We start from the raw sequence: 57,671 nt of genomic DNA, 5'->3' as shown, positions 1-57,671 counted from the left end.
TAGCCCTGCTATACGCATCTGGTTTCGTGAGATTCAGCCTGTTCTTAAAAGGAAGGGCATTTTCCAGACAGATGATATTATTAATTACATAGATCAATACGTATTAGAAGCATCTCTTAAGGAAACTGTTGCATTTAAAATGAAGATAGTCCCTAATCAAATTAGTACCTTAAAAGTGCCTACTACATTTTTTAGGCCAACGATTTTAGAAGATAACCCTCCCAATAAAAAGCCTAAACTTTCTCCTGAATTTAAATAAAATTTTAGGGCTTAAGCCCTAAAATCAATTTACTAATAAATAGATTATTTGGTTAAATCACAATTAATTACTGATAATAGCAATTAATTGTGAACTAGAATTATCATCAACTCCTTCAGTTATATTTTCTTGCTTATTATTAAAAATTAACTTACTCATAGAGTGTGCTAATAATGAAATATTTAAGTCTGGTTTTTGTAATAAACTTAATTCAGAAATGGCCGTAGGTTCAGGCACCTCAAATAGGGCAAAATCTTCATAATCTTGAGAAGAATCAGAACTAAAAATATCGTCTTGCTGTATAAGAAAGGTATCATGTAGATAATTTATTTTTTTACTATCATCTTCTAATTGAGCATAATAATTTTTATCAATTTGATGAGGGTGGATGTGCTCAATGCTTTCTATTGCAATTAATCCTTTCATAAATAAATCAGCTAATGATTCTTTCTCAAAGAACGCCTTCGTTCTAGGAGATAGCAAGAGTTTTAAAAGATCTTTATCAAGCGTTTTATTATCGCTAAGTAATCGTTCTATAATTTTTGCAAAACCATTTAAGTTATTAAAAATAAAATTACAATTTTCCCGATTAACTTTGCGTTCATTACTAAGCTCGGTAAGAGTATTCAATAAATCAGATGGATTAATCCAATTCAATTGCAAAGCTATTAAAACCGAACGATTATTAAGAATGCTGGCAAAACTTTTATTTTTTAAACATTTTTCTATTACACTAGCATAAGAAAATGTTAACTCAAATAAAGGATGAGGCTCGAAATTCGTATTTGCAGAATTATCTAGAATTTGTGTATATTCATATGAAATAGTTAAAGCTGCCATTAATACTTTGTGCAGTAATGGATAACGCGCTTTATAACAGATATTTGTAAGTACTGACTCATTATAGAATTCCTCTTTCTCTTGTTCTAAAAGAACCACAGCTTCACCCGCCATCTTATTCGCAAGCAATTTGATATTTCTATTACGAATCTTTCCCTGCTCGTGTCTATCCGGATAGAGTCCTATACTTAAATTTTTATCAAAGAACGCTTGCGTTAATACTTTACTTGGCAATGCATCATTAATTTGCTCTCGCAGTTTAACCGCATCAATATATTTCCATAACATACTTACACTTTGCGATAAGAGTAAATAATCTGGCGGTAATAAATGCCAATTAATTAAAATATGCTCACAAGCATTATTTCTTTTGGTTATATCCAACAAAAAATCAACTATAAAATCATTATCCCGAAATGTTAATCTGAGGTGATAGAGAGAAAAAACAGGACAATGTACACTATCTGCTTGATAAACACTGTTTCCTGCTATGATAAAAAAAATATTAAGCTCGCGGGCTGCCTGCTGAAATTCTTGATAATAACCATCATGCCCTCGATAATGATCCGCCACAAAAGCAACTGGCCTTTCACCTGGGACAAGAAATAAGTCAACTGCGCAATAATGCACTTTATCAGGTTGTCGCTGCTGAGATTGACTACGCTGTCCTACTTCAATTAAAAATTGATATTGTTTAAATCGAGGAACATGATTATTGGAAAGAGCTAAGTTATGTTGGTTTTTAATATAGGTATCATTATCTTGCAAAATGTCTTTAAGTATATTTGGAAACTGAATTTTATGGATTACATCTACTTCCCCTAAAGTATTTTTATTTCGATACATAGTCATTAAGAACCGGATAACTTCCTCACTTGCAACTACATCTGATCCAAAGTAAGCCAATTCCTCTAAATCATCACAAATTAATTCGGATAAAGAACGTCTCATAGCCTTAATTCTTCTTATTATTAGGGAGATACTGTTATAACATGACTTTCTTAAATAAATCTTTAAAAAATAAATTAATTTTAAAAAATTTACATAAATCATATAATTAATACATTTTTTGTTATTTTTAGCCGTATCAAATTTAAATAAGAAAAGCCAAAAATTAATACTTTTTTATCTTTTTGATCAATTTATAATCCATATTTTTAAAATTAACTCTATAATTAAGTTGAATAATACTTTAAAAGGAGTATTGGTATGGAAGTCAATTCTAATTATTTAGCTAAATTAATATTCACCTTAAGTGTGGGTATTATTTTAACTTTAGGAATATTTACTTCTTCTACAAGTTTCGCAGCACAAGGCTGTGGTTTTGGTTATCATATGACCTACTTTGGCCGCTGTGTACCTAATCATCCAGGCCCTTATGCTACGCCTATTCCAGGTCGACCCGATTGCTGGATAAATGCTCGAGGATTTCTACGTTGCTGGCGATAAAAGGATAACGCCAACATGATAGGATGTTTGGCGTTAAATGAATTCAAATATAAATAAGAGGGGAATAAAGAGTCTATGAGGATTCTAAATTCCACTTCTTATAAATGATAATAAATTTTAAATTATATCTGAGCTCTTACGTTATCAACCAATTCATTGATAGGTTGCTCAGAGATTGAAAAGCTATATTTAGCTCTTGCTAAAATATAATCAAGACGTTTTTTAAAAGAGCTATTACTAGCATACTCTATATCACTGCTATATTGATTTAATTTAACAAGGATATCGAAAATGCTTTGCTTTTCGCTATCACAGTCTTTAATAAGCTCTTTAGCCTTTGGTAAATGATGTCTTGTGGTAATTAATGCTTTCCAACCTGAGGTATAAGTTAAAAGAATATTTTTTATTTCCTCTTTAGTTAGTATGCTGTCTTTAGAAAAGTCCCCATATTGTTTGCCTCTAAAGTGGCCTAAAAATGTTAAATTTGTAGTCCAATGGCCGTTATTTCTATTATTTAAAGTGATAGAGGGTCGATTCGCTATATTGGCAGAACCATATAAATAATTGTTTCTCCCATAATTAAAGGTATTAAAGTTAATTTCAAATATATTAGCCAAATCATCTAAATCACGATGCGTACCCCAACGATAATTAACTGTAATGTCTTTCATAGCAGCCACAATACAAGAATTACTTTTAAGTTGTATGGAAGATTCAGTCTTCATATAAACATCTTCCTTAAAGGCTTCCAAGATCAAGCGATTAATGGGTTCATCAAAGCTGTTAAACATATACTTTCTTCTAGCATCATTATAGTTTTTGTCTTGTGGATTTTCAGGATACCATCGACTTAAGCGCTCCCTTCGTTGTCTTAGCACTTTAATTTTATTCGCCACTTCTATACCATACTCACGTGCAGCAGAAGAATTAATAAGACCATTGTAATGATTATCTGTTGAATCATTTTTAGCAAAACAGTGAACCATTTCTGTAAAATCTATAAATGCTGTAGGAGGGAATTCATCTGGAGAATTTAAAGGTTTATCAAAAAGCTCTCGTTTACGATGATTATAAATGATATGCCTAAAACAGTATTGAATTTTATTTAACAATGAAATAGATTGATCGCTAAAATTAAATTCATTAATTTCATTTAATTTAATAGGAAAAGCATCAGCTGATAGATCAAGTACCTCCATACTTAAAATTTTTAATTTTTGGAAAGTTGCACTTACTCCTTCCCTAGCGATTTCATGTTTAATAATATCAATTAAGCCGATTGCAAATGCATAAAAGGCGCAATTACCTTTACCAGGATTATCTATTTCTTTGATTATCATTTAAGACCTTAAGACTAGCACAACAGGATTGCATTATAAAATAAATAGATAAATGAGCAATTTATTATGCAATTACCCTTGCTATTAAAAAAAGAAAATTAAAAGACTGTTAATATTTTATTTTTTACATTAAATATAACAGCCACTTTTATTTACTATATTAAAATTACAAACCAGCTATTGTTTTATATCCTCCTATTTTTCCCTCTCCTTAAATCTTGATAATTCTCCCCTTTAACAAAATTTCCCTAAGACATATGTGTCAGCATTCTCTAAATTGGTTTTATTTTTCATAAAATTAGTTTTAAAGAACCGATCAGCAGAATAAGTTATGATAGAATCTAAACAGTCTACTAGTTTAAGTTCTCTCTCCTGTTTGAGAAGAGCATTGATCTTTCCAGCTACTTTTCTATCACCATGACACACCACTAAATTACCTTCTACTTTTTGATTTAAAATAGTTAAATAAACATCTACAGAGCAAAGATTCTTTAATTGATCTAATAAAAATTTTACTCTTGGCAGCGACTGACTTTGAACTACTTCGTACAATGGAGTACGACTATTATTGTCTGGCTTTTGAAATAATATTTTGATATCTCTTTCTTTAAAATAACCTTTGATCAAACCTACTTTTAAAGCTAATAAATATTCTTCTATAATTGCTGGATTTTCACTCAATAAAGCAAGATGTAAAGGGGTAGTTCGTATATTACTTGCTTGAAAGAATAATTTACGGCAAGAGCGAAATGATAACCATTTATCCATAACCGCTTGTTGTATTATATTTATAAATAACTTTACGTTTTCTAATTTACCCGTTTTAATAGCGCTTGCAAAAACACTAAGCCCAGTTTGATTGCACTGCAAATACAATGTTTGAAAATGATTTTTTGTAATTAATTTTTCTTGAACACATTCATTTAAAAAAGCCAATACTTCTTTTGCAACATTCAAATTATTATTAAATACTGCTAAATGAATTATAGAAAAGCTGCGCGGTGTTTTAGCAAATAAAATAGCTGCTAATTTTTCAGGCTCTAACCATTGAGCTTTAGTTACTTTTTTCAATTGAGTTAGTATTAACTTTAAATTCGTTACATTAGCTTCATTTTTGATAATAGAATGTAATAAAGTGTAGCCATTTACATCGCGTTTCCCCATAAATTCACAAAATTTTTCTGTAGTTAACCATTGTTGCTCAATTAAATAATTTATTTCGTCAAGCAAGACAGGAAAATTAGTTGAATTAATTAAATTAGTAAGATGCAATATTGAAGGCTGATTTGCTAAAAGAAAAAAATTAATATAATCGGAAGCACTTATTATTCCTTGATCAATACTATAATGAATTTCATTAAGATAAGTTTGAAAATTCTCTTTGTTTTCACTACGTAGCAGAATATAAAAAGCGTTCATGCCCTGTTTGCTGTTGTAAAAAAATATATCCTTATAGTTTTGATAAGTTAAATATTTTTTGTTAATTAAATTATGAATAGTATTGAGAAATGTATCTAAATTTTCCTTATGCGCTTCTTTTAATAAGGAGCCAAAGGGTGTAAAACCACCATGACAAGGTGTTTTTAAAAGAAAAAGAACTGCTTCCTTTCCTAAGGATTGGGCTCTTTTTAAGATTATATCAATTAAAAAATTTATTTTTTCCTTAACATTGATATCAGTCATGACCGAGCTTAAATGAATAGCATCTATGAGATGACTATAACCATTAATACTCGTCTCAGTTAGAGTAGCAAAGCTTAATTTATTAATTACTTGAATAACGGTCGTTTTACTTACGCTATCTTTTATATATTCAATTATAGTTTCATGCGCAATCTGCGCTTTGAACGTCCTGTATGTCATAATTATAAAGCTTTAAATATATTTATATACGCCAAAAGAAGCAAGTTTAATTTCCCTTTAAGTATGAGGTTTAAATGAGAGCCAAACACTTTTATTAATCAAATTTCTCTTTATTAGCTGGTAGTCCTGACGTTGGTAAAATTTCTGAACTAAGTGAATTAAAATATCTTAGCTTCTAGTTCGAACTATTATAAGACAGTGTAAATCATAGGCAGATAGGCATAAAGGTATTTGAAGCCTATTCATTTTGCACATGAGCAAAAATCTATTTCTGGTGCATAAAGATGATCTATCCGTCACTTTTAAATATATATTTAATCCAATTAATTCAAAAAATAAACTTATATTGCAATAAATAAATAAAATATATTGACTCAACTTCATAAGATAACGAATATGTCATTTTAATAAAAAAGAGAAGGAAATAAATAATGGCTTTAAAAGACTTAGCAAGAAATAATTCCAGTTTCCAATTAAAATGTTTACTCGCATTAGCAGGGACAGCAGTCGTTACGTTAGGTGTTATTGCTGCATTAAGTATAAAAGCGTCAGCAGCAGCTCCTACAACAGCTTTGCTTGCCTCAGCAGCAGCTGTCTCACCTATAATACCAATTGCGCTACCGGTTGTTTTACTGACCATTGGCGCTGTTTGTTTACTGCCATTCCTTTTTAGTAGTGCCTGTCGGTTTCCAGGAAGGTCGTACACAACAGCTTATAGTTCCCCATTTTATCGGTCTAGTTTCTTTAGTACACCTATTGTAGATGTTGGTACCACGCACAGACATAGCAGCAATCCTTTTGACTCAAATTACCACAGTCATACTACTTCCTCTTATCATGGGCATGGTATTTTTTCGAGCGCTAGCAACCATCATGGTCATAGTGGATCGGTTAGTACTAATCATGGACATATTGGTGGTTATGGCGCTTCATCAAACTACCATGGACATAGATAAATAGAAATCAGCTATTTAATTTTTCTAAGTGCACCAATTATGCAAAATTGCTGCACTTAATTGATCAATCGTTATTTCACAAGTCATTCCCGCGTAGGCGGGAATCTATTTTGATAATCAATACTACTTTATAAATAATTATCCGCTATTCGAAATGAACTACCATTAAAATATTAATTAATTACATTCATAAAGCTAACTGCGTCTCTCTAAGTTCCTCGCGAGTAGCTAACCAGTCATGACTTGCTATTTTTTGATAGAAATTAGTTGTAGTTTTGCACTGCCCACGCCGGGGTGATATTAAAGCATCTTCCGCATGACCTACTATTTTATCATACGCACTTACGGCGTTTAATTTCCTTTCTTCAAACTGTTTAATAGTCTTGAGAATTTTATCAACTCTATGGGGTACGCGCTGTCCTTCATTAATTACACTACCTTTAAATATTCCAAAACCTGCTGCTTGCCAAGATGTCTTTTTGATATCTGCTTTTAACTCATTTAAAAAATTAGCAACTTCTATTTCAAGTTTTTCTTGCATGTCCTTATTTTTACCTACCCATACTGGCAAAGTAACACCTTGAGTAAGTTCTTTAAGCGTTTGCTCCCCTTCCTCGGCTGTTGTTACCACTGGTATTTCAAGTGTATTGGCCCTTGCTTCTTCTAACGTATTTGCAGGTAACATCTGTGTGTAATGAAAAGGCGGCGTTGACACTAAACCTTTTGCAGCAAAATTGGGATAATCATCTTTAAGCTCAAGTTCAGCAGTTTTTTGCATAATAAGCCACATACGTTTGACATTATTGGGTATCACATCAACATAATGCTTTAATTTTTTATCCTTATTACGAGCATTATATTTTTCGTGAAATTTTGTATGCTTTACTGCCCCCTCATAATTAAAATCAGCAGACTCATCTTTAGTTTCCTCCTTTGCAATAAAAGAGCGCATGAATAAGCCAATTAATCTATTACCACTTCGAATAGGATCAGCACTGTTTGCTTGAAATTCTAGTTTTAATAAATGATAAATAATTTTTAATGTGTCTTCAGGTGAAGTTGAATTTAGTATATTTTCTAACAACAATATTTTTATCGCTTCAGGTATAAGATTGGTTTGTTTATAGGCTTGCAAATCTAAACCAATTGTTAATAAATATCGTTCTGGATGATTTGAAAAAAGTAAGGACTTTAATTTTGGATTGAGTTTATCAAGCTGTTCTTTATCTCGCTTAGGTAATTGCTCTATTAATTTTATTAAATCTTTCCTCATTACTCAGCCTTTTAGCAAAAAAAGCAAGTAATATAATAAATGATTAATTAAATATCAAGTTAGTTTTAATTTAAACATCAATACTGCAAAATAAATTTATAAAATAAAATGGTAATCATTTAACGAATCCACTTAAGATTATTTGCAAATTAATTTATTTATACTTAGTGATTTTGTGTTGTCAAACAAGAAGCATCGATATTAAAATCTTTTTCTTGTTTATCATAAAAACTGGAAGGCTTTTTGGACCTTTGTTGATATAACATATGTATCGCTTATAGTAGTTTGCCTACTAGCAGAGTTCAAACCTTTTACTTGATTTAGTTCAGGCATTTTCGGTATGAAGATTGAAATGCTCTTCTTTTTCCTTAAAAAAATATACTTCTTCATCATTAAAAAGTGTAATTTGAACTAAAAAATGACGTACAACTATGATCTTTCCTAACAGCTTGTATCAAAACTTGTTCTTTGGCTAATATACTTTTAAATTACCCAAGATACTGACTAACCTGTTCAAAACTCCCATTAAAAATTCTAGCAGGCATACGTTTCTTAAGTAAAAATAATCAAGTGCTAGCGATTGCTTACTTTACCATTTATGCAAATTAAATTTAAAATACCCTTTATTTAATCTACAATACGATAAACTAAGCAAAACTATAAACTGATTAAAAGTTTAAGCCTTTAATCTATAAATTATTTTTTTGCTCATTAAGTTTTAAATTAAATTCATTCGCCTTCTGCTCTATATGTTTTTTATAGCCATCTGGATCGATAAACGGGGTGACTTGAGTCTTATTTAAAAGTGCATATTTCTTACTAAGATCGAAATACATAGCATGAGCACCAAGGAAAATATCACAGGGTAAGCTTTTTAAGGCTTCAATGGCTCGCTTGTAATCTGCAGCAATATTGGGATAAGTTTTATTATTAACTAATGGGTAACCAGGATTCACATTAAGACTACCGACAATTACTGCTTGATATGTTTTGCCCTTATCTTTCACTTGCATAGTCCATGTGGTGCAACCTTTAGTATGCCCAGGCGTTAAATGAGCAGTTAATACTGTATCTCCAAGCTTTACCTGGTCACCATCGTGTAAAATTTTATCAACTTTAGTTGCTGGAAAATACATACTTTTATCATTAGCATAGAAAAAATCTACTGTTCCTCCAGACTCAACTGTAGCTACGTCCTCAGCCATAACCATATATTGAGCATTGGTTTCCTGCTTAATTAACTTACTACCTGCAGCGTGATCTAAATGGGCATGACTAATAAGAAGAATTTTAGTATCGCGATAGTCAAAGCCAAGCTTTTGAATATTAGCTTTAATCATGGGAATATTAGCTTCAAGATCACTATTAATTAAAATATTACCTTCCTTAGTCACGATTAAATAACTTGCCAAATCATCCATACCAACATAATAAAGATTTCCGGCTATTTTAAAAGGCGGAAAGGCATTACCTACAGGGTAAGCAAATACTATTGGCGAGGATAAAACGAACATTAACAGTGATAAAATAAATCTTTTCATGAAATACTAATAGTGCAGTTACTTAAGTACTCATTATATGGCAGTTTAATTCTGAAGCAATCTTTTGTTAACTATTAGCCACTTTCCACACTGACGGTAATGAGACCAGGTCGGTCGAAAAGGCCGAAAAAGTACCGTGTCATAAAGTATATGAGCATCCTTATCTACATGGGGACAGGCTTTGAATACTTTTTTCGGCCGAGATTGACCATCAATGGCAGTTTGGAAAGAGATCTATTTTTGAAACGAGGAGAGTATGCTTGTTAAACAAGCATACTCTCTGCAAAATTAGAGTGATTTTAAGAATTCAATTAAAGCATTACGAAGATCAGCAGACAGATTTTGGTAGGCTGTCCGACTCGCAGAACCTTCTCCACCATGCCATAAAATAGCTTCATTTAAGGTTCGTGCACGGCCATCATGTAAATAGGCTTCGCCGCCACTAACTCCTGCAGTTAAACCAATATTCCATAAAGGCGCCGTTCTCCATTCATTTGGTTTTACATTATTAATCTCGGGAAGAGTATCAGCTAATTCAGGACCCATATCATGTACTAACAAATCCGTATAAGGGTGAATAACCTGATTTCTTAGCTCAGCCTTTGGATGATAAGGACTAGTAGTAAAGGTTGGTACGTGACATGCCGCACATCCAATTTGGCTAAAAATAGCTTTACCCTGCTTAACAACTGCATTCTCAGAATTGCGCTGAGCGCGAACTCCTAAAAGTTGGATATATGTTGTTAACTGATTTATATAGGTATCACTAATTTCGGCACCTGTAGGACCACAATTGGTTTGTTGTGGACCACAATCAGGTTGGGGCATAACAGAGCTAGTAACGCCCATATCATTACGTAAAGCAGTAACAATTTGATCCCTAACAGTAGCGTTTGCTGCTTTCCAACCAAAACGTCCAACCCGAGGAATTGTAGTGCCTGCTTCATAAACAAGGTGAATACGTCCAGCAACACCGTTGCCTTTATTTGGATTATTAGCTATTTCGACAATGGCACTTTCAGGAATAGCTTCTAATAAGCCTGCACCCACAAGTTGAGGGGTAATACGTGGTGAAAACCGCGTTACTGCAGGGCTAAATTGAAAATTAGGCCGACGAAGTCCATTAGTTTCAGTCCAACTTTGGATTCTTACCGTACCCTCAGGCGTACCTGAAGTAGAAAACGGTTGTAAAAACGAACCTAACGTTGGGTGAGGATTACCATTGGCATCTGTCACTATAATCATATAATTATTTAGAACGGTACCAACTGCAGGTGGAAGCCCCCGGCCATTGTTTACATGACATCCTACGCAAGAACGATTGATGTAATTGACACCAACTTTGTTAGCTAATTCAGGAAAACCTGGATTACCTGGCTCTGAATGCGCACCATTTATCATATCAGTATGATGAACGCGACGTCCTAACATAAAAGGCTGGCCATTAATATTTGATGTATTGGTAGCCATCTGTTTAAATAAATCTTTGGGTTCATTTGTATACTGATGATGTATTGTAGTTTTTCCACCTAACCAAGCTTCAACGGGAATAGGATAAGAATCTTCTCGTTCCGTGCGTGGATCACCAAACACCCCACGTGCTTCCCAAGGCACGAGTCCTTGCCCAATAATATATAAAAAGGCAGTGCCATAATAATTAGCGCGGCCACGTGGCGGATTAGCAAGAAATTCGCTAATTTCTATTTCCATTCGATCGCCATTTCTGATTGCGCGACCTTCTTTAGGATTAGTAGTGATTATTGTTTGATAATTTAATCTATCACCACTTGTTACTCTCATTGAAACGTTATGAAAATACTCAGCAACCGTATTAACACCTCGATAAAAAGCTCTAAATTCTGGTGCACTTAGTGGCCACAAAGTTTTTACGTTAACAATAATTCTGTTACCGCCTTTAGCCACCTCATCTATCATTTCTACTTGGATAGTACGATGCTCCCAATAGAACGGTAGATAGTGATCATAAGCCCGATATTGATCTTCACGTGCATGTCTGTCACGAGCTCGATCAGCAAAGCGCGTAATTAAAGCAGTAGGTGTTTCTATGACTGTACTAGGCTCAAGTGGCGTACTACTTGAAAATAAGGGGACAAAATTATCATCGCCATCTGGTGGATTAGAATCGGTGCCATAGACTTTTAACTCCCAAATGGAATAACCCCACTGATTTCCTACACTGCGCTTAATACCATAAATACGAATATAACGATAATTACCAGAGACATTTACTGTATCAGTACGGTTCCCAAATACGCCACCTGTTCTTCTAGCTAACACTGTCCAATTGTTAGCATCATTAGAACCTTGAACTTCATATATTTCTGCGTTAGCGGCTTCCCAATCAATAACGATTCTTGCCAAGGAATAAGCTTTTCCCAAATCAATAGCAAGCCATGAAGGATCAATACCGATAATTGAGCCCCAACGTGTATTCGGATTACCATCAACAGCATTTTTTGCCGGTAGCCCCTCTGTGCTAGCCCAGGCACGAGCATTAAGTGCTAAATTAATATCTTGTGCATATAAATTAAATGTAAAGAAGAGAAGCAAGGTAGTCGCAATTGACTTAAAATAATTGAGCTTTGACATGGATGATTTCCCTATTCTCAATAGATTAAAACCTTTAATCCAATAATTTTTAGTAATAAGATCATTTTTAAATTCTAATCTCGTTACTATTATTTTAAAGAATTAAATAAATAACATTAGACTAGCATAAAAGATTGATATTCTTAAATAAAGTGTCTCTAATTAAATAATAATAAACAACATTTTATAATTTGCAACAATTGTTATTTCAAATAGGTTAATAACCAAACATATAGGATAATAATTTTAAATTATGTTCTAAATTAAATAAAAAAATAATATTTCTAAAAGATTTTTTCAGAGTAATTATTTTAGGAAAGAGCAAAAGGCAAACTATAATTTTAATACTCACTAAAGAACGCAATTTTAAATTGCTAAATCCTATAAGATTTGTTGTTAAATTAATAAAGATCCAAAAATAATATAATCTAAATTAATAAGGCAGATCATCGCTAATGAATAATGATGAGTTAATATACGGAGTAAACGATAAACCACCTTTCGTAAAATTATGTTTGCTAGCAATACAGTATGTTGTATTGATGTCGGTATATTTAGTACTAATTGTAATCGTTGTAAAAGCAGCTCACCTTCCTTACACTACTTCTTTAAATGCTGTCAGAATGGGTATGATTGCCCTAGCTATTGCTACTAGTATTCAGGCACTTAAGCCCCCTATTGGCTCCGGTTATTTAGCTGCGCCTGTAGTTTCAGCTATATATCTTAAAGCCTCACTACTTGCCGCTACAGCTGGCGGCTTACCCTTAGTTTTAGGTATGACTATTTTTTCAGGTTTAATGGAAATCTTTTTTTCTCGCTTTATCTATCAATTACGTGCTTTTTTCCCCCCAGGTATTTCAGGTTTTATTATTAGTATCGTTGGTATTGAATTAGGACTAGAAGGCTTAGCTCAATTTCTAGAATTAGGTAAGGAATATCATTATGCTTCCTTAACGAAACATATTTTTATTGCTTTGCTTACATTAGGGATAATGGTAGGTCTTAGTATTTGGTGGCGAGGAATTATTAAACTCATTTGTTCTTTTGTTGGTTTAGTCGTTGGTTATATTGTGGCTTTTTTATTAGGTGTAGTTCATACAAATGATGTCAATTTTAATAAAGTCCCTTTTTTTGCATGGCCCGATCTAACCTTCATTTCCTATGATTTTTCCTTCTCGTTAATTTTACCTTTTTTTATTGCAAGTATTGCTGCAGCATTAAGAACAGTAGGCGTAATTACTACATGTCAAAAAATCAACGATCCTAGCTGGAAAAAACCTGATTTAAAATCTATCAAAGGCGGTGTATTCGCTGATGGTCTGGGAGCTGTAGTAGCCGGTATTTGCGGAATTCCTGGTATTAGTACCGGACCAAGTCTTGTAGGTGTTTCTAATGCAGCGGGTGCTACAAGTCGGTACATTGCTTTTGCAGCCAGCATTGTTTTAATTCTGATGGCCTTACAACCAAAGTTTGCTTTAGTTCTGCTTATTGTGCCCATGTCTGTAATAGGACCTGCTTTAATGTTTACTGGTAGCTTTATGGTTGTCGGCGGAATTGCTTTGATGTCTTCAAAAAATATTGATATGCGTATGACCTATGTTATAGGTCTTGCTTTATTATTTGGGCTAAGCCGTGAAATTTACCCTAATTTTTATGACTCCTTACCACCTATTTTACAAACATTCACCTGCACCTCTTTAACTTTATCGGTAATTATTGCTTTATTTTTACATTTAATCTTCCGCATAGGTATTCGTAAACAAGCGGTGTTAAATTTCAATGAAAACATGTCTAATATAAAACTAAATAGATTTATTTTAGAACATGGTCAGTTATGGAAAATTGATAAACAAAGTATTGAAAGAATTGCTTTAACCACTGAAGCTATTATTCAACATCTTCATTATAGCAATTTAGCTACTAATAGTATTAATCTTACTTTGACCTACGATCAAATTGATGTGGTTGTAGAAGTTCAATATGAAGGCGATCTTTTACTTTTACCATTTGTAAATCAGAAAAAACGAGTTTTTATCGAGGAGGAATCTTTTTCTTACGGGCTTAGTGATTTTTTAATTGGCGTCTATCCAGATAAGCTCGAACGTTTCACCAGTAATAATTTGTCTTACCTTAAACTTTATTTTCATATCTGATTACCTATATATAAAGACTTACTGGGGCAAGATTTTTATGCTAAGTTTAATCAATTAAAATAAATTATTAATATCAGCTACTGTTTATAGTTAAGTTACTAGGCTCAATCAATCATTTAGGAAAGTAAATGCGTATATTAATTATTGGTGGTACAGGCACATTAGGAAAAGCTGTGGCAGATGAATTTTTATCACGTCATGAAGTCATGATAGCTGCTAGAAATAAGGGTGATATCCAGGTCGATATTGGTAGTCTGGAATCAATTAAAAAAATGTATCAACAAGCTGGTAAAGTTGACGCTGTCGTGTCTACAACTGGTCAAGTTCACTTTGGCCCATTAAAAGAATTTACCAATGAAAATTGGGCTTTAGGCTTAGATAATAAACTTATGGGGCAAGTCAATTTGGTGATGGTTGGAATGGACTATGTGACAGATGGCGGTTCATTTACTTTAACAAGTGGTATTTTAAACCGTGATCCCATTAAGTTTGGTGCTTCAGCCTCTTTAGTTAATGGCGCTATTGATAGCTTTGTTAAATCGGCTGCAATCGAACTTCCTAGAGGGTTACGCATTAACGTAGTAAGCCCTACTGTTTTAACTGAATCCATGGATAGTTATGGTGATTTTTTTAGGGGGTTTGTACCTGTTCCAGCAGCAACCGTAGCTAAAGCGTTTGCAAAGAGTGTAGAAGGTGCGCAAACAGGTCAGGTTTATCAAGTTAATTAATATAAATGTGACATAAAAGTATCTTCATTTCTTATATGTCACATAATGAAAGCTATCCTACAATTGATTAATACAATAAATAATCTATAGGCTTTAATACTTAGCCATTTATAATCATTTATTTAAAACTTGAATAGAGTTCTAATTTAAATAATTTTCACACCCAGTGTAAAACATTATGAATAATACTCCATCTAGGTGCCATAGATGGCCTTGGTTTTCCTAATAACCAGTATTCATATTCTTGTCGCCTAAAACCGTCTGTTTCTTTTATTTTAAGCCAATAATTTAAAAACCATAAGAAGTCTTGTTCATCTTTCCTTAAAATATAAGCCATTAACAAGGGAGCTGGATTTTTTAAACCATACGATGTTACAGATGCATAACCTGGATGAACAGAAGCCCAAGCTTGTGTATGTTCCTGCGTCCATAAAGAGCAATCAACATCAAGTTCTGGTGTTAATGCATCCATATTTGGAATAATAACCAGCTTAGCATTAGGGAAGTTTTCTTTAGCAAGAGGAACCATGACTGGGTCATTAAACACAGCTATTTTTAAATTTTGAATTTGAGCAATTGAATTGACATCTTTAAAATCATTGACCCTCTCTTTTTTAACAATAAAAGCAGGTCTATCGTGAAAATAAGGCTGGGTATAACTTGCTTTTAAAAGCCGGCTGGGTATGACATAAATTGATCCAATAGCAATATCAAATTTGTCAGCTTCAATGTCATCAAGCAAATTAATAAAGTCAAAATGAATAAACGATAATGCTACACCTAATGTTTTGGCTAGATCATACATAAAGGCAACATCATATCCTACTAGCTCATTATATTTATTAAAATAAACGAAAGGAATCATATGCTCATTATACCCTACTCTTAAAATACCTGTTTGCCTAATCCGATGTAGCGTACTTGAATTTAAGTTTAAGAAATTTTCTGCAATTGGAGCATTAAATGTGACTTTAGTATTAGCGATAATTTCCGGAGACAAGCGAAAATTTAATATAGAATTAGGAGTAATTTTATTAAATACATTAAATTTAATATTTATAAGGGACAACATTGATAAAATAATTGCAGAAGTCAAAATACAGAAAATAAGCGCACGCCATCTAACTTGAATGAGTTTAAAATAAGCAAAACTGCCAACGATGCTTATAAATGCCATTCCCATTACTGACGTTAATACTTGACCATAACGGGTGATAGGTATCAATTCAACGAAAAGACTAGTCGTTTGTACAGGCAGGAATGTCCAATTTGCCAAAAAACCTACCGAATCTATTGTTGAGGAGGGCGAGCCTAATGACGAAAAATAAGTTAGTATTATTAGAAATACTTTCCCCAGATTTTCTAAAAAAATAGGATGCTGAAAATAAACAGAAGCAAAAATTATAAATAAATATAGAAATAAATTTCCTATTTGGCCAAATGGGTAACTCATCGTCGTAATTGTTTCAGTGACTTTCTCCATTCCCTCATCTAATTTATTTTTATTTCTTAGCAGCAACGATTTGGTCGCTGATTCAATGTAAGGTAAAGCTGCAACAGATAAACTGGTTGCTAAAGCGATAAGAAGCGCTTCACGCAATAATTGCATGACTTCTTTATAAGTTATGGAAATAAAGCTTGTTATTAATAGAGGAATAATCCAGAAAGTAAGTAGAAAAGTGCCAAAAAAAATAAAGTTAAATAGATTGCAATGTTTTCAAAGGTGGCAAAAGAAATTGTGCCTGTAGTATAAGCAACTAAAGAAAAGGCAGCATAAGGTGACGTTAAAATAACCCAATTCCACACTTGTAAAGAAGCTGCTTTTACAGTGCTTAACGTTTCCAGTACGGATTGCTTATCTTTGTAATGTTGTAAAGCAAAGCCAAAAAGTAAACAAAAAATAATAATAGCAGGCATATAGTTCTTGACTAAGGCAGAAAATAAATTATTTGGAATTAACCGCTCTAAAAAACTTTGAACCGAATTAGAACTTGTCGCATTTGGCCCAATTATTGAAGAATTACTTTCAGGTAAAGCTAAAGAAAGAAGCCATATTATGAAAAAACTTATACTAATGAGTAGGAGATAGAAAGCCCAATTTTTTTTAAATATTCTCGTAGCAATTTTCGGTGTTATAGAACCTAAACCATGTAAAAGAGAAGCAAAAATATACGGATAAACAACAGATTCCATAAGCATGACATACACCTCACCGATTGGGCGAAGTATTTTGGTATAAGGACCAAAAAAGAGACCTGCTAAGATACCAAGTAAGCTTCCAACTAAAACTTGCCAAGTTAAACTTAAATTGTTGGAAGATATATTTTTATCCATTAATCTTAATTGCTAAGGTGCATCTAAAAATCGTATATTTTTATAGTTTTAGTAGCAATAAGTTTTTAACAAAAAAATATCTTTAGAGAGATAAGATGCGAATAGTGCAGCTTGTTATTTTTAACTAGCAGAAAGCGATTTTATATTTAGGTCGGCCGTATCTTATCAGATAGATAAAATTAGCGGTCACCTAATCGGTAATGACAAACTGTATATCTTTTATAGTTAAACATTAAGCACTCGTGACTTAGGAGATGAACATTAGCGATGAAAATTTTAATTTTAGGAGGAACTAATTTAGTAGGTCCTTACTTAATTGATTATCTTATTAAAGAATACCATGAAGTTATACTTTTTAATCGAGGTAAAACGAATAATCATTTATTTTCTTCCCTTACCAAAGTTGTGGGCGAGCGACGTCATTTAAGTCAGTATAAAAAAACCTTACAAAATTTTGAGCCAGATGTAGTAGTAGATATGCTTGCTATGACACAATCAGATGCTGAACAATTATTAGATGTCTTTACCGGGGTCGCTAAAAAACTCATTATCATAAGTAGTATTGATGTCTACCTTGCTCATGAATTTTTGTGGGAAAAGCAAGCTAATCACTGTATGCCAATGCCTCTTAAAGAAGATGCGCTATTAAGACAAGAAATTTTTCCTTATAAAAAATATACCAATGATAAAAATGAACTTAATTGTTTCTATAGCAAAATCCAAGTAGAAAACGTCATTGAACAAGCACCTATTTCTAGCACCATTTTAAGGTTTCCTTTTGTTTATGGACCAGGTGATTACCTACGGCTTATGCCTTATTTACAAGATATACTCCAACAAAAAAAAGAAATTTTGCTAGATAACCGAAAAGCGCAATGGCGTTGTACGCGGGGTTTTGCTAAAGACATGGCTTTAGCGATAGTAAAAGCACTTTTTGATCATCGTGTCGGTAAATTTGTTTATAATGTTGGTGAACAAGAACCTTTAACAGAATTACAATGGTTAAAAAACATTGCTACTTCAATGAATTGGTGTGGGCAAATTATAGAAAAAGAAAAAATAGCACTTCCTAACCATTTACAAGATCATTTTAATTGGCAGCAAGATATTATTGTCGATACTCGTAAAATCAGGCAGGAATTGGACTATCAAGAAACTACGATAAGAGGGCAAGCTTTAAAAAGCACCCTTCAATGGGCAATAGCAAATATTAATCTCGAATGAAGGCTTTATCTCTATGAACCTGGATTCAATTTTATTTTAATTACTGTATCCTAAAAGTCTAGAAATAAAACTTTCTTGTTATAGTAAAATTAAAAATCTAAAAAAAGTTATTAATTACTAACTCGTCTATTTACTGTACTGCCTGAGAGAAACTGTCAGTGTTATCTGATCTTTCTGGTTTTGACGGAGAAATACTTGTAAATATAGAAGTTCCGGAAGCTTGATAGCCTTTAACTGGTGAGTCTAAATTTTCCTTCTTTCCGCTTTGAGCAGGGTTCTGAAGTTTCTCACGTAAGACGTCAGGACTACCTCCAAACACAAACGCCCCTTCAACATCAACCTTATTAAATCGTTGTTGAAACTGTTCTGGTCTTCTCATAATTTGATTTTTAACTTGATAAAAAATATTACCTACTATTTCCTTGCCTCTATCAAAGAAAGTACCTATACCTATGGTTACTTTATCTTTTGCTTGATAAATTGTCGGAGCTCCTTTAACACTGCGAGTTTCCTGATCAATAGCGCGAGAAACAGAAGTGATTTTGTTTAACAAAGGTTCGGTAATTTTATTTGAAATTCTATTGGCTATTTCGCTTGGACCTTTAATAAAGCCTAAGACTCCCTTTGTCCAAACGTTTTTAAGTGTATCAGCCAACGATATATCATGACCCATTAACTTCTTTATTCCAACATAAGGTAATGCACCTAATGTTCCAACTATCCCTACTGCAGGACTTAGCAAGACAGCGCCTACTGTTGCAACCCCTTTAACTACTTTACCGACCAAACTTAATATTTTAATCGTTAAAGCCGCAATAGCCAATAAAGTTTTAATCATTGCTCCACCAACCAAAGTGCCAGCACCTAGCAATAGTCCCAAAACTACACCGGCAACAGGATTGGATGTAGCTGCTCGACCTTTTTGAAAACCATAATTAGCTAAAGCTACTAAATTAAATAAACCATCTGGAACGACCATAGCCAAACGCTGAATTGTGCCATAAGTTGCTATAGATATTGTTTTAATCGCAGAAAACGCCATGTTAGCTATTTTCATTGTTCCTAAACAGAAGTTGATAAAAGTATTAATCCAAAGCTTACGAAAATTCTCAGAAAAAATTAAAAGAAATAAGGGAAGAATTAAAACGGGAGCAATAAGAATTGCTAAAGGCTTTATTACTTTATCCCATGCACCATCGACAAAAAAGGCTTTAAGTTTACTTCCTACTTTAGTTAATAAGGGCATAGCTGATTTTTGTATTCCCATATCCTGCAAAAAATCATCACCGAAGAATTGGGCTACTGCATCGCTTTTGGCGATTAATGATTCCATATGATATTGATAAAAAAGCAAAGATTGAATATTAATACCTGACTTTTTATTCTTATATTCCTCATAGTTTGTTTCATATAGCTCTTTAAGGAAAATCATTAATTCATAAGCTTGTGTTTCTTCAGGAGTAACTTTCACTAATGGATCATTCTTTAAGTGATTTAAGAGCAATACACCTTTCCCTAAAAATAAACCGGCTGTTTTAATTGTTAACATGGCTGAAGCAATAGCTAAAACTTCATTAACTACGCTTTGATGTAAAAATAAATTAGTAAATACCTCCGTAGGTACATTAATGATTTTTTCTAAAGCACTTGCTGAATCTTTAGCAATTTCTGTCCCCAAACCATGACCAACTAAGTGAGCAAGTTTATAAGTACCTACGCCTAAAGCAATTGCTATTGCAAACAAAACGGCAACCTGCGCGGTTTGTATAATAATTTTGCCTGCTTGCTCTCCAGCTGTATAATATTCTAAATCCTGCTGAGCTAGGTTCTGTGCTAGTTGATAAAGAGTATCCTTATGTTCAAAGCCATTAATAATGGTGTCAAATACTATATAATTAATCTTAGGAAGACCAAAACCATCCATAATGATAGTTTCTATTAGACCTTCAGTATGAGTAAGCTTTAACCACTCCGCACTAATAGCTTGAATGATTGACTCTAATTTTTCAGGGCTTACACCTAGTTTACCATTAATAGTGAGTGCTTTAGTGATATAGTGCAAACCTGTTAGCATAAAATGACCACCGGCAGCACCTACGCCTGCGGCACCAAACGTTGCTGATGCGGCAACGAAAAATGCACCCGTCATCGCTGGATGTTTAGCCCCCATTTGATGTTCAAAATATTTGCCAAAATCGACACAGGCTAAACCGATGGCGGAAAATAAATCACTAGAGTGATAAAATTTTACTGCACCAGGATTATGCAATTTAGTCGGGCCTGAACAAGGTTCTGCATCCTCTGCTAATTGCGTATCTAAACTGTTCTGAAGATTTATAATCTCAGCAACTGTCTGCACATTCTCCATAGCAGGAATATTTCCTTTCCTTTTTTCTTTTGCGTTCTTTTGCTCGCTTTCTTGTGACTTTTGTGATTTTTTTACCTTTTTACTTTCTTCTTTAATTGCCTTAACATTGTCTGTAGTGACGTCTATAGGATTAGGTTTTTTAGGAGCCGTATCTTTCCTATAATTAATTAAAGCAGCGCTTAATAATGCATCTTCCTTCTTCATATGAGGAAAATTACGACTATCTAAAATAATTGTTTTATCATCCCCTAAATTTTGCCATAATTGTTCATCAGTTGGCCTAACTGGACTGAAAACATGGGCTTCCATAGCATAAGATGCATCTTGATAGGCTTCTGTTAAACTTTGATTAGCATAATCAAGTGCCCTATCTGCAGTGTGTTGATAAACGCTTAAAGCGCGTTGTTCATGAGCAAAGTCATCCATAATATTACGATAGAGAGATTGTAAACGTTTATCAGACTTACCTAATTCTTTTAAAAGAGCTTCTTTGTTTTTATTTATTTGATCCACTAACCTTTGTAGACGGTCAATTTTAATTTGATTGTTAGGTTGAATATAACGAAGATTCTTTAACTTTGTTATTTCACCATTTATAAATTGAATTCTTTCGTCATATAGCTTTCCTATTTCCCCTTTTAATTTATCATCAACTTTACCTATCCTCAACTTATCATTAGATTCAAATCGGGTTGCCTCTAATGAAGATAACGTATCTAATAGGCTAATGGTAAAAGCATTACTTCTAGACTCTAATTCGGAATAAAATTCAATTTCCCTTTGCCACTCAGATATACGTGAATGACCCTTAGTCTTTTGCTTTTCTAATAATTGATTAACTCTTTCAACTCTTTCACTCCTTTGCTTTGCTAAGCGTAGTAAATTTTTACCTAAAATATTAATAAGCTTATTGCTTAATATATTATTATCCGGCAAATTACCATAACGTCTAAACATCTGTAATTCAGACAAACTTTGACCATAGAATTTAATGCCCTGATTTGAATTATTGTCAGCTTTTTGAACTTCGCGGGCAGGAAATGTAAGGGAAAAATTGCCATGTCTATTGTTGGCAGCAACTTCAAATTTTGGCATAAAACTACTTCCTGAGATTCATTTCCTTATAATTATACCCTTTTTAGTTAATTTTTATACAAATTTTTCTAATTTATTACATTTTGAGTTATTGTTAGCTAAATTTTCACTCTTCACTTAAGAAATAAAAGGGCTAGACTTTACATGATGTCGAAAATTATTATTAAATTAGCAAACTAATTAAAAGTATTTTAAATCCATTCGCTCAATAATATTCGATTTAATAGAATCTTTTGTTAAGCTTTTTAAGTATTTTAGGTTACCAGCCAACTAATTTTTATGACCCTTTCTTTCAGAACGCTTAAACATTATGACTTTCCTTTATTGTTAAAATGGCTACAAACACCTCATGTTAGAGCTTGGTGGGATAGTGATATTGATTGGAATATAACCTTTATTAAGAAAAAATACGCAAGTTATGTTGAGGGTTACAAAGAGAGCGGTAATTTCAAAGAGCCTATCTATGCTTATATCATTGAATTTAATCAACAAGAAATTGGTTACATTCAATACTATGATGCTCACCGTTTTATCAATGACCATTATTTAACTAAATTACCAACTAGCTTGGCAGCAATTGATATGTATATTGGTGAGCCTTCAGCGCTTAATAAAGGGTTAGGATCGCAAGCCTTAGTATTACTAATTGAGCAGTTTATCTTTCCTAATTTTGCTGCTGTTTTAGTTACACCTGATTTAAATAATTACCAAGCTATTGCCTGTTATCGTAAAGCGGGATTTAATCCTATTTATGAACATATAGAAAATCATGAGTTATGGTTATTGAAGGATAACCCTAGACTTTGATTATCAATTACCATTTCTTCAAGTTGGGCTTTAAGATTGTTAAAATCTTTCCCGTCTCGTTTTCAATAGGTTCAGAAAGCTTATTAAAAAATTCCAATTTACCTTGCATAATTTTGATTTCCTTTAATAGGACAATAGAATAAATTTGAACAGGATTATAACAAACTAATTAAATATTAATATGTTGGGCTAGCCTGTGTCTAACTTACTTTTCAAAGCTGCTTTATCTTGCAGAATAGATTTCTCTACGCAAGAATGTCAGTTAATACAGTTATCCATTATTCTTTAAGACTGTTATATTAATGTAAGATGATGGGCGCAAGAAAAGGTTTTACATGATAGATTATCAGATCATTTCTATTCAAAAAGAACATATCAACGACTTCTGGTTAGCAGTTGACAGTGTTGCTCGGGAACGTAAATATTTAGCTTTTTTAGAAGGCCCACCTATTGAGACTACGATAGATTTTGTTGCAAAAAATATTAACGAAAGTTGGCCGCATGTATTAGCAATTGCAGAGGGAAAAATTATTGGTTGGTGTGATATTACTAGTTTAGATAGGCCGATTTTTGCCCATCGAGGCGTATTAGGCATCGGTATTTTAGCTCCCTATCGACGCATGGGAATTGGCAGCCAATTAATAAAAACAGCCTTAGACAAAGCACAAAAAAAGGGATTAACGCGTATTGAATTAACAGTCCGTGAACATAATCAAACTGCCCTTTCTCTTTATAAAAAATTTGGCTTTGAAATTGAAGGCATTCATAAAAAAGGAGTCTTTGTCGATGGGATTTATGAAGATCTTATTTTTATGGCTCTTCTTTATAAGTAAAATAATTTATTTTAAATGGAACTTACATACGCATTATGTCCCACCCAATTAAATTACTACACCTTTGGTTAGAAGAAGAACAACAAGCTGGCGCACCTAATCCGCAACAAGCAGTTCTTTGTACTGCTGATAAAAAAGCTAACCCTCACGGGCGTGTCGTTGCTATTCGTGAGATTACTGAACAGAGCCTTTTGTTTTTTACTCAGAAACCAACTAAAAAAGTTATGGAACTTAGTGAGAACCCCTTTGCTTGTATCGTTTTTTGGTTTGAACTATTTCAACGTGAAGTTATTCTTAAAGGCCCTATTGAGGCCTTATCTCTTAAAGAAAATCAACATTACTGGCAAATGTATTCCCCTTTTGCTCAAATTCGTTTTCATAGTTATGCGCCAACTTCTGGACAACCTATTGCCAGTAAAACCTTGTTAGAAGAAAAAAGGAGAAAGCTTGAACAACAATATAATAAAACACCGATCCCCATGAGCCCTTTCTACTGTGGTTTTAAACTTCTATTCAATCATGTTTTATTTTACAGTTATCGAACTGATGAATTATCTGATGTTTTTGCCTATCAAAAACATCATGATACTTGGCAAAAAATACGCATTTCACCTTAGTTTTTTGGTTAACCAAAGAATTAAGTCATCATCAATGGGATAACTCTCACCCGCTACAGCGGCTTTATAATTACAAGTAATGCCACGGCCATCTGGTAAATAGCCTCGCTTAATATACAATTGCTGCGCAGCGCCATAGTCAGCATAAAGGCCAACGCCGATACCAATATAGCTACTTCTTACCATACACTCTTTCTCTGCCTTATTTAAAAGCAAAGAGCCAATTCCTAATTGTCTAAACTTAGGTAATACATTTAAATCCATAATCTCAGGCATTTGATTTTCTTGGAAGAAAGGATAATTAGATTGCCATTTTAAGGTAATGTAACCTGCAAAATAATCACCATAATAGGCAAGCCAAATCAGACGTTTTTGTTGTTGTTGCTCTTGCAAATATTGTTTAAATAGCAAAGGCGATTTTAAAGTCCAATTAGATTTATTAAATGCTTGTACTATATCAGGTATACTTTCATCATGAAGTTCTTTGATGATGACTTGATCAGAATTTAATCGTTTTTCCATTTTATAATTCGTTAACTCATAACCACGAATCAGGACTTGTTGTTCTTTAACAACTACAAATCCACACTTTTCAAAAAAAGGTTTCGCTGTAATGCTTACCTCCGCATACAGGCGCGGAATTTGCTCTTGTTTGGCTTTATTCTCAATTTCACGCATTAACGCTTTACCAGCGCCGTGTCCTTGATAGCTATGATGCACATAAAAACAATCTATATGACCAGTAGCTTCGAATTCAGCAAAACCAACAATTTTATCATGTAAAATTGCAACCAAAGGAACTATTCTTTTCCATTTAGGGTTCCAGCGCTCAGCTTGTAGAGAAGAAACCGGTGCCCAGGCATTAATTTGCTCAGGCGAATAATCCCGACTATTTACTTGATGAATAGTGTTATAATAGATGGCAGCTAACGCTGGCGCATCAACTTCTTGATAAGGTCTAACAGTAATTTTAGTTTGCATAAATACAATTAAAATGACTTACTTATGTTAAGCATACTAAAGCTTAATCCAGATTTTAAGCAAATCAAATGAAGATAGGTTACTAAGTGTCTTAAGAGGCAAGATATGACATTAGCTCAAGCTTGCTATACTTAAAATCAGGCCACTAGCGAATGAGAGATTATGCGTATTGCTGTATCAGGATCCCATTCATTAGGTAAAAGCACGTTTGTGCAAGATTTTATAGACGCTCATCCTAATTATCAACTAGAAACAGAGCCATATCGTGCTTTACGGGATAACTACAATATTAAATTTGGTAAGGATTCAACACGCTTTTGTAACGGAATACAATTTTATTATAATTTAAGTCGGGTTAAGCAATATCAGAATGCTTCCTGCAATGTTATCTTCGACCGTTGTCCAATAGACTATATCGCCTATTCCTTGTACACCGAAAAATATAAACAAACTGATCTGGATATGAAATTTATAGAAAGCCTCATTGCTCCAACTCGGGAGGCCCTGAAATATATTGATCTTTTAATCTTTATTTCAATTAATGACAAGCACTTAGTTGACATTGAAGATGATGGGATTCGCCCTATTGACGTATCCTATCGAGCTGAAGTTGATAATTTTTTTAAACAAATTTATTTTGAGCAAAAGTATCAGGTCATGCCTGTCAAGAAAGCGCCTTACTTTATAGAGCTTTGGGGCGATAGAAAAGAAAGACTTGAGAAAGTTGCGCGGATTTTAAAACAGCTTAATGTATAGTTGTTAGCAAACTGCAATTCGAAAAATTTTGTAATTGTTCCCTTTTATTTGATTAAATCAATTTAACTTTAATTTCAGACAATTATTGAAAATTGCTAATAAATCCACTTATTTCCCTAATTTGGCAGTTTTACTGCAAGCTCTAAAGTGTTTTATATTCACACTGACTCAATAATTCATCCAATGACATATATTTATCTTCATCTAAACTATATTTTTTTAGTGCTTCAGAGGAATTGATAGGATTTCTTCCTAAAAAGGATGGATTATATGGGGTACTCGATATTCCTATGAGAGCTTCTAATGAATTCTCATCTATCGCATCTAAGTCGATAACTTCATTAGAAGTAATAGGTTTGTTTTTCGCAGAACTTAGCACCGCATTCTTTTGGCTTGCACTACTAGGAAAAAAGCTTAAATTACCTTGCTTCGTGTATGAACTAGTTTCACTCGGTTTTGCAACCTTCTTTGGTCTTTCATCAATTACTTCAACTACTTTAACTTCTTCTAAAAATCGTTTTTTAGTGGATTCCTCTCCACTCGTGGGATTTTGCTTCGGTTCGACTACGCCTAAATCTTTTATTAAATTGCATTCACTAAAATCGTCACTAAACTGCATTGAAGCAAAAATTTCATCTTTAAACTCTGGTCTTGTAAAAAATTCTGGTAGATCTATTACTGAAGAGAAAATTTCCTCTTTGGCTTCTTGTTTCTTTTCCTCAGTAACCACTGGTTGGGTGATTTGTGTTTTAGCTGCAGCCGAAGAATTATCAACCTTCTTTGGTTCTTCCAATTTTTGATGAATAGCTCTTAAGATGTTTATATCTAAATTAGTACATTCTATAATTTCTTGAGGAGGAAATTGTTTTAGAAATGTTTTAAGTTTCTGAAATTCATTTTCACTGATCTTATCTTCTTTCTTATAAAGCATTAAGGCATCATCTATCTGTGATTCTCTTAATTTTTGATGAATAGCTCTTAAGATGTCTATATCTAAATTAGTACATTCTATAATTTCTTGAGTAGGAAATTGCTTTAGAAATGCTTTAAGTTTCTGAAATTCATTTTCACTAATCTTATCTTCTTTCTTATAAAGCAATAAGGCATCATCTATCTGTGATTCTCTTAATTTTTGATGAATAGCTCTTAAGATGTCTATATCTAAATTAGTACATTCTATAATTTCTTGAGGAGGAAATTGTTTTAGAAATGCTCTAAGTTTCTGAAATTCGTTGTCACTAACCTTATCTTTTTTCTTATAGATCGATAAGGTATCATCTACCTTTTGTGCCATAGCATGGATTTCGTCTTTAGTAAGCATATTTAAACCTATACATCTAATCATTAACAATAAGTTATTATACCATATTGATTAATATTTAATCAATATGATTATTTCATGGACACAAATTAGAGTAAGAAATTCAATTTAGTGACTCGCTTTTAGCTGTATAATAAATTTAAATATTAATTGGTAATGTGCTAAGCTGTAGTTACTACATTAATTTAATCCATTTGATGTAACTAGCTCATTTTGCCATTAAACATGAAACTGAGTTTATGAAACGCTTTGACGGTCAGCATACATTCACTGCTAAAACATATAAATTGTTCCTTGCTACCTTCAAAGAAGGAGAGTTAAAGGCTTCTTTTACCACGCAAACAGGACAAGATGAAAATAATCTACCTGAGCAGATTCTTTATCCACCTAAGAATGAAACAAAAAAGGAAGAGCAGGATAATAAAATGATGAATAGGAATGTAATCTACAAGTCTTATTTATTAGATAATTAGTAATTTATATCATAAAAAAAGAGCTATTTTTTCTTATAACAGCATGATACTCAGCTAATTGTGAGAATAATACCACCTGTTAATTCACAAAGATTTTTACCTGTTAAATTAAAAACAGCATTCGGCGTTCCAGCAGCAGCCCATAATTCTTCATAATTAAGTAAATCTTTATCAATAAAAATTAAATCAATGGGCTGTTTATGTCCAATAGGCGGAACCCCGCCTATTGCAAAGCCCGTTTTATCTCGTACATACTCAGGCCCTGCACGCGTTATTTTTTCACCTATATATGTACTAATAATTTTCTCATTCACGCGATTTGACCCAGAAGCTAATACCAAAACAGGACGTTCTGTTACTTTTGTTTTAAAAATAAGCGATTTTACAATCTGAGCAACTGTACAACCTATTGTGCTTGCCGCCTCTTCTGCTGTTCTTGTAGACTCAGAAAGCTCAACAACTCTAGATGACAATCCTTTATTAATTAAAACATTTTGGACGCTTTGAGCACTTTTAGTTAACTTGCCAATCATCTTTTTCCTATAACTTTATTCAAAAATTTAATTAATTATAAATAAATATTTATTAATTTATTAGCGATTAAAGCTTGCTAGCAAAAAAGTCTATAATTTAGCAAAGGGATCTCAAGATGGATAGCTATGAAAAATACTAACTATACAATCCTACCTTGCTTGTTAGCCATTGTGGTCGACGGCATGGGATTTGGGTTAGTGTATCCCATCATGACCGCAATGTTTACGGATCCTAATTCCGTATTTTCTTCTCATTTATCGATTAATATGCGCCATTTTTATTTAGGATTAGGCTATATGCTTTATCCTTTCTGTATGTTTTTTGGTGCCTCTTTTATGGGTGATTTATCAGATAATTGGGGTAGAAAAAAGGTCATTTTAATTTGTATGTTAGGCCTTTTTATAAGCTTTTTGTTGATGGGATTAAGTGTTTTATTTACTAGTATTTTTTTACTAATGTTAGGACGTGCTTTTTCAGGCTTAATGGCGGGCAGCCAACCTATTGCGCAAGCAGCCATTGCGGATATTAGTACAGCAGATAATAAAGCCACTAATATGAGTATTATGACCTTGGCACTTAGTGTTGCTAATGTTGCTGGGCCTTTAATTGGAGGGGTATTTTCTGATAATTCACTATCTTCTTATTTTAATTTCTCTACACCTTTCTTTATTTCTGCAACATTAGCCTTAATTGCAGCGATTTGGATTTACTATGGCTTTCAAGAAACTTATATAAATTCTAATCAAAAACCTCTGAACTTATTGCGCCCTATTTATATCTTCATTGAAGGACTTAAGCATAAAAGCGTTCGCTGGCTCATGATCATTTTCTTATTGATGCAATTAGGATTTAGTATTTATTTTCAATTTATTTTAGTGTTATTAAATACGAATTTTAACTATTCAAATTGGCAATTAGGTGCATTTAATGCCTTTATTGGTTTGTGCTTTGTTATTTCTTTAACCCTGGGCATGCGTTTAATGCTGCGTATTTGGAAAGTTAATACTATTGCCATTATTTGTCTTTTTATCGTTGGAATTGGTCTTTTATTAACCGTATTTAGCACAAAGGAATGGGAAATTTGGCTTTTGGCCCTACCCATCAGTGCATTTGATATGATTGCCTATACTGCTCTTTTAACCTCATTCTCAGACAGTGTTGATAAATCTGCTCAAGGTTGGGTTATGGGACTTTCAGGTGCGTTAATGGCTATGGCATGGGCTATAACAGGCCTTAGCGCTAATCTTTTACCCATTATGGGTACTTTCGGCTTAATTTTAATAGGAGGAATACTTTTACTTTTATCTGCAGCACTTATGTGGTTTTACACTCATTCTCATATTTATATTAATCAAAATTAGAAATCTCTTACGGAATCTTTTCAAGTCGCTTGATAAAGTTTAAGAGAAGCGTTATCCCAATCTTTATATTGCAGATAACCTTCAGCTGTTTGATTCTCACTGTATCTTAAATCTTTTGTTAATAAAGAAGCTGACTTAATTGACATCTTTTCAGCAGGTGAAAAAAACAAAGCATAGGTAAAACGCTCGATTCCTGCAGGTGCTCGTTTCACCATATGTTTCGTTGCTGTAAAGCGGTCATGGGAAAGAAGTTGGGCAAATTCGCCTACTTGAAATAGCAAAATGTCTTGATGCGGTATTTCTACCTTCTCAAAATGTTGACTATTGTGGGGAAGAATATATAAACCTGCTTCTTTTGGTTCTTCAACTTCTTCATTGTCTTTAAAATAAGAAGCGGGCGTTAAGCCTGTAAATAAACCATGGTCATAATGTGCGCCGCACCAATTATCTTTTTTCTCAGACAAATCTGTTGGCCTTTGATAATGTAGCATTCTGCCAAAGCCTCGTAGCAAATCGTGATTTAAGTCGATTTCCTCATTTAAGCCAAGTTTGGTTAATAACTTCTTTCCTATCGCAAAGATTAATTCACCTAATTCAAGATAAGCTTTTTTTAAGTTAATTTCAGTTGGCCATATATTTAAGGGGTTATCAGGAACACAGGCATAGTAAGATGCTTTTTGTGCGTCAACTTGCCATTCTCCATCTTCATTCTTAAACCATTCAACTCCTATCTCGTAACCTCCTGTTGAGTCAGAATCTAAATTAGGCGCGTATTGTTTTTTAATAGATTCATTTAGCTGCGAAAACAGCCTAGCTACATTAATATACTTTTTATATTTAAGTTCAAACTGAGGAATGTGACTGACGCCTAAAATTCCCTTATTTAAAAGGGGTTTTTCTATTTGCTTTGCATTGAAGGAGGGATCTAGTAATTCTTCATAAGTAATAATATCAAGTTCCATACTATTTCTCCCTAAATTCTTACTTTATTTATATTGGTAGGCAATGCTAAGGCAAAGGGCTCTATAGAACTACCATCAATGCTTGAGCTTTTTAGGCTAACTCTTACTATCACTTCTCTAGGTGCAATCTTAAAGCAACGACTTAAATTAAGAGCATTACAAAGCGATACTTGGTGAACATTATCAATTGAGCTATCATCTTTCGCAAGCAACTTGCCATTCGAAGCATCTAAAATTTCTAAGATTAAATGACTTAATCGCCATAAACGACCCTTTTTATTGAATCCCACTCGCCGTTCATGCACTAAAGTAACCTTATCTTGATAACGCATTTTTATGCGATATTCTCTAGCAGGTTTTTTAGGTGATAAATTATCTTCAATAATAAAATTTCGCTGATAAAACGCTGTTTGCAAATTCATATAGCCCCAACCATACGTTGGATTCCATTCAGAGCCGATAATTTGCCGATGACCACCTTTGTAAGGAAAATTAGGATCATCAGGGCCTGGCTTATTGCTATCCGTCCAAGTATCTGCGCTGTTAATTAATAAGGCTTTAATAGCTATAGGGCTGGTAATACCAGCATCATTTAATAAAAGCACTGCCCCGCCAACGTGAGGTGCTGCTGAGCTTGTACCTCCCATATAACGATAACCATTTTTATAATGCATCGATTTTAGGTAATTTAATTGATATTTTTTAGGACTAGGCGCACACGTCCAGGTATCATTACCAGGTGCGGCAATATCCGGCTTTTTTCGCCCGATAAGGGTAGGACCACGACTACTAGTATAATAAATAGCATGACTTTGCCTATCAAATTTGCGATTCGTTGCATCACTATTGCTATACATATTCATATTAGCGACAGTCAAGGCATTATAGCTTTCAGCAGGGACTGTCATAGTCGAAACAAAGGGCGGCTTCTTTTTTTGCTTAATATAACTATTATTGCCAGCCGAAGTCACCCATAATATTTTTTTCTGATTAATAATATAATCAACAACTTTACTTAAACCACTCCAATCAGGACAAGAAGGACACGTGACATTACCATTACCAAAGCTATAATTAATAATTGTAGGCCGATATGGAGAAGATAAAAGCCAATTTAAACTAGAATAAGTAAGCCCAAAATTATGCATATGGGCTGTCCCTTCACCTGCTAAAGTAGATAAAATGACAGGCGTTTCATAGGCAACGCCGCGTAAATATTGCGTGTTTTCAAGTGGCAACCCTGCATAAATACAAGCGACGCCAGTACCATGAGCTGTACGCACACCAAAAGGATAATCAATATAGTGAGAAGCAGGTGTTTTGTTAATAATAATTTTTTTGGTTAAAAATGCTGGATGATCATAGGCAATTCCTGAATCTATTAAGCCTAATACACCTTTATGGCCAATAAATCCATGCTCCCACCATAAATCGATACCAGGATACCGAAAAGGCACTTTTGGTTTAATAGAATGTGGACTAATTTCCACCTTTTCAGCAGCTGGTTTATTAAGAGCGATATAGAGCACACCAGGAAAAGAGGTCATTTTCTTATAAGTTTTATCTGTAGGTAAAAAAGTCACGACCACTACTGGCATAAAATCAAGCGGTGTCAGTAAAAGGCTTGGATCTTTTTCCATAACTTTAACAAAGAATTTTTTTTTAGAGTCTGATTTAAAAAAGATAAGTAATGATTGGTAAATGCCTTGCTGCTCTAAATGCACTGCTTGTATCGCTCTTAACACTTCTTTATCTATAAAGGGCTTGGCATTGACGGTAACGATTACTAAGTATAAAGAAAGAATTATTAATTTCTTAACCACGCTTACTGCCTTTTAATTAGACACCATCTCAATAATAGTTGCATATTACGCCAGCGATTTTACTGATACAACAGCAGGTTAAAGAATTGTAGTATAAAAATTTAATAACCCATGCTTTCTAATTTAGTCGAGGCTTCATTAATAAAGACATTATTAATTTGCTATAATGTATAAAATTAGTACATTATTAGGGTATTACTATGGAGACAAAGCAAGAATCTTCTAAAAATCTGATGCCTAAAGCAGTAGAAATGGCGGTTAGGAAACAGACAAAATTTGTTGTAGATTACCTACAAGAGATAGCTAGGCTCAATGGTCAAAACTTCCTTATAGCGTTTCAGGGAAAATCAAATATCAAAGGTGTAGGTAGTAGTGGGCGTTTGTTTTCTGATGCAAAACTCTATACTCCGCCAGTTCAACAAAATGTAAGTGAAAGCACTGTTCAGCAAACTACTGAAGAAAAAACGAAAGAAAAAAGTCCCCCTCAACCTACCGCAGAGCAAATAATGCAAGAAGGAATGGATAGATTTTTTGAAGATCCAAAATTAGTTAATTATGCTTTACAGCGATTATCGATGACTGATGCAGTTCTGGATGAAAATAAAAAAATTTTTGCAAAATCTTTTATTGAAGATTTCTTTAAACTAATTGAACAAACTCCTGAATGGAAAATTTTTTTTCAAGATAGAGAAAATGAATTTTCATCAAATGAATTAGAACTATTAGTGGATAAAATAAAAGGCGCTTTTGCTTATAAACTGATGTCTGTAGCCCTGAGAGATAGTCGGACTCCAGAGAATTTACAAAAAGAAATAATGTTACAAACTTTTTTTGTTAATTATCCTGATTTACATGCACCTGTACAAGGCGTTTACGACCACCTCCATGGAGAGGTTACCAATCAAATAAAATGGATACAAAAACATTTAGATCCAATTGATGAAGCTGATAAAGCTAAAGATACAAGTACTAAAGCTACTGCCCAAGAGGCTTTAGCGAAAACAGTAAAGAACTTAATAGAAGGGGAATTTTCTAAGGGTATATTAAATAACAAAAAATATTTAATGCTAGGACATAAAGAACGCGCACAGTTTATTCTTGATTACATAGGGCCCATGCTTTGGGATGTTAGAGTTGCATTAAGAACAGGACTTACCCCCGAAAAAATGGATTTACTTAAGGAATATGAAAATATGCTGGCTGATTTTACATTTAAACTCTTTAGTGAGCATAATTTACACGGCGAATTAAATGATCTATCTTGGCCTAATGATAAAGAGCATAAAATGGTAAAATTAGCTAATTTTATCCTTCCAAGGATTGAGGAGCACTATCATAACTATATTAGTCATACGCCCCAAAGATCATCTTATGAGAAGAAATTTTTTGACGAGAAATTGTCTAAAGTCGAACCTAAACATAAAATTCATTTGCCTATCAAAGATACTATGGATTTATTTAAAAGAAAGGTACTTGAATCTAAAGAAGAAACCAGACTTAAACACGAAACAGATGAAAAACCAAATAAAAATGATGAATCTGAGAAGCCATCTTTCTTTAAGACACAGAATCCACAAAAAGATACTGAAATCAAAGAAAATATTTCTATGCAGCCGACAGGTTCTGGTAATACTGGCTAAAGCTAAAACCTCAATAAACAAAAAATAATGAAGTGAATAATAGACTTTAGCTTATTAACTTTTATGAAGTATATTGAAAAGCAGCGCTATTTATTGCAAGTGCTTAAATTATATAAGGACAATAATACTCTCAGAGATATGCTTTCACAAATCCTTTATAAATTAACTTTATTAAATTAGAGAAATTTATATTTCTGCAATTTTTCATTTTAATTAAACACCATAGCATTAATAGATGCGTATTATGCCATTGGTGTTATTGATAAAACAGAAAGTTTTTAAAATTTGAAGTTGATATAGAAAATGAATATTTCAAAAATTTAAATGTGATAACTTATCGAGCCTTTCATCTCGGCAAGGCTACGCTTAAAGAATATTGTTAAGAACCTTATTAAGTCTTTGGAATCTGGATACTCTAAGCACCATAAATTTAGTTCAAAATAAAAATTTAAAGAAAACTAATTAATAAGATTCTTAATTTTTTTGCTATAATGTTTAAAAAATATACTTTCGCAGGGTATTGTTATGGAAACAAAGGAAGAATCTCCTATAGAAATGCCTCAAAGCCTAAAAGAGGCTATGAATAAACAAGCCAGGTATATTGTAGATTATTTACAAGAAATAACCGATATCCTGGACGAAAATTTCGTTAAGCTAATGTTAGGAAGAGAGGGGGCGCAGATCGCTGGGCGTTTGTTTTTTGATCTGAGACGTCCAACCGATAGAATCCCCCCATCAAGTAGGGAAAATATGGAAAAATTTTTTAGCAACGAAGAACTGATTGCCTATGCTGTAAATTGGATAGTCAATTTTAAACCCATTATAAGTGAAGAATCAAAAAAAAATGCAAAAGATTTTATTGAAAATTTGTTTTCGCCGATAGAAAAATCTAACGAATGGCAAGTTTTTTATCAATCACTAATAAATAAATTTGGACCTGATGACGCGCAAGCTCTGACTAAAAAGCTAACTGGCGCTCTTTTCTTTAAAATGCAAGGCCCAATTTCTAGGGCCCAAACAATCCTAAAAGAAAAAAAAGACGCTAGCAAAGATAAATTATTAATAAAATTTTTTAATAAATACCCAAATATGGATGTTGTTTTAGAGGATTTTAAAACTTCCCTTAGAAAGGATCTCGAGAATATTAAGAAACCAATAAGCGAAAGGGTTATCGAGGTACGAGATTCTCGCAATATTAAAACAAGAGAGGCACATGCCTCTGCTTTGCGTAATCTCATGAAAACTTTACCCGAAAACCTTGATCATGCCTTAAAGGATTATACGTTCACAACGCAAGAGCCTGCTGAACGTAATAAATTTCTTCTGACCAATGTAGTAAAACTGCTTTGGGAAATTAGGTTTACATTAAGGGACAATCTGACAAAACTTAATAAATATCAAGAAGAAAATGAAACTTTATTAAAAGAATGTGAAGCGTATTTGGCTGATTGTGTGATTAAAATCTTTTCTGAACATAATCAACATGGCGAATTAACTGAGTTAGGTTGGGATCAAGATTTGTTAATTTTAGCTCAGTTTGCTATCCAACCTGAAACCGGCAGTCAGAAGCTTAAGGCTCTGAATATCTATCCTGAAAATGAACATGAAGCTTATCTAGAAAAATATGAAGCTATCATTGAACTATTTAAAACTAAGGTACAAGACTATAAGCAAGCAAAAAAAGTAAAACCCGAAATTAAACAGCCGTCCTTCTTTAAACCTGATGAGACAGAAGAAGGCAACAAAGAAAAAAGAGACTATTCTAATCAGCCGCCTAGTTATCTAGGGTAAATTAGAGAGCTAAAATTCTATGTCATTCTGCAAAAATTAGCGATTTACCCATGCATAAACACTTATGTTAGTTTTATATAGATTTCCGCCTGCCTGCCATTTAATAGCGCAGGACAAGTCACGCAACTTAAAGCTTTGAGATAATTAAAAAATGAACTGCCAACATAACCTAATCATTTTTCAATTTCTCATTGAAATTAACATCAATTAAATTTAGCATATGTCCCTGATATTTAGAATTATTTGTAAGGATTATAAAAATAATGACAAGGACGCCAATCAGCGCATTGCTGCTATTATCTTTTTCTAATTTATTAGCTGCAGATCAACCACCAAATAAAGTAATTTATCCAGTAACTCGTGAAATAAAGGATTTTTCCTTACCTAATCAGTTCCATTTTAGTTCTAATCAATATCGTATTGTAGAGATCGATACAAAAGGTCTTTATAACGAACTTGAAGCGGTGCCGCACCGAGACAGCCTAACAAAAGCGCCCCCTACTTTAATAAAGTTACCGCATCCAGATGGTACAATTCATTCCTATCAAGTGGTAGTTAATAGTACGATGCACCCTAAATTAGCGGCTCAATTTCCTGAAATTAGAACATTTGACGGTTATAGTGTTGATAATCCTGGTGAACTCGTAAAATTTGATTTAACGCCACTTGGTTTCCACGCCATGATTCTGGTCCCGAATCAAAATGCCATTTTCATTGACCCAATAGACCAAGGAAATGTGCAAGATTATGTGGTTTATTACAAAAAAGACCTTATTAATACTAAACCGAATAAATGTAATGTTCCTGGGAGCAATTCATTTATTGGCTTAACCCAGTCTAATAATTTTTCAAGGTTTGCCAGTTGTGAATTAAGAAAATATCGGCTTGCTTTAGCAGCTACTGCTCAATACACGGCTTTTTATGGATCTGTTCCAGCCGCTTTAGCCGGCGAAATCACCACCTTAAACCGTGTTAATGGCATTTATGAGCGAGACATTGCTATAACAATGGAGCTTATTCCTAACAATGCGCAAATTATTTATACTGATCCGGCAACTCAGCCTTATACTTCAGGAAATACGGAAGCGTTGTTAGAAGAAAACCAAACTAATGTCGATGCCGTTATTGGTTCAGCTCATTATGATATTGGTCACGTTGTTGATGCCTCAACAGGTAATAACGGCCTTGCAGCACTTAGAAGCGTTTGTAATGGAGCAGAAAAGGCTATGGGTGCTACAACGTTTAGTACACCTATAGGTGATCCCTTTGATGTGGATTATGTAGCCCATGAAATGGGGCACCAATTCGGCGGTAATCACACCCAAAATAATGCTTGTAATAGAAATAATCCAACCGCTGTGGAGCCTGGCAGTGGTAGTACTATTATGGGTTACGCAGGCATTTGCGCCCCTAATGTACAAAAAAATTCTGATAGTTATTTTCATGGTATCAATTTGCAAGAAATTGGTAATTTCATTTCTAGCCCAACTCATAACTGTGCTGTTAAAACGCCAATTCCTCCTGAACCGACGATTCGCCCTGTGCCTCCTATTGTTATTCCAGCAAATACACCTTTTGCGTTACATGCTTCAGCCAAAAGTAATAGTGGCAGCACGCTAACTTATACTTGGGAGCAAATGGACAATCAAATTTCACCACAACCTCCCCGTAGCGACTCACCTGGCGGGCCTAATTTTAGAAGCTTTCCACCCAATTTAAGCCCTATCCGCTTCCTTCCTAATTTAATTACTTTAGCCAATAATGGTCCTTTTACGTGGGAAGTCCTACCTTCTGTATCACGTATAATGCATTTTCGAGTATCAGTTCGTAATAATACGCCGGGTGGCTCTTGTAATGCTTATAGAAATACTAGCGTAACAGTAAACGCTGCTGCTGGTCCCTTTCTAATTACTTACCCTAGCGCACCTGGCATTCAGTTATTTGGCGATACAATGCAACTTATCACCTGGCAAGTAGCAAATACGAATGAACCGCCAATAAATATTGATTTAGTCAATATCTTTTTATCTACTAATGGAGGAAATAGTTATCCTTATGTCATCGCCACAAATGTACCTAACACCGGCAGTGCGATAATCCATTTACCTACTGTCAACACGAAAAAAGCTCGGCTTATGATTATCGCTTCTAACGGATCCTTCTTTAGTATATCTGCGAACAACTTTAGTATTTCGGCCCTAGCTTTGCATTTAACGCAAGCTGAAAGAAATCCTATGAATCTTCAAGAAGCCTTTATTAACTATAGAGGGTTTGCGCCAAATCCAAGTTTAAGTTATCAGTTAAACGGCTTACCCGGCGCTACACTCACTCTAGATGCGGTTCATAAACGATTTGTTGTAAGTAATATTAGTACTCCAAGAAAAGCTAATGTTTCTATCACGGTAACAAATGCTAATAAAACTGTAACCTCAAATGTAATCACTATTCCAAGTATTTTATAGGTAAGAATTTGTTATGAATAAAAAAATTATTGTCACATTAAGCGCACTCTCTTTATCCTTTACAGCTCAAGCTAATTGGTATGCAGGTATAAACTTAGGTATTAACGATGTAAATATAGAAAAGAAACTTACCTATCCTAATGATGAGGTTCAACCTACTTCTTCTCATTTTTACAATACTTATACAAACTTTCATGGCCAATTAACTGCTGGTTATGAGTTTTTATTTCCAAATCTAATAGGACTTGCTTTAGAAGGAAATGCAGACTTTTTTGCCGGCGAATCAAAATATACAGTCAATAATTGGTTTTTTTCTACCGATGTTCGAGCTAAAGAAAAATTAAGATATGGTTTTGGATTATTTATATTACCAGAGTATCAATTTAATCCCTTTATGCGCGTCTTTGCAGGACCTGGTATTGAAACCGCCCAATTTGCTATTAACTTTAATAATACCGCAGGCGATGTTGGTGTTAGTGGAAAAGATAAGGACTGGTTAACTGGCTGGGCGCTTAAGGTTGGTACAGCCGGTCGCATCTGTAATAATACAGACTTAGTATTTACTTACCAATTCACTCAATACGAGAGTTTAACTCAGACTCGCATGGAACCTCTTTCAGGTGACTTCTTAAGAGGCCGTTATAAACCTTACGTTAATTTATTTATGATTGGTCTTAAATATAACCTTCCAGATGGTACAGTTAATTATGTAACTAAATGAAGACCAATTTAGGCAGCTCATCATAAATTTATTAATGCAGTAGAACTGCATTGGTCACATAGAGAAAATACTAACAACCTGGGTGCAACCTAGTGAAACCCAGGTTCCAGCGTAAAGACCTAAACTCAAGCTACCCCACTTCATCTCAGCCTACGTACCGCGACTTGTTCGCGGTACGTAGGCTGAGATGAAATTGCGGTACATAAGATATGATGAAGTCGTGGCGCGTTGAATAAGATGAAATCACACTAAGTCAGTTAAGACGAATTGCTATATGTAGGATAAGATGAAATTGCAGTAGAGAGGTAGGATGAAATTATAGTGCCTAGGGTGAGATGAAGTCACAGTATGATGATAAAAAGGTAGTTGCGGCATATAGGACATATATAGATTACAAACATGCCCTGAATAGTTAAAAAGATTAAACATTATTTTAATTCTACAAATAAAAACTTCTTCATTTTTTCCAAGTCTAACAAAGTTCAAAAAATTATTTCTTTCCATTTAATCAAATTACATTAATTGTTAATATCCCCTTTTTAGTCTTCAAGGAGATGAACTTGGCTCCAGATATTATTTTTATTGGTGCAGGACCTATTGGGCTTTTAGGCGCAATTCAACTTAAACTGCAATGTCCATATATAGACATTTTAATGTTTGAAAAATATAAAACACCCTTACGCAATCATGCGATGTATATTGACCATAGTTCCTTTGCTGATATGGATAGAAGTCAAGGATTTGGAGAGGTTCTAGATAATATTCCTGCTAAAGTGTTAATTAGTGATCTTGAAATAATGTTAAGACAGTATGCTGAATCAATTGAAATTAAGATTCAATATGAAGAAATAAAAGATTTTAATGAATTAAAAAACCAATACCCCACTACTAATTATTTTGTAGGTAGCGGTGGCTTGCGAGGTATTATTCATCCTCAAGTTTTTAATAGTGAAAACCAAATCAATGATGCTTTAAGATATGCTGTTGAAGTAAAATACAAAGCGATTGGTAAAACTCGTTCCTTAAATAAGGTAACTGAGATCCCAGGTATTCTTTCCTATACTAATAACTTAGTTTCTGAATATGTAGGCCGCTTAAAAGATGGGCTTACGCCTATCTCCCTTAGAATTTTTATTGATGAACTTACGTATCAGGTCATGAAAGAAGCAACTTTTAAAAATCCTTATACGCTCGCTGATCAAGAGAAATTTCCAGCTGAACTATTCAAAACCATTAACACTTACCTACAGGCTAGAAAACATCTCGCTAATGAACTTATTGCAAGAGACAGTTTAAAAATATCAACCATTACTTTATCTCTTTATGCAAGCAAATATTTCTGTAAAGAGGTTGATGGAAAAGTTATTTTTAAAATTGGTGAAGAGGCTTTTGCTTGTCCATTTTATCGTAGTTTTAATGACAATGCTTTTTGTATTCCTTTTTTTACTAAAGCGATGAAAGCTTTATTTGAAGAGACTAAAGTTGAAGTTAAAAAATTTAGTGCCTCTTATTACTTTAAGGTCTCTGCTGTAGAAAAAGAACCCCTAGATTATTATCAGCATGATTTACAAGCATTTGTAAATCGCGAAGTTCGTACCATTCACTTTTTAAATAGTGGCATCGATATATTGGAGTCATCCGTAGCAACTTCACAATCCTTACCTAAAGTTTCAACGTCACTAAGATTAAAGCCAGCAGGCAGAATGTTTATAGAAGAAGTCAATAAAGAGAACGACAACGCAGCCTCTAAAGATAAGCCTTCTTCTGCAAAATTTAAATGTACTATTATTTAGATTGCATTAGACTTTTTTAAAAATAAAGAGAGCTTATTAAAACTAAGCTCTCTTTATTTTTTATTGATTAACAGATACCATTGCTGTAGCGCCACCAGTCATAACTGCAGTAATATTTACGTTATTAGCAGCATCAACAAAAGTTTCGCCAGCATTTAAAGTTCTTATAAAATAAGTATGGTTATCGCCAGCACGTGTCCAATGGATGCTAATTCTATCTATATAAGAAGGTGCCCCTGATCCAAAAAGCCCCCTATTTCTGCGATAAGAAATATAATAAGTATCTGTGGCATTCTTTTTTACTTTTAATGCTAATAATCCTGTACTATGAAGTCCTACTTCAAGTGGGTTAAGTACATAGCTACCCGAAGTTACAGTCGCAATTCTTTCAGGATAAGAATCAAACCAACGCATTTGATCACGATGTGGTGCATTAACTTCTTTATAATAACGAGAATCACCTGTGCCCATAATACAAGCCGCATCGCCGTATTCTGAATCATTAATACCATCATTGTTTGTATCCGTGGCAGCATGATGCATACCTAGATTATGGCCAAGCTCATGAGTATAAATAAGTTTTGAATAAACTCGCCTTGGATCATAAGCTTTTACCCAAGTATTACATGCTGTACCACAGCCTAATTGCCCTAAACCACCCCAGCCACAATTCACGGCTTGTGGAAGGATAAACATAAAATGCCTATACAATGCTAAATTTAGTCCAGACTGCATAGCAGCATTTTTAGCATCTGTTGCCCACTTATTATAATTACAATCAGTTGCATCATAATCTAGATTAATAACATAAATATCAGAATGACCGTCGCCATTTGGATCAGTTAAAAGATTAACCTGATTAAATGAACTTCTTAACAGGTTTCGGCGAGTCGATTGAAGGCTAGTAAATAAGATAGAATCTACGTCACTTATTGAAACAGTCGACGTTGCTTGCATATTTTTAAAATTCACTATTAATGTTAATAATCTTCTGATATCAGGTACAGAAAGAACTTTAGGCGAATTTTCCAGAGTTAGATTTTTCTGAACAGTAAGTGAATCAACCTTAATCACCTTCTCTTTTAAACCTTTAACTTCTTCACCTTCAACAATAACTTTATTGCCAGATAAAAGTTCACTTTTATCAATTGAATCAGGTAATTCTAGTTTATAAACTTCGCCTGCCTCATGAAGTTGATAAATCGTTTTAGCTTTATTATTATCAAAATAATCAAAGATAAGCACTTCAAGCTCGCCTTGATACGTTTGAGCGAACACAAGTGAAGAACAGCTTAAGAAAAAACTAAGGATAATGTATTTTAACTGGCGCACAATGACCTCCTTGTTTGTATCTAACGAAGCTAAGAATGCTATAAATTGTTTAACTTGATAGATAAGAGTTAAAATTAAAAATATGGATAGGAATCCTTTCCCGCAGATACGTGTGCAATTTTTATTCCAACCATTTAAAATAAATAATAAAATAAGTACTTTCAACAAAATATAAAAACTTTTAAGGATAACGTATGAGAAAGGACACACTGTATATCGAAGCATTATCGCGCCTTGATATAGCGGCTACTTTTGCTAAGTTAGATCCAGAAGCTGTTGAGAAACTTAAGCATGCCAAAGCGTGCCTTGAAGTGTCGATACCAGTGCGCATGGATGATGGGCGTTTAAAAATATTTAAAGGCTATCGTGTACATCATAATGACATACGTGGTCCTACTAAAGGTGGCATTCGATTTCATCCTGGCGTTAATTTAGCTGAGGTAAAAACCTTAGCCTTTTGGATGACTATCAAATGTGCAGTAGTAGGTATTCCTTTTGGCGGTGCAAAAGGTGGAGTTATTGTTCAGCCTAAACAATTGTCGCGACTTGAGTTAGAACGATTGAGTCGAAGTTATATTACGTCAATAGCGGATTTTATCGGACCTGATCTCGATATACCTGCTCCTGATGTATACACTAATGCAATGATTATGGGATGGATGATGGATGAATATTCTAAAATTGTCCGCCAAGTAACACCTGCAGTCATTACCGGCAAACCCTTACCGCTTGGCGGTAGCCAAGGTCGTGAAGAAGCAACAGGCCGAGGCGCCTATTATTGCATTAAAGAGTTAGAAAAAATCAATAAGTGGCAACCAAAGAAAATGCAAGTAGCCATTCAAGGCTTTGGTAATGCTGGACAATCTATAGCCTACTTACTTTATCAAGATGGTTATAAAATTGTCGCAGTCAGCGATTCTAAAGGTGGCATATATCGTAAACAAGGATTTGATATTCCAAGTATTATTCATGCTAAAAACAACTTTAAACAACTGCAAGCAGTTTACTGTGAAGATTCCGTTTGTCAGTTGATTAAAGCAGATAATATAACCAATGAGGAATTATTAGAGCTTGATATTGATATTTTAATTCCAGCAGCGCTCGAAAACCAAATAACGAAAGAAAATGCAAAAAAAATTAAAGCACCAATTATTGTTGAAGTCGCAAATGGCCCTACAACCACAGAAGCTGACTTAATTTTAAAAGAAAAGAATTGTTTAATTGTTCCTGACATTTTAGCTAATGCTGGTGGTGTTACCGTAAGCTATTTTGAATGGGTGCAAAATAGATCAGGTTATTATTGGAGCCAAGAGAAGGTATACAAACAATTACATGCTATCATGACGAAAGAGTTTACAAATGTTTATGATTTATTTCAATTTCATCAAATAGATATGCGTACTGCAGCCTATATTCATGCTTTAAATAGACATGCAGAAGCTGTTATGGCACAAGGGACACAAGGTTATTTTTCAGAATCTTATTGAAATAATTTAATATGCTTTACCTTTAGGGTGTAATCTATGAAGTTTGGCTACACGATTATTTATGTAACAGATGTAAAGTCGTCTTTAGCTTTTTTCGAAAAAGCATTTGGCTTTAAAATTCGTTTTCTTCATGAATCAGATTGCTATGGTGAATGAGTCAATCATGGTTACAGATAATAAATTTAATTTAATATTCGACTTTGATGGTACGCTAGCTGATAGCTTCTCTGCTGTTTTAAAAAAATTTAGTCTTTTAGCTTATGAATTAAATTTTCATGATATAAGTGAAACTAAAATAGATAAATTAAGAAATTTAAGCTCCCGTGAGCTTATCAAATCCCTTAATATCCCTATTTATAAGCTACCTAAGGTACTTCGCAAAGCAAGAGAAGCGCTCAGTGAAGATATCCATTCTTTACCAATTTTTGCAGATTTACCGGAAGTATTAACTGAATTGCAACAATTAAATTGCACGCTAGGAATACTAACATCTAACTCAGAAGAAAATGTACTTACCTGGCTTAATCATTATAAGATTCAATCGTTATTTAGTTTCATTTATGCAAAATCAAGCTACTTCGGTAAAAAGAAGGTGTTAAGAAAAATAATTAAAACGTATCGAATGCCTTTATTAAAGACTTTCTATATTGGCGATGAAACAAGAGATATTGAAGCTGCTCACAAGGCTAATATTAATTCAATGGCTGTTACTTGGGGATTTAATTCTGAAGAAACGCTTAGACAATATCAACCTAATTATCTTGCGAAAACGCCAAAAGATATATTAAATTTTATTCAAGAAAAAAGCAAAATAATTGATTAATATTTAAATAATTAAGTTAAAAATAATTGTTTAGCTAATGGCGTCAACTTAAAGCTTTTGTCATTTCCGCGCAGGCGGAAATCTATCCTTAACCCTTGCACTGTACTTACATAGAAATGGATTCCCGCCTGCGCGGGAAAGACAGAGCTGTTTTTAAGTTGTCGCTATTAATAGCTCGCCTAATGCCATCAACTTAAAGCTTTTGTCATTTCCGCACAAGCGGAAATCTATCCTTAACCCTTGCACTGTACTTACATAGAAATGGATTCCCGCCTGCGCGGGAAAGACAGAGCTGTTTTTAAGTTGTCGCTATTAACCGTTCAGTGGGATATGGTTGAATCTTGAGGAACTAATTAATTTGAGTACAGATTACGGTGAAAATAATACTGAAAAAACTTAGTATACATCAGTACCTGAGACTTCATGGGCATTACTTTAACGCGATTTGTGTCAAATTTATCCGCTCGGTGAATAGGAGCGAACGCTTACTGCTAAAAAGACATTGCTATATTTTCTATATTTTGTATTTCATCTATAGAAAGATCAAAATCATTATTATTTAAATCATCTTTCATATGTTTTGAGCTAGTAGTTCCTGTTAGAGGTAATATTCCAATTTGGCATGCAAAGCGAAAGATAATCTGTGGGATGGTTTTATTATATTTTTCAGCTAATAATTGCGTATAAGATCCTAAAAGATAATGCTGATTAGCAGTAAGTAAGGAAAAACCTTGATAAATAATTTTATTTTGGTTACTAAATAACCTAACGTCTTGATCCCACCGGGTGATAGCGAAGCATCGGTTTTGAATAAAAGTTGGTTTGACAGAAACTTGTTCGTATAGCTCCTCTACCTGATCAATAGTTACATTGGAAATTCCTAAAAATTTGACTTTTCCTGCATAAACTAATTCTTCCATAGCCTGCCAAATTTCTAGATCGGCCTTATTTATTCCCTGAGAAAATGTAGGTCCATGCAAAATATAGGCATCAATATAATCAGTCTGAAGATGGGTTAGCGAACTTGCAAAAGACTGATTAACCTGCTCTGCCAAAGAATCAGATTCATTATAAGGTTTTCGGTGATCTTGACCATTTGCTGAGGTAAATTTGGTTTGGATAAATAAGTCATTACGTTTTTTTTGGCTAGTAAGTAAAAATTCCTGAATGGCTAAGCCAACGCCCTCCTCAAAATAGTGCTTTCGTTGATTTGCAGTATCAACGCCTTTAAATCCTAAATTAAGCGCTTGTAAAACTAGCTCTTTTGTTTTCTCTTCCTTCCAAGCCGTACCATATAGGATAGGAGGTATCGATACAGTAGGCATTAATTTACTGGGTTGTTCTGAGGTCATTATAACGGCCCTTGCCTGGCATTTTTTAAAATAAAAATTTATAGTTAGTATTTATTGCTGACAACATTTAAGAAACTAATCTGATAACTTAATTATAGAGCTTAACAGAAAAACTCAAAAAGAAATTCTGCTAAGCTAGGAGATGAGCGCTATAAACATACTATACTTAATTTCAATAAAGTTAAATGGCTGTTAGTGCAATTATTAAATATTTTTATTTTATTAAAAATTTAATAAAGGGAAGAACATGAAACCCAAAGGAATAATATTATTAATAGGCGGAGCTGAACAAAGAGGTGAGAAAACGCCTGATATTGAAGAGGATGAATCCGATTTTACACCTTACGAGATATTTAAAAAAATATTAACAGAAGTTCGTATCAAAAAAATATTATTTATTACTTCTGGTAAGAATTTACATAAAGAAACTCAAGAAGGATATAAAAAGGCCTTTAAAAAGTTAGGTTTTAAAATCATTGATTTTATTTTTATTGAACATCGAGAGGACGGCGAAAACGAAGACTATATAGAAAAAGCAAAAAAAGCAGGGGTTGTTTTTTTTACCGGCGGGGATCAATTTTATCATGCTACACTTTTAGGAGGCACCAATCTTATTAAAGCGATTAAAGAAGAATACTTCCATAATGAGCATTACATCATAGCAGGAACAAGTGCAGGCGCTATGGTTATACCATCAGTAATCATAGCTTCAGGTGGACAAACTGAAGCACTACTTCATCAAAATTTAGTTATTTCTTCAGGATTTAGTTTATTACCTCATTGTATCGTTGATACTCATTTTATCAAAAGAGGACGATTTAGCCGACTCACCCATGCTATCTTATTAAACCCTGAAAAATTAGGTGTGGGTTTAGGTGAAGACAGTGCTGTACTTATTCGAGAGGGCAAAGAAGCAGAGTGTATAGGTTCAGGCATGGTTATTATTATTGATGGTTCAGAAATTAAACAATCCAATATAGCTGAAGCTAAAGAAGGCGAGCCTATCTATTTATCAAACGTTAAAGCTTATTTTTTAGTTAGAGGATGTAAATTTTTATTGAAAGAACGAAAATTTATAGCACCTAAATCTTAAATACGAAGATTCTAGAGTGTATGTAGATAAAATAGATTATCATATAGTCCTGATAAGAATTTTTAAACAATTTTTTATGTCTAAATTTATACCCTCTATGTGGATTCTTACGCTTCGCTGTTTTAAATCATTTATATGGCTAGTGGCTGGCATTGTTGCCTTAATATTATTTAACTCTCCTTCCTTCAGTATGGCGATAAATAGCAAAGAAGATCCGACACAAAGATTAGAGCTAGAAAAATTCTATTACTCAACGAAAGGCCCTAACTGGATTCGTCAGGATAATTGGCTTTCAAAAAAAGTTTCCTATTGCCAATGGCATGGGATCATTTGTAATGAACACGAGCAAGTTATCGAAATACAATTATACGATAATAATCTTGAAGGAAACTTACCAGAGTCCTTATGCAGTTTAACTGAATTAAAAACGCTTTACTTAAGCTTTAATAAGATTGGCGGCGTTATTCCTGATTCTATTGGCCAATGCAAAAAGCTTGAAAATATTTGGTTAAAAGCAAATAAATTAGAAGGAAATATCCCTGTTTCTATAGGCGATATTGACAATCTTATCTGGCTTGATTTGCATGCTAATCAATTGTCAGGGGAAATACCCATATCAATTGGCAAACTAAATAGGTTAGAAATATTAAGGCTTGATGATAACAACCTTAGCGGCATTATTCCGGATGCTCTCTTTGAATTAACGAATTTAAAAGAACTCTATTTATTTAATAATTCTATTTCTGGTGAATTAAAACCTGAAATAGGCCAATTAAAAAATTTAGAGCATATTTATTTAGGCCATAATCATTTAAGTGGGACCCTGCCGAGTGAAATTACCACGCTTTACAATCTAAAAACTTTAAGAATTGAAAACAACAATTTTGGAGGCTCTTTACCTGTTGAATTAGGCAACATGTCTAAACTTCAGGTTCTACGCTTAGACAATAATCATTTTACCGGCCAAGTTCCCCAGAGCGTGTTAGAAAATAAATCTAATTTTCAAGTGCTAGATTACTCAAATAATGATTTTGATTAAACTAGAAAAAAATATAAAAACCATTTATGTTTTTTAAATCTGTCTAATGAAGCGTAGCCTAAGATTAGACTCGCGGACCTTTGCTTAGACTACGTTCATATTTAACTACTAACTAAAACTTATTTAACATAAGTTGTAGCAGTATACTCTTGGGCAGGTGCACAACCAAATAATGCGCAGCCGCAACCAGTCATTGCTAAAGTAGAAGAAACAACAACAAAAGCTATTAGTAGTTTTTTCATAATGGCATCCTTGCTAAAGTTTAAAGTATTACTTGATTACAGTTGACACTACTCTATCTCGGTATCTTTAAGAAAAACTTTAGTAAATTTAATGAAATTTTTAATTAGCGAGCTCGTACATCCTATATTAAGATAAATAATTTATAGCCTTACAATTTTTAAAATGACCATTTAGCAAGAGTTTAAACTTATTAATTTTAATTTGTTTATTTACTTATTTAATTCCAATATCATTTGATAATTGAGATGATTTTAAATAAGAAAAATTAACATCTTAAGGTTTTTTTTAGAATAATTTCAAATGTATAAAGATTATACCCATTAAAAAAGTAAATTTCTTACTAAGGAGAGTTAGATGTATCGCTTTTGGACTTTACTTGTTAGTGCGCTTTTATATTTATCTATTAATGTTAGTGTATTTGCACAACTACCCAGTGATTATCAAGTTTTATCTGCCACGCAAAAACAAGATTTATTATGGGATGAGGTGGTCAAAAGCCATAAATTTAATCCCTTGCCAAAACTAAGTGGTAATAGTTTTAAAGAAGTACTCGAAAAAATAAAAGGCATATTTACCTTAAGCGCTACCTTTGATCATTTTAGTGATGAGATACCAAAAGGACGGGTAAAAATTATTCATGCTAATGGCTCAGTAGGAAAAATTGCCTTTATTCCTACTCCTAATCATCCTTTCACAGGTATTTATCAAAAGGGAGGTATTGGTGTAGCACGCCTATCTCTTGCTATTTCTCCCACAGATAATACCTATATACCTGGCATGGCTATTAAATTTTTAGTATCACAAAATCCCTCTTTAAACTTACAAGTGATGAACTCCCTTGAGGGACAGCAAGAGAATTGGAATTATTTTGCTAAAGAGTTTACTAACCATATAGCGCATCCTACTAGCTGGACACTCAAAGCAATTGAGCAAATTTTTGAATGGACGCGTGATCCTGCCAATGATTTACCTCTATGGCATTTAGCGGCTTGGACAAGTGAGGGTAAATTTGCAGGTATTCCTGTCTTTCCCGAACAAATCTATTTTAGACCCAGTAGCGCGGTAACAGATATCATCCCTGAGAATTCACGTGAAGATTTTAGACTATCATTTGCAAAAATACCTATGGGTCCTTTGTATGAAGTTTATGGAAAATACCACGGTTCAGAATATCATATTGGCACCCTAATGCTTGAAAGTAATTTACTAGCTTCGTATTACGGCGATAAAGAGTTATTTTTTCAACACCAACGTTAGCACACTTAAAATGCAGTTATATACTAGCCTCATTTACATATAAATCTGCTTTTCTTTAAATTTAATATGAATGGTGTAATTACAAAACTCACGCTCCTGAAATTTTAATTAGTTTAATATTCAGGAGCGAGGTTTACAGCACTTCAACTTTAGAGTTGAATACTATCAATGAACAAACTACTAGAGTCAAGATAACTCTCAGGAGTTATAGCAGCGATATCATATGCTGTAGCTTCTTCTGGCGCTGGAGCAGCAGCTACAGTTCCACCACCGGCGTCAGGAGCAGGGGCCGGAGTTTCTGCGTCAGTTCCTGAAGTATCTTCTGGTGTTGGAGCAGCAGCTACAGTTCCAGCATCAGGAGCAGGAGCTACTGCGTCAGTTCCTGAAGTATCTTCTGGTGTTGGAGTAGCTGTCGTCCCACTAGAACTTGACACACTAGTTCCGCCATCATCGGTAGGCGGTGGTGGCTCAGCAGGGCCATCATCATCTGTAGGCGGTGGTGGCTCAACAGGACCATCATCATCTGTAGGGACATAGCCAAAATTAAAAGCATTAGAAATAACTTGCCCTGCAGCGATAGTAACAAGTGCAGGCTCATTATTGGTAGTTAAGATGTAGTTAGGTATATTAAAATCAACTGAATCATTATGAATATCGACCCAGTAGTCGCCTGGCGCGATATTAATAAAGTTATAAGAGCCATCAGATGCAGTCACACTAAAACCAACTTCGACATCGCCCTCGAAATTATTTAGGCAAATTACGTAAACTTTATATTTTGCCAGGCATGACAGCTACTGTTCATATTAAAACAGGCGAAAAAACAATTCTCCAATACCTAATTAAGCCTTTAATTAGAGCTAAGCAAGAAGCATTGAGAGAACGATAGCATCAAAATCCCGTTACCGATAAAAATCATTTTTCTTATTTAATGTGAACTTGACATAAAATATAGCAAATATATTTAACGAAAATTTTAAAAGGTTAAAACACTTGAAAAGCAAGAATAAGAAGAATGCATGCACCAATAATATTAAAAATTGCTGATAATCTTTGCGGTACTTGTTTTGCAATCGCCATACCAACTATTGTAGATATAAACGCCCAAACTCCTATAGAGATTAAATAAGGTAATAAAGGTTTAGTGGAAATTGCTAAACTAACACCAACTGCCAGAGCATCGATACTAGTTGCAATAGAAACTATTAAGATTTTTATGAAACTATGAAACTTTAAGTCCTGTTCTGTCCTTTCAACTTTTAACTCCTTTATACCCTCATAAAACATATGAGCTGCAACAGCAAAGAGTAATAAAAAAGCAATCCATTGACTTATGGAGCTAAATTGAGCAAGAATTTTTCTCCCAGCCATAGCACCTATAATAACAGCGACTACTTCAGCTCCACCTGATGAACAAGCAAACTTTAAAGAGTCACTAAACTTATGTGGCCTAAAACCTAGCGCAACTGCAGCGGAAAATGAATCAGCACTTAACACCAATCCCCAAACTATAGGTTCAAGTAAATTCATTGAGTACCTTATTTTCCTCCTGTCATTAGATAGCTAATCTAAAGCAAATCTAATTAAAGAGCTAGTGAAACTCAAAATACATTTGTAATCTCCTTTGCCTACAACTAGCGTAGCAACTGTCTTGAATTTTAATTCAAGACAGTTGCTACGAGCTAATTACGCTAACTTAAGCTTTATGTGGTACGGCTTATCCGCTTCCTATAAATCCAGGATCCCGTGGACAAGCCGTGGGAGGTAAGCTAAGAAAGATAATGACTTAATTATCGATTTTACCTAGGCTAACTAACCCTCTGCCTACATTCCGCGACTTGTTCGCGGAATCGAGTGCTGTTCATCCTGGTGCCTATAGTCAAAGTGTAGAACGTAGGGTTTTAGGTATTACGAAATGGATTATCAACCGACGTTTGAAAGACAAATCTAAAACCATTTAAATGATTTAATCAAAAGTCAATTAAAAGACCCATATGTTTTTTATTTAGACAAATCAAGTTATAATGACTTCTTTATTTTTATTAAAGGATTACTCCTGTACTTAAGCCTATGAAAATTATTGACCTTTTAAATTATGAGCTCTATTTTCGTACGACTATAGTCACAGTATATGCCTTATTCTTATTTAGAGCAGGATCTGCACGTCTATTAGGAAAGTACTCGCCTTTAGACTTAATTATTACCATTGTCATAGGGGCGGTGCTAGGTGCGTCTATTGTTGGCACTTTACCTTTGTTGTCATCTTTGGTTTCAACTAGCCTGATTGTAATTATTCATCGTGGTTTACTATTTATTTCTTTTAAATACAATTGGGTCGGGCACTTTATTCGAGGTAATGAAAAGGTAGTTGTTAAAGATGGTCAATATATAGAAAAAAATTTGCAAAAAACGAAGCTAACATCTGCAGATATCTTGCAAGCTCTACGAGTTCAACAAGGAGAGATCACCATAAAAAATGTGTATCGCTCCTTCGTTGAACCCGATGGTCGCATTTCTTTTATTATGAATAGCGAATAACTAAAGATAATTTTTGGTTAATTAATATTTTTGCTCGCACATTCACTAACCTTCAATAAACAAAAGTTAGAAAGAATTAACTATTAGGATTGACTTACCTTTACATTTAAAATTGTATTCTCCTTTACAGGCTTGGCAAACGTTTCACGAATACAAAATAAAGTAATGAATAAACTAACTAAAGGCATCAAAACCAAAAGACTAAAAGAATAGTGATAAGCTGTTAATAAAGGAACTTGATGAGATTCCCAAAGCAAAATACTTCCTATAATAGGTGCATTTATAGAAACCAATAGCATTATAATGCCATTATTAAGTCCTAAACCTGCTGCCAAATAATGAGTTTTACATTGCTCACCAATAACGACTATACCAATGCTTGCTGCACCTATGCCCAGGCCTAGAATAAAAAAGTAAAAGGCAACAATTATTTCTTGAATAGGAAAATAAATTATACCTGTAAGTGCTATTAAGGATGTTCCTGCACTAAATAAAAGAAATGGCTTGCGTCGTTTAATTTTATCCGAAAAATAACCAACAATAGGTGAACCAATGGCAAAACCCAACCATGCTAAAGTAATCATATAAGAGGAAAAATTAGAGGAAAAACCGTTATGCATTAAAAAGTTTTTTCCTTCATTTTCTGATAAATATTCGATACTAAAGTAGTTAAAGGTACCGCATAACATGATACACCAAATTTGTGGCTGTTTAATCAACACATAAAGACTATCTAAGGTAGCTCTCGGCCGTGATAAGATTATAAAATTACCAGGATGCTGTTTATTTTTTTCTACAAATAACAGAATAATTAAAGAAAGAAACAAACCGATAGCGGCTAATATCATAAATAAGCCTCGCCAGCTAATAATCCCAGCATTAGCAAGCGTATTTAAAGGTCCACCAGCAATCATTGGGCCTAAAGTGCCAAAAAACTGTGACAAACCAATAAAAAAGGCAATATTAGGTTTTGGCATCCAATCGTAAACTGCGACCAATAAACAAATAAAACCAAACGATGATCCTAATCCCATAATCACACGATTAATAATAGCCATAGGATAACTGGTGGAAAAACCAAAACCTAAATTAGCAACAGCGCAGAGTAAAGCTGCTATAAATAGCGTCCTTTTTAAACCAAAGCGATCAACAATGACCCCTACGGGTATTTGCATAAGGCCATAGACTAATAAATAAGAAGTTGAACTCAAGATAGCAAATTGAACTTGGCTTAGTTCTAATTCATGCATAATAGGCTGCTGAAAAGTACCTAAAATGGTACGCAGCAAAAATTCATATAAATAAAAGAAAACACATATTAGCCAAACCAATATAGCTTTGGGTGCCGGTTTAATTAATCTCACTGTTTATTGCCTCTTGCTGCTCAGACCAAGCTTCTAATGTTATTTCAGCTTGGTTATTGTCAATAAAGGAAGCTATTTTGAAAATACTTTGGCCTTCATGAATTAGAGGATTACGGTTGATACCAACAATGACTCCATCTTGATTAGCTTTAATGGGTTCTGCTGCATCCGCACAAAAAGGATCAATGATGCGACCAATTGTTTGTCTTTTTTTAATAAATTGTCCTAATTCAACTTCAACAACTACCATGCCGCTTCGATGTGCCCGAATCCAGTCTTGTTCTTGTGAAAATACTGGTTTTAATTCATTAGATTCACTTCGCTCTTCTGCATCAATCATATCCAATGATTTCATCATATTGAGGATACCTTTAATACCTAAGTTAATAGCAGCCTCATCAAAGCGTCTAGCCTCACCTGCTTTATAGACTAACAGTGGTATATTTAAATCATCAGCAGTTTTGCGTAAAGAGTGATCTTTCTTAACATGGTTGATAACCGGGGCTAAGAATTGCCTTGCAAGCCGCTTACTTTCGGGTTGATCTAAGTCACAATAAATTTGTGGTAATAAATCGTCATTAATTTGACCTGTTATAATTTCAAGACAATAAGAAGCCTTTGCTAAAATCTCACGTGTAAATACTTCAGCTATACGCTCGCCGTAAGAACCTTCCCTATCTCCTGGGAAACACTGCTCTAAATTCGTTTCATATGGGAAAGGATTAGAATTATTAATCAGGCCAAAAACATTTAATACAGGAACAGCAATTAAGGTACCTCGTATATTTCTTAATTGGTCAGCCTTAAGTAAGCGATTAATTATTTCAATGCCATTGAGCTCATCACCATTAACACCAGCAAAAATTAATAAGCATGGGCCAGCTTGTTTACCATGAATCACCTTAATAGGCATATAAAAATTAGTACATGAATAATATTCTGGCAGTGGCAATGCTAAATTAGCCGTTTCACCTGGATGAATTGTTGCATCGCAGATCATTAAATTTGTATTTTTCATAGGTATTTGACTTCTAAATTAATAATGATAACAAATAGCTAGATAACAATAGAGCAAGCATTATACCAGAAAATGCTTCACTATCATAAAATGAAGAAAATGAGCTAACCTCTTGGTAAATAAGGTTGCAAGTTAGCTCTGTAATAAAGAGATTATCCTAAGGATTTATATTATTAAATATCTCACTCTGCGTATTGGTTGTCCCTGGCAAAGATGCTGTATAATATTCAGCCATTAATTGATACATACTGGGCCTAGCTGTCCTAGAAAACATACTGACTACTGGTGCTTCTACGATCTCAATACCTTGCTTAACAAGCTTAGCCTGTAGATCAACTTTAAACTCACAGATAATTTTTGCTGCTTTACTTAGTAATTCAATTTTTAATAAACCTAATTTCTCATATGCAATAAGGTTAAATTGCTCAAGTTCATTTTTAATTAACCCAATGAATTCTTTTTTAATCTCTAAGGTGGTACTTAAGGTAGAGTAAGTATAGTAATTAGCATATAAAAGGGCTGAAGTATTTTTTATTAAGCCATGCCAGCTTCGATCATGAAACATCCATAGGATAGGATCATTAGGAAACACCTTATAACAGTTTTCTAAATAACCTGCACCGAATTCTAATAATTGAGTTAACTGCGCAGTGAGCTTATCTAAATCAGCTTTAATTATATTAATGCCTTGATCTATTTTTTCACTCTTAAGTTGGCCAAGAATTTCTTTTTTAAAAGACTTAGTCTGCCGATACAAGGCTAGTAAGTCGATATCTTCTCGTTGCAGCAATTCTTTTGCGCTTTGTGCTGAATCAATATATTTTTTGAAAGTTTGTATTTGCTGTAGTTCTGCATGATTTAAGATAGGAGCATAGACTTCATAAAGATTCAAACTTAATCGATAAATGCCTAAAGCATAAGTAAACTGCTGCATAAAGGCTTGTGCCATAGGTGTATAAGGCTTTTCAGATTTAAAAATGTAAAGCCCCTTTTCTGGTTGGATTTCTATGGGTAAGTTACTATTAGCAATATGAACATCAAGAGCTGTTGCCCAACTTGAACCGTTAGCTAAAGCTAAATTCTTTATAAAAGACTCATCCACCAAACAGAATTCCATAGCATCTTTAATTTGATCAAAATTAAAAACCAGTTCTGCTTCTTTAGCAGGTTCACTCAATTTCTGAATGCGTTTGGCATTAAAAAAATAATCATTTAATAACTTTCTTATTTCTGGAATAACTTTTTGATAATCAGCAAGGCGTGCTGCAATAGGCTTAGATGCTATATCTAAGTCTTGTTGATAACGCTCTAACTCTCCTCCCATATTTCTCTCCTTTAATTCCTTCTGAGTAACTTAGGTGCATCCTGATAATTCGAGAATAACTGATTGATAGGTAAGAGGCTAGTTTATGAAATGATTCTACAAAAAACAAACACAAGATACGGTTATAATGCATAGTAAAAGTTCCTCTATTTATCTTATATAAGAGAAGCGCACCTAAGTGCGCAAAATTAGGTTAAAGCGATAATTCGAAATTGATGAACATTAGTGATAACGCCCTTTTCCCAGCCCCCCACAATTAATTTTTTGGCATTTTTCCTAAGCTCTTCAGCTACCTTGCCAGAGAAATGTGCCTTTTGCGCCGCTTTATCGGGAAAGACATCAAAGATAGCGTACGTATTTTGGCTATTTTTCAGGGCAACCCACAAATAAGTCCCTGGTTCCGTTTGATTAATAAGTTGAGAACCTTTTGTTAATAAAATTTCCAACTCACGATTTTTACCTGGTTTAGCTTGAAAAGTAATGTATGAAGCTTCTTTAGCAGTTAACACTGTATCCTTATTAAAATTATTAGAAGCAATAAGATCATAATTATTTATATTTTGTAACACCCCTTTTTCCCAACCTCCTAATACTAACTGGGTAGCATTTTGTTTTAAAGCATGGGCTACTTGGCCTGCAAAATGTTGCTCTCTTCCCTTTTCATTAAAAAAAATATCAAAAATCCCTAGCTGATTATCTTCTTGTAAAGCAAACCAAAGCGCTGTATTGGGTTCAGTCTCATGCACAAGTTGCGCCCCTCTTTTGAGAAACTGCAAGAAGCTTGAGGTAGAACCTTGTTGGCTCTTCATTTTTATAAATGTGGCTTTATGAATAGTTTCAGCATTAATCATTATTTTTTCACTCGCATAAGTCATAGTTATTAATCCCCAAATAAACATCCAAAAAGTTAGTAATTTAATTTTCACTGTCTCTCCCAATTATCTATCTACCAGAAGATAGATAAAATAAATAAAAAAAATTAAAACGTTTTTTTTATAAAAAATTTTACCGTTTCGACATAAGAAATATCCTCATATAATCTAGACATTAATAAACCTCCTTCCAATTGAACTAATACATACCTAGCCAGTTCATTAGGTTTTAAAGTACGCAAAGCAGCTCTACCTGACAGTCCTTCCCTAATTGCGTCGTTTATCCAGTTTTCCAAAACATTAAAAAAAGAACGCACTTTAATCTTAACCCTTTCCGGCAATGAAATTACATCTGATGCAAGCATACCTCCTAGACACATTTTCATTTCATCATGTAATGTTAAAGACATAACCTTATCCACTAAATTTAATAACTTATCTTGTAAAGATAAAGAAGCATTGAACTTCATTTCATCTAAAAAAGATGATAGTCGATACAATTGCCAATCGATTACTGCAATGGCTAAGTCTTCTTTAGCTGGATAATAATAATGAATACTAGAAGTTTTAATCCCTACCACTTGAGCGATGTCCCTATAGCTAAAAGCGTTGTAACCCATTTTTTGGATCAGGCTTTCTGCTGTATTCAATATTTTTTCTTGCATAGTTGTAAGTTTCATAGCACAGCATTCTACCTACCAGTAGATAAATAGTCAACAATTTATTAACTTTTATACAAATTAATTGATATTTAAATTTTTTAATAACCGCTCTTTAATACCTTATAAATCAAAATTAGAATTTTTTAATTATTTATAAGTTATTGTTTCTATTAATTTCTAAAAAATTATTGGGTATCTACAATTGATATAATTTTGATCAGTATGCTATATTTTAGTAGACATTTGACTGAAAAGGAGAGCTATCATGTTTATACCTGCAACTTAAATAAAAAACAAACCCTATTCGTTATTAGGGTTTGTTTTTTATTTACTAGGCAGGAGAATAGTAATGAAAATTT

49 protein-coding genes (2 of these 49 running past the window's edge) are annotated in these 57,671 nt (G+C 33.7%); 25 read left to right on the top strand and 24 right to left on the bottom strand.

The genetic code is table 11. The annotated features are described in order from the left end of the window. Nucleotides 1–259: the final stretch of a hypothetical protein gene (locus E1P04_RS10720; RefSeq protein WP_131782900.1), read on the top strand. The gene continues 923 nt to the left of window position 1, outside the view; the window shows 259 of its 1,182 coding nt (coding positions 924–1,182); its start codon lies off the left edge, out of view; the stop codon is at nucleotides 257–259. A gap of 63 nt (nucleotides 260–322) precedes the next feature. On the opposite strand, the gene E1P04_RS10715 is transcribed toward E1P04_RS10720, so the two are convergent. Further along, nucleotides 323–2,050 carry a hypothetical protein gene (locus E1P04_RS10715; protein ID WP_131782899.1) on the bottom strand — a complete coding sequence of 576 codons (1,728 nt, stop codon included), beginning with the start codon at nucleotides 2,048–2,050 and terminating at the stop codon, nucleotides 323–325. 258 nt (nucleotides 2,051–2,308) lie between these two features. On the opposite strand from E1P04_RS10715, the gene E1P04_RS10710 reads away from it, so the two are divergent. Further along, nucleotides 2,309–2,548, top strand: coding sequence for a GCG_CRPN prefix-to-repeats domain-containing protein (locus tag E1P04_RS10710; RefSeq protein ID WP_131782898.1), 240 nt, complete (start codon nucleotides 2,309–2,311; stop codon nucleotides 2,546–2,548). 122 nt (nucleotides 2,549–2,670) lie between these two features. On the opposite strand, the gene E1P04_RS10705 is transcribed toward E1P04_RS10710, so the two are convergent. After that, nucleotides 2,671–3,888 carry a hypothetical protein gene (locus E1P04_RS10705; protein WP_131782897.1) on the bottom strand — a complete coding sequence of 406 codons (1,218 nt, stop codon included), beginning with the start codon at nucleotides 3,886–3,888 and terminating at the stop codon, nucleotides 2,671–2,673. A gap of 234 nt (nucleotides 3,889–4,122) precedes the next feature. After that, nucleotides 4,123–5,751, bottom strand: a complete 1,629-nt coding sequence (locus tag E1P04_RS10700) for a hypothetical protein (RefSeq protein WP_131782896.1) — start codon at nucleotides 5,749–5,751, stop codon at nucleotides 4,123–4,125. A 431-nt stretch (nucleotides 5,752–6,182) separates the two neighbouring features. On the opposite strand from E1P04_RS10700, the gene E1P04_RS10695 reads away from it, so the two are divergent. Further along, complete coding sequence (locus tag E1P04_RS10695; RefSeq protein ID WP_131782895.1) at nucleotides 6,183–6,707, top strand: hypothetical protein; 525 nt, start codon at nucleotides 6,183–6,185, stop codon at nucleotides 6,705–6,707. A 187-nt stretch (nucleotides 6,708–6,894) separates the two neighbouring features. Here the strand turns inward: E1P04_RS10695 and E1P04_RS10690 are convergent, their stop codons facing one another. The 3 genes from E1P04_RS10690 to E1P04_RS10680 all read right to left on the bottom strand — a co-directional run bounded on the left by E1P04_RS10690 (nucleotide 6,895) and on the right by E1P04_RS10680 (nucleotide 12,131). Beyond that, on the bottom strand, nucleotides 6,895–7,980 hold the full coding sequence (locus E1P04_RS10690; protein WP_131782894.1) for a hypothetical protein: 1,086 nt from the start codon (nucleotides 7,978–7,980) through the stop codon (nucleotides 6,895–6,897). Between the two features lie 689 nt (nucleotides 7,981–8,669). Further along, on the bottom strand, nucleotides 8,670–9,521 hold the full coding sequence (bla, locus tag E1P04_RS10685) for a subclass B3 metallo-beta-lactamase (RefSeq protein WP_131782893.1): 852 nt from the start codon (nucleotides 9,519–9,521) through the stop codon (nucleotides 8,670–8,672). 288 nt (nucleotides 9,522–9,809) lie between these two features. Next, the gene (locus tag E1P04_RS10680) at nucleotides 9,810–12,131 is read right to left on the bottom strand and encodes a di-heme oxidoredictase family protein (protein ID WP_131782892.1); all 2,322 of its coding nucleotides are present in this window, start codon (nucleotides 12,129–12,131) and stop codon (nucleotides 9,810–9,812) included. 455 nt (nucleotides 12,132–12,586) lie between these two features. Here E1P04_RS10680 and E1P04_RS10675 point away from each other — a divergent pair, with 455 nt between their 5' ends. Further along, a complete protein-coding gene (locus E1P04_RS10675; protein WP_131782891.1) occupies nucleotides 12,587–14,284 on the top strand; it encodes a uracil-xanthine permease family protein in 1,698 nt (565 codons plus the stop codon). Between the two features lie 128 nt (nucleotides 14,285–14,412). Beyond that, on the top strand, nucleotides 14,413–15,012 hold the full coding sequence (locus E1P04_RS10670) for a short chain dehydrogenase (protein WP_131782890.1): 600 nt from the start codon (nucleotides 14,413–14,415) through the stop codon (nucleotides 15,010–15,012). A 157-nt stretch (nucleotides 15,013–15,169) separates the two neighbouring features. Here the strand turns inward: E1P04_RS10670 and E1P04_RS10665 are convergent, their stop codons facing one another. Then, nucleotides 15,170–16,621, bottom strand: coding sequence for an ABC transporter substrate-binding protein (locus tag E1P04_RS10665; protein WP_131782889.1), 1,452 nt, complete (start codon nucleotides 16,619–16,621; stop codon nucleotides 15,170–15,172). 35 nt (nucleotides 16,622–16,656) lie between these two features. Continuing rightward, nucleotides 16,657–17,346 (bottom strand): dicarboxylate/amino acid:cation symporter, encoded by a 690-nt coding sequence (locus E1P04_RS10660; RefSeq protein ID WP_131782888.1) that lies wholly within the window; start codon nucleotides 17,344–17,346, stop codon nucleotides 16,657–16,659. Nucleotides 17,347–17,613: 267 nt separating this feature from the next. Between E1P04_RS10660 and E1P04_RS10655 the strand changes: the two genes are divergently transcribed. Next, the gene (locus tag E1P04_RS10655) at nucleotides 17,614–18,570 is read left to right on the top strand and encodes an NAD-dependent epimerase/dehydratase family protein (protein WP_131782887.1); all 957 of its coding nucleotides are present in this window, start codon (nucleotides 17,614–17,616) and stop codon (nucleotides 18,568–18,570) included. A 130-nt stretch (nucleotides 18,571–18,700) separates the two neighbouring features. On the opposite strand, the gene E1P04_RS10650 is transcribed toward E1P04_RS10655, so the two are convergent. After that, nucleotides 18,701–22,033: a hypothetical protein gene (locus tag E1P04_RS10650; protein ID WP_131782886.1), complete on the bottom strand. Its 3,333-nt coding sequence runs from the start codon at nucleotides 22,031–22,033 to the stop codon at nucleotides 18,701–18,703. A gap of 279 nt (nucleotides 22,034–22,312) precedes the next feature. Between E1P04_RS10650 and E1P04_RS10645 the strand changes: the two genes are divergently transcribed. The 3 genes from E1P04_RS10645 (at nucleotide 22,313) to E1P04_RS10635 (ending at nucleotide 24,290) form a co-directional block, all read left to right on the top strand. Beyond that, a complete protein-coding gene (locus tag E1P04_RS10645; RefSeq protein WP_131782885.1) occupies nucleotides 22,313–22,840 on the top strand; it encodes a GNAT family N-acetyltransferase in 528 nt (175 codons plus the stop codon). Between the two features lie 335 nt (nucleotides 22,841–23,175). Further along, on the top strand, nucleotides 23,176–23,673 hold the full coding sequence (locus tag E1P04_RS10640) for a GNAT family N-acetyltransferase (protein WP_207386012.1): 498 nt from the start codon (nucleotides 23,176–23,178) through the stop codon (nucleotides 23,671–23,673). 35 nt (nucleotides 23,674–23,708) lie between these two features. Further along, nucleotides 23,709–24,290 carry a pyridoxine/pyridoxamine 5'-phosphate oxidase gene (locus tag E1P04_RS10635; RefSeq protein WP_165482751.1) on the top strand — a complete coding sequence of 194 codons (582 nt, stop codon included), beginning with the start codon at nucleotides 23,709–23,711 and terminating at the stop codon, nucleotides 24,288–24,290. Here E1P04_RS10635 and E1P04_RS18085 read toward each other — a convergent pair. Further along, nucleotides 24,282–25,271, bottom strand: a complete 990-nt coding sequence (locus E1P04_RS18085) for a GNAT family N-acetyltransferase (RefSeq protein WP_131782883.1) — start codon at nucleotides 25,269–25,271, stop codon at nucleotides 24,282–24,284. The genes E1P04_RS10635 and E1P04_RS18085 overlap by 9 nt on opposite strands. A gap of 162 nt (nucleotides 25,272–25,433) precedes the next feature. On the opposite strand from E1P04_RS18085, the gene E1P04_RS10625 reads away from it, so the two are divergent. Continuing rightward, the gene (locus E1P04_RS10625) at nucleotides 25,434–26,027 is read left to right on the top strand and encodes an AAA family ATPase (protein WP_131782882.1); all 594 of its coding nucleotides are present in this window, start codon (nucleotides 25,434–25,436) and stop codon (nucleotides 26,025–26,027) included. Nucleotides 26,028–26,169: 142 nt separating this feature from the next. Here the strand turns inward: E1P04_RS10625 and E1P04_RS10620 are convergent, their stop codons facing one another. Then, on the bottom strand, nucleotides 26,170–27,348 hold the full coding sequence (locus E1P04_RS10620; protein WP_131782881.1) for a hypothetical protein: 1,179 nt from the start codon (nucleotides 27,346–27,348) through the stop codon (nucleotides 26,170–26,172). A 239-nt stretch (nucleotides 27,349–27,587) separates the two neighbouring features. Here E1P04_RS10620 and E1P04_RS10615 point away from each other — a divergent pair, with 239 nt between their 5' ends. Continuing rightward, the gene (locus tag E1P04_RS10615; RefSeq protein ID WP_131782880.1) at nucleotides 27,588–27,821 is read left to right on the top strand and encodes a hypothetical protein; all 234 of its coding nucleotides are present in this window, start codon (nucleotides 27,588–27,590) and stop codon (nucleotides 27,819–27,821) included. 50 nt (nucleotides 27,822–27,871) lie between these two features. Here E1P04_RS10615 and E1P04_RS10610 read toward each other — a convergent pair whose 3' ends face one another. Continuing rightward, complete coding sequence (locus E1P04_RS10610; protein ID WP_131782879.1) at nucleotides 27,872–28,354, bottom strand: YbaK/EbsC family protein; 483 nt, start codon at nucleotides 28,352–28,354, stop codon at nucleotides 27,872–27,874. A 126-nt stretch (nucleotides 28,355–28,480) separates the two neighbouring features. Here E1P04_RS10610 and E1P04_RS10605 point away from each other — a divergent pair, with 126 nt between their 5' ends. Continuing rightward, a complete protein-coding gene (locus E1P04_RS10605; RefSeq protein WP_131782878.1) occupies nucleotides 28,481–29,716 on the top strand; it encodes an MFS transporter in 1,236 nt (411 codons plus the stop codon). A gap of 20 nt (nucleotides 29,717–29,736) precedes the next feature. Here E1P04_RS10605 and E1P04_RS10600 read toward each other — a convergent pair whose 3' ends face one another. Continuing rightward, nucleotides 29,737–30,678 (bottom strand): isopenicillin N synthase family oxygenase, encoded by a 942-nt coding sequence (locus E1P04_RS10600; protein WP_131782877.1) that lies wholly within the window; start codon nucleotides 30,676–30,678, stop codon nucleotides 29,737–29,739. 11 nt (nucleotides 30,679–30,689) lie between these two features. Beyond that, entirely contained in the window at nucleotides 30,690–32,501 is a 1,812-nt protein-coding gene (locus tag E1P04_RS10595) for a S8 family peptidase (protein ID WP_131782876.1), read from the bottom strand. Nucleotides 32,502–32,701: 200 nt separating this feature from the next. Between E1P04_RS10595 and E1P04_RS17675 the strand changes: the two genes are divergently transcribed. The 5 genes from E1P04_RS17675 (at nucleotide 32,702) to E1P04_RS18080 (ending at nucleotide 40,908) form a co-directional block, all read left to right on the top strand. Beyond that, the gene (locus tag E1P04_RS17675; protein ID WP_165482750.1) at nucleotides 32,702–34,141 is read left to right on the top strand and encodes a hypothetical protein; all 1,440 of its coding nucleotides are present in this window, start codon (nucleotides 32,702–32,704) and stop codon (nucleotides 34,139–34,141) included. Nucleotides 34,142–34,666: 525 nt separating this feature from the next. Next, nucleotides 34,667–35,932, top strand: coding sequence for a hypothetical protein (locus tag E1P04_RS10585; RefSeq protein WP_131782874.1), 1,266 nt, complete (start codon nucleotides 34,667–34,669; stop codon nucleotides 35,930–35,932). A gap of 263 nt (nucleotides 35,933–36,195) precedes the next feature. Then, complete coding sequence (locus E1P04_RS10580) at nucleotides 36,196–38,394, top strand: reprolysin-like metallopeptidase (protein ID WP_131782873.1); 2,199 nt, start codon at nucleotides 36,196–36,198, stop codon at nucleotides 38,392–38,394. 13 nt (nucleotides 38,395–38,407) lie between these two features. Further along, on the top strand, nucleotides 38,408–39,115 hold the full coding sequence (locus E1P04_RS10575; protein WP_131782872.1) for an outer membrane protein: 708 nt from the start codon (nucleotides 38,408–38,410) through the stop codon (nucleotides 39,113–39,115). Between the two features lie 560 nt (nucleotides 39,116–39,675). Further along, entirely contained in the window at nucleotides 39,676–40,908 is a 1,233-nt protein-coding gene (locus E1P04_RS18080; protein WP_242604438.1) for a hypothetical protein, read from the top strand. 60 nt (nucleotides 40,909–40,968) lie between these two features. Here the strand turns inward: E1P04_RS18080 and E1P04_RS10560 are convergent, their stop codons facing one another. Next, nucleotides 40,969–42,240 (bottom strand): metallopeptidase domain-containing protein, encoded by a 1,272-nt coding sequence (locus E1P04_RS10560; RefSeq protein ID WP_165482749.1) that lies wholly within the window; start codon nucleotides 42,238–42,240, stop codon nucleotides 40,969–40,971. A 194-nt stretch (nucleotides 42,241–42,434) separates the two neighbouring features. Between E1P04_RS10560 and E1P04_RS10555 the strand changes: the two genes are divergently transcribed. From E1P04_RS10555 to E1P04_RS10545, 3 genes are read left to right on the top strand one after another with little or no spacing between them, the layout of a single operon-like run. Further along, nucleotides 42,435–43,727: a Glu/Leu/Phe/Val family dehydrogenase gene (locus E1P04_RS10555; RefSeq protein WP_131782870.1), complete on the top strand. Its 1,293-nt coding sequence runs from the start codon at nucleotides 42,435–42,437 to the stop codon at nucleotides 43,725–43,727. Nucleotides 43,728–43,763: 36 nt separating this feature from the next. After that, entirely contained in the window at nucleotides 43,764–43,883 is a 120-nt protein-coding gene (locus tag E1P04_RS18300) for a VOC family protein (RefSeq protein WP_345788921.1), read from the top strand. Between the two features lie 7 nt (nucleotides 43,884–43,890). Further along, the gene (locus tag E1P04_RS10545) at nucleotides 43,891–44,550 is read left to right on the top strand and encodes an HAD hydrolase-like protein (protein ID WP_165482748.1); all 660 of its coding nucleotides are present in this window, start codon (nucleotides 43,891–43,893) and stop codon (nucleotides 44,548–44,550) included. A gap of 491 nt (nucleotides 44,551–45,041) precedes the next feature. Here E1P04_RS10545 and E1P04_RS10540 read toward each other — a convergent pair whose 3' ends face one another. Next, nucleotides 45,042–45,902 carry an aldo/keto reductase family protein gene (locus E1P04_RS10540; protein WP_242604437.1) on the bottom strand — a complete coding sequence of 287 codons (861 nt, stop codon included), beginning with the start codon at nucleotides 45,900–45,902 and terminating at the stop codon, nucleotides 45,042–45,044. 247 nt (nucleotides 45,903–46,149) lie between these two features. Here E1P04_RS10540 and E1P04_RS10535 point away from each other — a divergent pair, with 247 nt between their 5' ends. After that, entirely contained in the window at nucleotides 46,150–46,995 is an 846-nt protein-coding gene (locus tag E1P04_RS10535) for a cyanophycinase (RefSeq protein ID WP_131782868.1), read from the top strand. Nucleotides 46,996–47,071: 76 nt separating this feature from the next. Then, nucleotides 47,072–48,034: a leucine-rich repeat domain-containing protein gene (locus E1P04_RS10530; protein WP_242604436.1), complete on the top strand. Its 963-nt coding sequence runs from the start codon at nucleotides 47,072–47,074 to the stop codon at nucleotides 48,032–48,034. Nucleotides 48,035–48,153: 119 nt separating this feature from the next. Here the strand turns inward: E1P04_RS10530 and E1P04_RS18245 are convergent, their stop codons facing one another. Continuing rightward, the gene (locus E1P04_RS18245) at nucleotides 48,154–48,276 is read right to left on the bottom strand and encodes a hypothetical protein (RefSeq protein ID WP_282433117.1); all 123 of its coding nucleotides are present in this window, start codon (nucleotides 48,274–48,276) and stop codon (nucleotides 48,154–48,156) included. A gap of 355 nt (nucleotides 48,277–48,631) precedes the next feature. Here E1P04_RS18245 and E1P04_RS10525 point away from each other — a divergent pair, with 355 nt between their 5' ends. Then, nucleotides 48,632–49,534: a hypothetical protein gene (locus E1P04_RS10525; RefSeq protein ID WP_131782867.1), complete on the top strand. Its 903-nt coding sequence runs from the start codon at nucleotides 48,632–48,634 to the stop codon at nucleotides 49,532–49,534. A gap of 149 nt (nucleotides 49,535–49,683) precedes the next feature. On the opposite strand, the gene E1P04_RS10520 is transcribed toward E1P04_RS10525, so the two are convergent. Then, nucleotides 49,684–50,250 (bottom strand): RodZ family helix-turn-helix domain-containing protein, encoded by a 567-nt coding sequence (locus E1P04_RS10520; RefSeq protein ID WP_131782866.1) that lies wholly within the window; start codon nucleotides 50,248–50,250, stop codon nucleotides 49,684–49,686. Between the two features lie 268 nt (nucleotides 50,251–50,518). Beyond that, nucleotides 50,519–51,064 (bottom strand): manganese efflux pump MntP, encoded by a 546-nt coding sequence (locus tag E1P04_RS10515; RefSeq protein ID WP_131782865.1) that lies wholly within the window; start codon nucleotides 51,062–51,064, stop codon nucleotides 50,519–50,521. A gap of 540 nt (nucleotides 51,065–51,604) precedes the next feature. Between E1P04_RS10515 and E1P04_RS10510 the strand changes: the two genes are divergently transcribed. Then, nucleotides 51,605–52,072 (top strand): DUF421 domain-containing protein, encoded by a 468-nt coding sequence (locus tag E1P04_RS10510; protein ID WP_131782864.1) that lies wholly within the window; start codon nucleotides 51,605–51,607, stop codon nucleotides 52,070–52,072. 83 nt (nucleotides 52,073–52,155) lie between these two features. Here the strand turns inward: E1P04_RS10510 and E1P04_RS10505 are convergent, their stop codons facing one another. The 5 genes from E1P04_RS10505 to E1P04_RS10485 all read right to left on the bottom strand — a co-directional run bounded on the left by E1P04_RS10505 (nucleotide 52,156) and on the right by E1P04_RS10485 (nucleotide 57,330). Next, the gene (locus E1P04_RS10505; protein ID WP_131782863.1) at nucleotides 52,156–53,436 is read right to left on the bottom strand and encodes an MFS transporter; all 1,281 of its coding nucleotides are present in this window, start codon (nucleotides 53,434–53,436) and stop codon (nucleotides 52,156–52,158) included. Further along, nucleotides 53,423–54,454 (bottom strand): succinylglutamate desuccinylase/aspartoacylase family protein, encoded by a 1,032-nt coding sequence (locus E1P04_RS10500; RefSeq protein ID WP_131782862.1) that lies wholly within the window; start codon nucleotides 54,452–54,454, stop codon nucleotides 53,423–53,425. The genes E1P04_RS10505 and E1P04_RS10500 overlap by 14 nt, the downstream gene beginning before the upstream one ends. Nucleotides 54,455–54,611: 157 nt before the next feature. Next, nucleotides 54,612–55,778 (bottom strand): hypothetical protein, encoded by a 1,167-nt coding sequence (locus E1P04_RS10495; RefSeq protein ID WP_131782861.1) that lies wholly within the window; start codon nucleotides 55,776–55,778, stop codon nucleotides 54,612–54,614. A 188-nt stretch (nucleotides 55,779–55,966) separates the two neighbouring features. Further along, nucleotides 55,967–56,704, bottom strand: a complete 738-nt coding sequence (locus E1P04_RS10490) for a putative quinol monooxygenase (protein ID WP_242604435.1) — start codon at nucleotides 56,702–56,704, stop codon at nucleotides 55,967–55,969. Between the two features lie 53 nt (nucleotides 56,705–56,757). Then, nucleotides 56,758–57,330 carry a TetR/AcrR family transcriptional regulator gene (locus tag E1P04_RS10485; protein WP_131782860.1) on the bottom strand — a complete coding sequence of 191 codons (573 nt, stop codon included), beginning with the start codon at nucleotides 57,328–57,330 and terminating at the stop codon, nucleotides 56,758–56,760. Between the two features lie 331 nt (nucleotides 57,331–57,661). Between E1P04_RS10485 and E1P04_RS10480 the strand changes: the two genes are divergently transcribed. Then, nucleotides 57,662–57,671 carry the beginning of a phytanoyl-CoA dioxygenase family protein gene (locus E1P04_RS10480; protein WP_131782859.1) on the top strand. 890 nt of this gene lie beyond the right edge of the window, so the window shows 10 of its 900 coding nt (coding positions 1–10); it begins with the start codon at nucleotides 57,662–57,664; its stop codon lies off the right edge, out of view.

It is taken from the genome of Legionella gresilensis (assembly GCF_900639865.1).
Taxonomy (GTDB): Bacteria; Pseudomonadota; Gammaproteobacteria; order Legionellales; family Legionellaceae; genus Legionella_C; species Legionella_C gresilensis.
The sequence above is the reverse complement of the archived record's forward strand: the minus strand, read 5'-3'. Positions and strand labels throughout refer to the sequence as shown.

What these genes read in the sequence shown, in the direction of transcription:
- E1P04_RS10620 (WP_131782881.1), bottom strand. Translation starts at nt 27,348, where the DNA reads ATGCTTACTAAAGACGAAATCCATGCTATGGCACAAAAGGTAGATGAT.
- E1P04_RS10535 (WP_131782868.1), top strand. Translation starts at nt 46,150, where the DNA reads ATGAAACCCAAAGGAATAATATTATTAATAGGCGGAGCTGAACAAAGA.
- E1P04_RS10655 (WP_131782887.1), top strand. Translation starts at nt 17,614, where the DNA reads ATGAAAATTTTAATTTTAGGAGGAACTAATTTAGTAGGTCCTTACTTA.
- E1P04_RS10495 (WP_131782861.1), bottom strand. Translation starts at nt 55,778, where the DNA reads ATGGGAGGAGAGTTAGAGCGTTATCAACAAGACTTAGATATAGCATCT.
- bla (WP_131782893.1), bottom strand. Translation starts at nt 9,521, where the DNA reads ATGAAAAGATTTATTTTATCACTGTTAATGTTCGTTTTATCCTCGCCA.
- E1P04_RS10625 (WP_131782882.1), top strand. Translation starts at nt 25,434, where the DNA reads ATGCGTATTGCTGTATCAGGATCCCATTCATTAGGTAAAAGCACGTTT.
- E1P04_RS10540 (WP_242604437.1), bottom strand. Translation starts at nt 45,902, where the DNA reads ATGACCTCAGAACAACCCAGTAAATTAATGCCTACTGTATCGATACCT.
- E1P04_RS10660 (WP_131782888.1), bottom strand. Translation starts at nt 17,346, where the DNA reads ATGGATAAAAATATATCTTCCAACAATTTAAGTTTAACTTGGCAAGTT.
- E1P04_RS10485 (WP_131782860.1), bottom strand. Translation starts at nt 57,330, where the DNA reads ATGAAACTTACAACTATGCAAGAAAAAATATTGAATACAGCAGAAAGC.
- E1P04_RS10680 (WP_131782892.1), bottom strand. Translation starts at nt 12,131, where the DNA reads ATGTCAAAGCTCAATTATTTTAAGTCAATTGCGACTACCTTGCTTCTC.
- E1P04_RS10530 (WP_242604436.1), top strand. Translation starts at nt 47,072, where the DNA reads ATGTCTAAATTTATACCCTCTATGTGGATTCTTACGCTTCGCTGTTTT.
- E1P04_RS10600 (WP_131782877.1), bottom strand. Translation starts at nt 30,678, where the DNA reads ATGGAACTTGATATTATTACTTATGAAGAATTACTAGATCCCTCCTTC.
- E1P04_RS10670 (WP_131782890.1), top strand. Translation starts at nt 14,413, where the DNA reads ATGCGTATATTAATTATTGGTGGTACAGGCACATTAGGAAAAGCTGTG.
- E1P04_RS10580 (WP_131782873.1), top strand. Translation starts at nt 36,196, where the DNA reads ATGACAAGGACGCCAATCAGCGCATTGCTGCTATTATCTTTTTCTAAT.
- E1P04_RS10695 (WP_131782895.1), top strand. Translation starts at nt 6,183, where the DNA reads ATGGCTTTAAAAGACTTAGCAAGAAATAATTCCAGTTTCCAATTAAAA.
- E1P04_RS10715 (WP_131782899.1), bottom strand. Translation starts at nt 2,050, where the DNA reads ATGAGACGTTCTTTATCCGAATTAATTTGTGATGATTTAGAGGAATTG.
- E1P04_RS10605 (WP_131782878.1), top strand. Translation starts at nt 28,481, where the DNA reads ATGAAAAATACTAACTATACAATCCTACCTTGCTTGTTAGCCATTGTG.
- E1P04_RS10705 (WP_131782897.1), bottom strand. Translation starts at nt 3,888, where the DNA reads ATGATAATCAAAGAAATAGATAATCCTGGTAAAGGTAATTGCGCCTTT.
- E1P04_RS10615 (WP_131782880.1), top strand. Translation starts at nt 27,588, where the DNA reads ATGAAACGCTTTGACGGTCAGCATACATTCACTGCTAAAACATATAAA.
- E1P04_RS10525 (WP_131782867.1), top strand. Translation starts at nt 48,632, where the DNA reads ATGTATCGCTTTTGGACTTTACTTGTTAGTGCGCTTTTATATTTATCT.
- E1P04_RS18300 (WP_345788921.1), top strand. Translation starts at nt 43,764, where the DNA reads ATGAAGTTTGGCTACACGATTATTTATGTAACAGATGTAAAGTCGTCT.
- E1P04_RS10555 (WP_131782870.1), top strand. Translation starts at nt 42,435, where the DNA reads ATGAGAAAGGACACACTGTATATCGAAGCATTATCGCGCCTTGATATA.
- E1P04_RS10645 (WP_131782885.1), top strand. Translation starts at nt 22,313, where the DNA reads ATGACCCTTTCTTTCAGAACGCTTAAACATTATGACTTTCCTTTATTG.
- E1P04_RS10635 (WP_165482751.1), top strand. Translation starts at nt 23,709, where the DNA reads ATGTCCCACCCAATTAAATTACTACACCTTTGGTTAGAAGAAGAACAA.
- E1P04_RS10710 (WP_131782898.1), top strand. Translation starts at nt 2,309, where the DNA reads ATGGAAGTCAATTCTAATTATTTAGCTAAATTAATATTCACCTTAAGT.
- E1P04_RS10575 (WP_131782872.1), top strand. Translation starts at nt 38,408, where the DNA reads ATGAATAAAAAAATTATTGTCACATTAAGCGCACTCTCTTTATCCTTT.
- E1P04_RS10545 (WP_165482748.1), top strand. Translation starts at nt 43,891, where the DNA reads ATGGTTACAGATAATAAATTTAATTTAATATTCGACTTTGATGGTACG.
- E1P04_RS10665 (WP_131782889.1), bottom strand. Translation starts at nt 16,621, where the DNA reads ATGCAATTATTGCGTGAAGCGCTTCTTATCGCTTTAGCAACCAGTTTA.
- E1P04_RS10650 (WP_131782886.1), bottom strand. Translation starts at nt 22,033, where the DNA reads ATGCCAAAATTTGAAGTTGCTGCCAACAATAGACATGGCAATTTTTCC.
- E1P04_RS10700 (WP_131782896.1), bottom strand. Translation starts at nt 5,751, where the DNA reads ATGACATACAGGACGTTCAAAGCGCAGATTGCGCATGAAACTATAATT.
- E1P04_RS10510 (WP_131782864.1), top strand. Translation starts at nt 51,605, where the DNA reads ATGAAAATTATTGACCTTTTAAATTATGAGCTCTATTTTCGTACGACT.
- E1P04_RS10610 (WP_131782879.1), bottom strand. Translation starts at nt 28,354, where the DNA reads ATGATTGGCAAGTTAACTAAAAGTGCTCAAAGCGTCCAAAATGTTTTA.
- E1P04_RS17675 (WP_165482750.1), top strand. Translation starts at nt 32,702, where the DNA reads ATGGAGACAAAGCAAGAATCTTCTAAAAATCTGATGCCTAAAGCAGTA.
- E1P04_RS10585 (WP_131782874.1), top strand. Translation starts at nt 34,667, where the DNA reads ATGGAAACAAAGGAAGAATCTCCTATAGAAATGCCTCAAAGCCTAAAA.
- E1P04_RS10500 (WP_131782862.1), bottom strand. Translation starts at nt 54,454, where the DNA reads ATGAAAAATACAAATTTAATGATCTGCGATGCAACAATTCATCCAGGT.
- E1P04_RS18245 (WP_282433117.1), bottom strand. Translation starts at nt 48,276, where the DNA reads ATGAAAAAACTACTAATAGCTTTTGTTGTTGTTTCTTCTACTTTAGCA.
- E1P04_RS18085 (WP_131782883.1), bottom strand. Translation starts at nt 25,271, where the DNA reads ATGCAAACTAAAATTACTGTTAGACCTTATCAAGAAGTTGATGCGCCA.
- E1P04_RS10640 (WP_207386012.1), top strand. Translation starts at nt 23,176, where the DNA reads ATGATAGATTATCAGATCATTTCTATTCAAAAAGAACATATCAACGAC.
- E1P04_RS10515 (WP_131782865.1), bottom strand. Translation starts at nt 51,064, where the DNA reads ATGAATTTACTTGAACCTATAGTTTGGGGATTGGTGTTAAGTGCTGAT.
- E1P04_RS10690 (WP_131782894.1), bottom strand. Translation starts at nt 7,980, where the DNA reads ATGAGGAAAGATTTAATAAAATTAATAGAGCAATTACCTAAGCGAGAT.
- E1P04_RS10675 (WP_131782891.1), top strand. Translation starts at nt 12,587, where the DNA reads ATGAATAATGATGAGTTAATATACGGAGTAAACGATAAACCACCTTTC.